The following is a 56,739-nucleotide window of genomic DNA, read 5'->3' as shown; positions in this document are numbered from 1 at the left end:
CAGAAACGCACGTCCGATGAAGCTCTGAGCGAATGCCAGTACGCGTTCATAGCTGAAAGCATCAGGAACAAAGCCCAGCGGCAGCATAATGCCTACCAGCAGGATCATTACTGGCGCAATGATTGCGCTCCACATACCGCCTGCACCAAACAGGCCCCAGAATACGGGTTCGTCAGAGCGTTTTGGATTTGGATTAATCATTCCGGACTCCTTACCAGAACAGGGCAACAAACAGTATGACTACTGTCGCAACCACAGTAACTGCCCAGAGACCTTTGATGATCGGCTCTGGCCCCATTTTTTCGTCTTTTACGATGATGTTGGCTGCTTTTGGCGCCAGCTCAAACCAGGTTTTGGTATGCAGCAGCGCTGCTGCCAGGGCGATAATGTTAAGGATTACCACCACCGGGTTTTGCAAAAAGGCGACAAAGCCCATCCAGGACTCTGCACCATGCTTGAGTGCAAACAGGCCGATAATCAGTTCAATGCTGAACCAGACTGCCGGAACTGCCGTGCCTTCACGCAGCATGTAAAAACGATAAAATGGCAGCTTTTTCCACCAGGTGGACGTCATTGGCCGCACATAGGCTTTACGTTTAGTCGTCATCGTGCACTCCTTAGCGTGGTTTCAGGGTAGCGATAAGAAAGTCTTTTGAACTTTCAACTTTACCCTGCTGAATGGCCGCAGCCGGATCGACGTGTTTCGGGCAGACTTCGGAGCAGTAGCCCACGAAAGTACAGGTCCAGACGCCGTTCGGGCTGTTCAACTGAGCCATACGCTCCTTCTTACCGTGGTCGCGGCTATCTTCGTTGTAACGATGCGCCAGCGTAATCGCAGCCGGTCCAATGAACTCAGGGTTCAGGCCGAACTGCGGACACGCGGCATAGCACAGACCACAGTTGATGCAACCGGAGAACTGATGATACTTCGCCATCTGCGCCGGAGTCTGGGTGTTTGGACCCTGATCCGGTGTACGCGGGTTACCGATAATGTACGGTTTGATCGCTTCCAGGCTTTCGATAAAGTGCGTCATGTCGACGACCAGATCGCGCTCAATCGGGAAGTTGCCCAGCGCTTCAACCTTCATGCCGTTGGTGTAATCACGCAGGAAGGTTTTGCACGCCAGTTTCGGTACATTGTTGACCATCATGCCGCAGGAGCCGCAGATCGCCATACGGCAGGACCAGCGGTAGCTCAGGTCCGGTGCCAGGTTATCCTTGATGTAACCCAGCGCATCCAGCAGTGACGTGGTTTCATCATAAGGAACTTCGTAGAAAGCACTGTGCGGCGCGGTATCGGTTTCCGGGTTATAGCGCACCACCTCAACTTTCAGGTTTTTCATCTCAGCCATTCGCCTTCTCCTTCTTATCGGCTGCTTCCGCTTCGCCACCGTAAACACGTTTAGCCGGTGGCAGAGTGGTGATTTTCACGTCGCTATATTCCAGGCGAGTCGTGCCGTCAGCATCGCGGAAGGCGAGGGTGTGTTTGAGGAAGTTCACATCGTCACGCTCGGTGCAGCCTTCATCCAGACGCTGGTGCGCGCCGCGGGATTCTTTACGGGCCAGAGCAGAGTGCGCCATACATTCAGCAACGTTCAGACCGTGACCCAGTTCGATGGTATACAGCAGGTCGGTGTTGAAGACGCTGGAGGTATCAGTGATACGTACGCGCTTGAAGCGTTCCTGCAGTTCCGCCAGCTTATCAACGGTTTTCTGCATGAGTTCCGGCGTACGGTAGATACCGCAACCTTCTTCCATGGACAGGCCCATTTCGTCACGGATCTTAGACCAGTTTTCGTTACCTTCCTGGTTAACCAGATCTTTCAGACGTTTTTCAACGCCAGCAACCTGTGCATCAAGAGCGGCACTGTTTGCAGCGCCAGCCGTTGCAGCGCGTTCTGCTGCCTGCTCACCGGCCATACGACCGAAGACCACCAGTTCTGCCAGGGAGTTAGAGCCCAGACGGTTAGCGCCATGCAGACCAACAGAGGAACATTCGCCTACAGCGAACAGACCTTTAATGCGGGTTTCACAGTGCTGATCGGTTTCGATACCGCCCATGGTGTAGTGCGCGGTCGGACGTACCGGGATCGGTTCTTTAACCGGATCGACACCCACGTAAGCTTTCGCCAGTTCGCAGATGAACGGTAAACGTTCGAGCAGTTTTTTCTCGCCGAGGTGACGCAGGTCGAGGTGAACCACATCGCCACGCGGAGTGGAAATGGTGTTGCCTTTGCGCCATTCGTGCCAGAACGCCTGAGAAACTTTGTCGCGCGGACCGAGTTCCATGTATTTGTTTTTTGGCTCGCCCAGCGGGGTTTCCGGACCCATGCCGTAGTCTTGCAGATAACGGTAGCCGTTTTTGTTAACCAGAATACCGCCTTCACCACGGCAGCCTTCAGTCATCAGGATACCGGAGCCTGGCAGACCTGTTGGGTGATACTGAACGAATTCCATATCACGCAGCGGAACGCCGTGGCTCAGCGCCATGCCCATACCGTCGCCGGTTACGATGCCGCCGTTGGTGTTGTAACGGTAAACACGACCTGCGCCGCCCGTTGCCATAACAACAGCGTTAGCACGGATTTGCACCAGCGTGCCTTCCATCATGTTCATGGCAACCAGGCCGCGAGCATGACCATCGTCAACCAGGATATCCAGAACGAAGTGTTCGTCAAAGCGCTGAATCTGCGGGAACTGCAAAGATGTTTGGAACAGCGTATGCAGCATGTGGAAGCCGGTCTTATCCGCGGCAAACCAGGTACGCTCGATTTTCATGCCGCCGAAGCGACGTACGTTGACGCTACCGTCTTCACGACGGCTCCATGGGCAGCCCCATTGTTCCAGTTGCGTCATTTCAGTTGGGCAGTGGTGGACAAAGTAATCCACGACATCCTGCTCACACAGCCAGTCTCCGCCTGCTACCGTATCGTGAAAATGGTAGTCAAAGCTGTCATGATCCTGCGCGACAGCAGCAGAGCCGCCTTCGGCAGCAACGGTATGGCTGCGCATTGGGTACACTTTTGAGATCAGTGCGATTTTAGCGTTGGGATTTGCTTGTGCGGCAGCAATTGCAGCACGTAATCCCGCGCCACCGGCGCCTATAATGGCAAGATCGGCTTGAAAGGTTTGCACGACATTCCTCCAGATTGTTGTTATTTCATCCCTGCCTGAAATCAGATGCTTCATCGGCTTCAAACAGGTTATGAACGCGTTTCCACTGCTCCTTTATAGGTACAATAGTATAGTCTTAGGGATGTGCGGGAAATTTGACGTGTTCGATTTTTTTAGCGTGTCATAGGGGGGAATTATCATTGAATTTGATTAATTTAATTACTAAACCACCCTAAGTCGCTTTTTTTATCCAATTGCCAGTGATGATTAGTGCTGCCTGAAATTTGTCTCGCTAGCGCGATACGAGTAGACTTCGTGCCCTTGTCATAAATCGGAGAAACAACCATGAGCGAAACGGCAACCTGGCAGCCGAGCGCGTCCATCCCCAATCTGTTGAAACGTGCAGCAATTATAGCGGAGATTCGCCGCTTTTTTGCCGATCGTGGCGTGCTTGAGGTTGAGACCCCTTGTATGAGTCAGGCAACGGTAACGGACATCCACCTGTTCCCGTTCGAAACGCGTTTCGTTGGCCCTGGACACTCCCAGGGAATGAATCTCTATTTAATGACCAGCCCTGAATACCATATGAAGCGCCTGCTGGTGGCAGGATGCGGCCCGGTGTATCAACTGTGCCGCAGCTTCCGTAATGAAGAGATGGGGCGCCATCATAACCCTGAATTCACCATGCTTGAGTGGTATCGTCCGCACTACGATATGTATCGCCTGATGAATGAAGTGGATGATTTGCTCCAGCAGGTGCTGGACTGCTCACCTGCGGAAAGCCTTTCTTACCAGCAGGCCTTCCAGCGCCATCTGGAGATTGACCCGCTGTCTGCGGATAAAACCCAACTGCGGGAAGTGGCGGCGAAATTGGATCTCAGCAATATCGCTGATACCGAAGAAGACCGGGATACCTTACTGCAACTGCTGTTTACGATGGGTGTTGAACCGCATATTGGTAAAGACAAGCCGACGTTTGTGTATCATTTCCCGGCCAGCCAGGCATCACTGGCGCAAATCAGTACCGAAGATCACCGCGTGGCTGAACGTTTCGAGGTTTATTACAAAGGTATTGAGCTGGCGAATGGTTTCCATGAATTGACCGACGCGCGCGAACAGCAGCAGCGGTTTGAACAGGATAACCGCAAACGTGCCGCACGAGGCTTACCACAGCAACCTATCGATACCAACCTGCTGGAAGCGCTGAAAGTCGGCATGCCGGATTGCTCAGGCGTGGCGCTGGGCGTTGACCGTCTGGTGATGCTGGCGCTGGGCGCAGAGAGCCTGGCCGAGGTAATCGCATTTACCGTCGATCGCGCATAACTTACTCTTCTGCAATACAAAGTGGTGGCTTAATCGCCACTTTGTAGCATATTTTTTCATTTCCCCTCTAATAGCCACAATTTACACCTGGATATTTGATATCGTTTAGGTATCAATTCTGTGTTGTTTTTTTATCGCTGAACTCTGCAAAGAGAGCAGTGCCAACCGGTGAGCGGCGTTTGTTAAACGCTTGCCAGAGTAAGGGATGGTTTAATGACCCAAACAATAAAAAAGATGAGCCTGATAGGTCTCATTCTCATGATATTTACGTCAGTTTTCGGTTTTGCTAATAGCCCCTCCGCGTTCTATTTAATGGGGTATAGTGCAATACCGTGGTATATATTTTCTGCATTATTATTCTTTATTCCATTTGCTTTAATGATGGCGGAAATGGGTTCTGCCTATCGGAAAGAAGAAGGGGGAATCTATTCGTGGATGAATAATAGCGTTGGACCACGCTATGCGTTTATCGGCACGTTTATGTGGTTTTCTTCTTATGTGATATGGATGGTTAGTACTGCGGCGAAAGTCTGGGTACCTTTTTCAACCTTCTTGTTTGGCGCAGACATGACGCAGCACTGGCGTATTGCAGGGCTTGAGCCTACGCAGGTTGTCGGACTGCTCGCAGTCGGTTGGATGATCCTGGTGACCTGCGTGGCATCCCGGGGTATTAATAAGATTGCGCGTATTACGGCTGTAGGTGGAATTGCCGTAATGTGTCTTAATTTAGTTCTGTTGTTAGTGAGTGTCGCTATTTTGTTATTAACTGGTGGCCACTTTGCACAGGATATTAATTTCATCTCTTCGCCTAATCCCGGATATCAGTCTGGACTGGCAATGTTGTCATTTGTTGTGTTTGCCATTTTTGCTTACGGCGGAATTGAAGCTGTGGGGGGACTGGTTGATAAAACAGAAAAACCAGAAAAGAACTTTGCTAAAGGTATTGTCTTTGCCGCTATTGTCATTTCTGTTGGTTATTCACTGGCCATCTTTTTATGGGGCGTTAGCACCAACTGGCAGCAGGTATTAAGTAATAGCTCAGTTAACCTCGGGAATATTACCTATATCCTGATGAAAAGCCTCGGAATGACGTTGGGTAACGCGCTACATCTTTCCCCTGATGCCGCAATGGTGATGGGCGTATGGTTTGCACGTATTACCGGGCTTTCCATGTTCCTTGCCTATACCGGCGCTTTTTTCACCCTCAGCTACTCACCGCTGAAAGCGATTATTCAGGGCACGCCGAAGGCGTTGTGGCCCGCGCCGATGACCAAACTGAATGCCGTAGGGATGCCGACGACGGCAATGTGGTTACAGTGCCTGCTGGTGAGCCTGTTTATCCTGTTGGTTTCATTTGGTGGCGATACGGCTTCAGCGTTCTATAACAAACTGACGCTGATGGCGAACGTCTCGATGACGCTGCCGTATCTGTTCCTGGCGCTGGCGTTTCCGTTCTTTAAATCCCGTCCGGGTCTGGAAAGGCCGTTTGTTGTCTTTAAAACCCGAGCGGCGACGCTGCTGGCAACGGGAGTGGTCGTGCTGGTGGTGACGTTTGCTAATGTGTTCACCATCATCCAGCCGGTAATTGAAGCCGGAGACTGGAACAGCGCACTGTGGATGACCGGCGGTCCGATCTTCTTCTCACTGCTGGCGATGGCGATTTATCAGAACTATAGCCGTCGCACGACCAACGAGCCTGAGTGGGCGGTGGAATAAAGGCCATCTGGCGTTTATTGCCTGTTGCCGATCCGGACGCATATTAAGCTCGAAAATGTCTGTAATCGGCGATGAAATGCCCGATGGCGCAAGCTTATCGGGCCTACAGGTTAATTGCAGACCCGTAGGCCGGATAAGACCCCACGGGTCGCCATCCGGTATTTCTTGCCTGCATTGTGCGTTACAAACTCCCTGCCGGGCGACTGCCTCTTCCTGCAGAACTTAATGTTCTCCCTGTTTGCTTACTGCCGAGGCTCTCCAGACGCATCTGGAACGGAGGGAACGGCATATCAATACCGTGCTCGCGGAAGCCTGCCAGAATTAGTTGGTGGATTTCATGGCGCAGCGGCATGCGATGCCCCATCTCGGCGGCATAAATACGCAGTTCGAAGATTTGAATGCCTTGTTGCAGGTCAACCAGGAAGACTTCTGGCGCCGGGTTATCGATAACCAGCGAACAGCGCTGCGCGGCAGTCAGCAGGATCTGCGTAACCTCCTCGCTGTTCGCCTCTGACGGTGCCGGGATGGTTAACACCACACGGGTAACGGAATCGGATAACGACCAGTTGATAAACTGTTCAGTGATAAAGGCTTTGTTGGGCACGATGATCTCTTTGCGGTCCCAGTCGCTGATAGTGGTGGCGCGGGTATTAATTTTCGTCACGCTACCGGTAAGGTCGCGAATCGTCACCGTGTCGCCAATGCGGATTGGTTTTTCAAACAGGATAATCAGACCGGAAATAAAGTTGGCGAAGATCTCCTGCAAACCAAAGCCCAGACCGACACCGAGAGCCGCCACCAGCCATTGCAGTTTGGACCATTCAATACCGATCATCGAGAAGCCAACCAGACCGCCAATCAGCATCAGCAGATACTTGGTGATGGTGGTGATGGCATAACCGGTGCCGGGGGTTAAATCCAGATGTTGCAGTAGTGCCAGCTCCAGCAGTGCGGGTAGGTTGCGCACTAACTGGGTGGTGATGATAAATACCAGAATCGCGATAAGCACCGCGCCCAGCGTTATCGGTTCTAAGCTTTCCACGCCCTGAACCGTGGAGGTGACATCCCACAACGAGATGTTTTCCAGGAAGCCGAAAGCGGAATGAATTTCTGACCACAGTACAATGACCGAGAGCAGGGCGATAAGCATCAGGATAGAACGCACCAGGCGCAGCGATTGCGCGCTGATAGCATCCAAATCCACTTCGCTTTCATCAACGTCAATCGCGCCTTCAAGGCTGGTGGAATGCGGTGGTTCTTCTTCGCCCCGCGCGCGCTGCGCCAGCATTTCAGCGCGTCGATGCTTGGCGCGGTCAAACGCCAGACGGCGACGCTGAATCAGCATCCAACGGCGGATAACGTGATACACCACCAGTAATAAGAACCAAATCGCTACGGACGTTTCCAGACGTGCCAGCAGGGCTTGTGACGTGGCGAGGTAGCCTACTGCCGCGGCGAGAATGGCAATCAGCGGCGCACCCATCAGCATATTCCACAGCATGCTGTTAACCATGTTATCGCTGTTGCCCTCTTTATCGAGGTACAGCGGTATCCCGGCGCGTTTCAGGCTCAGGGTTACGACCGCCAGCGCACCGCAAATCAGAATAAAGCACAGACGTCCCAGTGAGGCGGAGAATTCCCGGTCATTGAGGTTATCAAACATAATCACCGCCATGATCAACGGGACAATCAGCCCGATGCTCATCAGGTAATAGTGCATGGCTTTCGCGACGCGGTTCCGCGGCCAGCCAAAGTGGGCAATGAACAGACCGTTGGGACGTGCAAAGGTGGCGCAGATCATTACCGCCCACAGCATGGGCACCGTGGCGGTAACGCCATCGCCGATCGCGACAGCCAACGGATAAGGCCAGGCTTCCTGCAATCCGTAACCGAGCGTTGCCCACAGCACTGGCAATGGTGAAGCGACGAGTATTGACCAGAATACCGTGCGTATTGTCAGCCAGAAGTGGTCCTGGGTGACTTTCCCGACCCGCGCGGACGAGCGTTCAAGGAAACGGGTGAAGTGCTTGCGCGAAGAGAGGCTAAAGCCAACTAACACCAACGCCGCGAACAGCGGTAGCAGCGTTTCTTTGCTGGTCAGCATCATGATGCTGGCTTTGCCCAACTGATTAAACGTATCTAATGAGATCAGACGCCGCAGATCCTGAACGATGTCGACAGGCCAGGAGAGCGAGATAGGGCTAACGTCTGACGTCCAGAACAGGTAGCGGTGTGTCGCTTCATTGACCTCTTTTAGCGCATCTTCCAGTTGGCTGTTGGAAACTTTGAGCTTGGTCAGCTCAAGGATCAGCGTATCGCCGCCCTGTAACAATGAGTTCAGCAACTCACGCTGGGTGCGTAGCTGGGCGTTGAGGATGCTGCTCTGTTCAGCGGTCAGCGGTTGTCCATCGGCCTGATGAATTTGACGCAGCTGCGGCTGTTTGTTGAGGAGATCCTCATAGCGCATGCGGTGTACGCGAAGCTGCGCCATTTCGGTATCCAACTGCTGAGGTTTAGGCATTTCCGGCAGACGGGATACCTGCGCTCGCAGCGCTTCTCCCAGCATATTTGAAACCCCAAGCCACTGAGACTGCTCTCGCAGCGTATTCAATGCCTGACGCACCTGCAGCGTTTGGCTGGCGGCCTGACGCTGCTGCGAAGCGACCAAGTCCATACGCTGTGCTTGCTGGTTTAAGGCCTGAGACAGCTCGCGGTTTACCTTGAACTGGTCGACAATACCCTCCGGCAGTCCCGCGCTGTTTTCCGCCAGCAGTTCGGTGCTTTCCAGCGCTCGCTCAGCTTCACGCTGACGTTGACTGTTGAGTTGATTGCGCAAAGCCTGCAGGTAAGCGTCGAGTTGTTGACTCTGTTTTTCCGCCAGTTCGGAGCGCATACGCGCCAGTTCCTGACGGTTATTGGCGGAAAGCTGCGCCAGCTCCAGTTCATCGACCTGGGCTTTAAGTTTGGCGGATTCAGCCTGCATCGCCTGATTCTGTGCGGAATTGCCGTTGGCGGTACCAATGCGTCGCTCAAGCTCATTGAGCTGGCGGCGGGCATCGGTTTGCTGTTGAGGAAGCTGGCTTAACGAGTCGGCGATTTCCCGGGCGCGATCCTGCTCCTGCTGGGCTTGACGACTCTTTTCCAGCAGTTGGCTGCTAACCTGGAGGATCTCCTGGTTTAACGCATCGGTAGTGAGTCCGGTTGGCACATTGCGCGGTTCATCACGCAGGTTGCTAAGCTGTGCGCGTAACGTTGCGGACAGCTTGGGGAAGTTATCAATAACCTGCTGATATTGTTGGGCGCGCTCGAGAGAGCCTTTACGCTCCTCAAGAGCATTCAGCGCGGACTGGAGCGCCTCGACGGTTTCTGGCTGAGCGGGTTTTGCCGCTTTTGCCTGCTCCAGTTCCTGGGTGAGTTGTTTGGCATCGGGGGCCGTCGCAGCGTACGCCCCCAGGCTGAGGCACCAGGCCATCAGAAAAGTGATAATCAGGCGCACAGCAGCGATTCCTATGTTTAACTTTCGTCTTTTTTGTCGTCAACCAGCGGGCTGGCATCGTGTTCTGCTTCGATCTCTTCTTTCGCCAGCGGGGCTGGTTCTGCCTCTGGCGTCACGAAAGTCTCGGTTGAGATGGCCATTGGTTGGCCGATTTTGGTCACGGACAGATCCTGCAACTGCTCAACCAGGTTAACTTTGCCAGGTGCGAACAGGTTGATGACGGTGGAACCGAGCTTAAAGCGGCCCATTTCCTGACCTTTCAGCAGCGCCACCGACCCTTCGCTTTCGCCTTCCGGCCAGGTCCAGCGCTTGATGACGCCTTCACGCGGTGGGGTAATGGTGCCAGCCCATACGGTTTCAATACTGCCGACGATGGTCGCGCCGACCAGAATCTGCACCATCGGGCCAAATTCGGTATCAAACAGACAGATTACACGTTCGTTGCGGGCAAACAGGTTCGGTACGTTTTGCGCAGTCAGGATGTTTACAGAGAAGAGATCGCCCGGCACATACATCATTTCACGCAGGATACCGTTACACGGCATGTGTACACGGTGGTAATCGCGTGGAGACAAGTAAGTGGTCACAAACGTACCGTTGCGGAATTTGTCCGCCATCTGATAGTTGCCAGCCAGCAGCGCTTCAAGGGTATAGCTGTGCCCTTTAGCCTGCAGCAGTTTGTCTTCCTCGATGTTGCCTAACTGGTTAATCACACCGTCAGCGGGCATGACCAGTACGTTTGGATCGGTATTAATCGGGCGAGCATCATCGCGCAGCGGGCGAACAAAGAAGTCGTTGAAGGTGCGATAGCTGGCGGTGTCCGGCTTTTGCGCCTCTTTCATATCGACCTTGTAATATTTCACGAACAGATCGATAACCAGTTTGGTCAGCCATCCCGCTCGTTTGCTCGCACCCCAACCCGCCAGGCGAGTGAGCCATAGTTTCGGCAGAATGTATTGTAGCGAAAGCTTAAATGAGTTTAACAAGGTAGCCTCCAGGCCATAATTTGTTCCCGATCCGGCATACGGGCCGGATCCTGAAAAAAGGGGGACGATTCTAGCGATGCTTAGCTTAGTTGTCAGTTGTCTGTATCAGAAAAGTTTTTACGCGTTTTTACCTGCGCCATGCTTTCCAGGATGCGGTGATAATTTTCAAACCGGGTTTCAGCTATGGCCCCTTTTTCTACAGCCTCACGGATAGCGCAGCCTGGATCGGTATCATGCTTGCAGTCGCGGTATTTGCAATGGCCCAGGTAGTCATGAAATTCGACAAAGCCATGCGTGATTTGTTCCGGCTCCAGATGCCACAGTCCAAACTCACGTACGCCAGGGGAATCGATAACGTCGCCGCCGTGCGGGAAGTGATACAGGCGAGAGGCCGTGGTGGTGTGCTGTCCAAGGCCGGAGTTGTCAGAGACATCATTGGTCAGGATCTCTTCCTGCAGGCCGAGGAGATTATTGAGCAGGCTGGATTTACCTACGCCCGATTGACCGGCAAAAATGCTGATGCGATCGGTTAATGCTTCTTCAAGCGGTTTCAGGCCGTCTTTTGTGCGGCTTGATACCATCAACACCCGATAGCCAATGTTGCGATAGATATCCATCTGTTCGTTAACGAAGGCCATGCCTTCATCATCCAGCAGATCGATCTTATTCAGCACGATAATCGGTTCAACGTGTAGCGTTTCGCAGGCTACCAGATACCGGTCGATAATATTGAGTGACAGCTCGGGTAAGATGGCTGAGACAATAACGATCTGGTCGATGTTGGCGGCAATAGGCTTTACCCCGTCGTAAAAGTCGGGGCGTGTCAGTACCGAGGTACGATCGTGTACCGCTTCAACGATACCTTTGACATTCACGCCTTCAGCTGCCGCTTTACCCGGGCGCCAGACTACGCGATCGCCAGTAACCAGCGAGCGAATTGTACGGCGGATGTTGCAACGGTGAATTTCACCGTCAGCAGACTCTACGTCGGCATGCATGCCAAAACGGCTGATAACGATGCCTTCAGCGGTTTCGCCAAACAGGTTGTCGTCGTAGTCGGGCTTCTCCGTGGACGTTTTAAGACGACGCTGGTGATTGGCGTTCACACGGCGCTGTTGGCCTTTGGAGAGTTTATTCTTACTCAATCGGACTGGCTCCTGGTCGCCCATGATGGGCAAAACATTTATGATACACACAATTTTAGATCAATGTAGTCACACTGAATGTGACGCTGAAGGGTGGAAAATAGCATGAGTGCCAATGAAAACAACCTGATTTGGATCGATCTGGAGATGACAGGTCTGGATCCCGAGCGCGATCGCATTATTGAGATCGCCACGCTGGTGACGGATGCCAACCTGAATATTCTGGCTGAAGGACCGACAATTGCGGTGCACCAGTCCGACGAACAGCTGGCATTAATGGATGACTGGAACGTACGTACGCATACCGGAAGTGGGCTGGTGGAGCGCGTGAAGGCGAGCACCATGGGCGATCGTGAAGCTGAACTGGCCACGCTGGCTTTTTTGAAAGAGTGGGTTCCGGAAGGGAAATCACCTATCTGCGGCAACAGCATCGGGCAGGATCGTCGTTTCCTGTTTAAATACATGCCGGAGCTGGAGGCGTATTTCCATTATCGCTATCTGGACGTCAGCACGCTCAAAGAGCTGGCGCGTCGTTGGAAGCCGGAAATCCTTGCGGGCTTCACCAAGCAGGGAACACATCAGGCGATGGACGACATTCGTGAATCTGTTGCTGAGCTTGCTTACTATCGCGAACATTTTATTAATCTTTGATTTTGTTCTCCGGTGGCTTGCGCCACCGGTTTTTTGACGCTAAATTGTTCAGCTTGATTGCAAATTAATCACTTGAACGAATTTTCGAAAAAAACGCTTTCAGGGGGGTTGCAGCTAAACGGATTTCTCGTATAATGCGCCTCCCGTAACGACGCAGAAATGCGAATTACGACAGCAACAAAAGCAGTACAGATTTGCGGGAATAGCTCAGTTGGTAGAGCACGACCTTGCCAAGGTCGGGGTCGCGAGTTCGAGTCTCGTTTCCCGCTCCAAAATTTGAAAGTGCTTATTAAGCACAGACACACCCAAGCGGGAATAGCTCAGTTGGTAGAGCACGACCTTGCCAAGGTCGGGGTCGCGAGTTCGAGTCTCGTTTCCCGCTCCAAAATTTGAAAGTGCTTATTAAGCACAGACACACCCAAGCGGGAATAGCTCAGTTGGTAGAGCACGACCTTGCCAAGGTCGGGGTCGCGAGTTCGAGTCTCGTTTCCCGCTCCAAATTCTTACCCCAATAAAAATATCCACAACGAATAATCGCGTTGGGGACGTTTTGTTTCGTCATTGACATACTCTTGTAAACAGACTTATCCACAGGTTCGGGTATTATTCCTGGAATGCAAAAAACTTCGCCGGGTGAATAGTATCATTTTAACTATTTGAAATTATTAATTTAATTATCATTTCAAATTGTTAATACGATCACTTGACGATTTTTTCCCTCTTGAATATCAATGTGTTTTTATTTTTATACACAAGCTGTGGATGACTTAAGCGTCGCGCGGCAGACCCTTCTCAATGACCCTGACTAAACGTTGTTTCTGCGGTAGCTGCACCTCAACTACGCAGGCATTTCGCTTCTCAATTTGCTGAGCAACTGCCCATTCTATGTGTTCGTCGAGAAGTGGGTGCTCACCTCTGCGACTTTCCAGTGCGCGAAGAATGGCTTCATTCCAGGGGGCATTACCCAACGCAACGGCGATATTTCGCAGCCAGCGCAGGTGGCCAATACGACGAATGGCAGACCCCTCCGTGGCTTTTAAAAACCACGCTTCGCTCCAGCTAAACAGCTCTATTAACTCCGGAGCATGAAGCTGCTTGCGCGGGTTGAAGTCATCCTCTGCCGTCAACTGTGAATAGCGGTTCCACGGGCAAATAAGCTGGCAATCATCGCAGCCATAAATTCGATTCCCCATCAAGGGACGAAATTCTTCCGGGATCGCGCCTTCCAGTTCGATAGTAAGATAAGAGATACAGCGGCGCGCATCCACCGTATAGGGTTCAACAATGGCCCCGGTGGGACAGATGGTCATGCAGGCGACGCATTTCCCGCATCCTTCTTCTACTGGTTGGTCGATCGGCAAGGGTAAATCGATCAGTAATTCCCCGAGGAAGAAAAATGAACCGGCTTCGCGATTGAGGATAAGTGAGTGCTTACCTGTCCAGCCAAGCCCGGCTTTTTCCGCTAACGGACGCTCAAGAATGGGCGCAGAATCGACAAAAGGTCTAAAATTCAGCGAAACGCAGTGCTGTTGAATCATCTCTCCCAGCTTTTTTAAGCGGTTACGTAGCAGCTTATGGTAGTCGCGCCCCAGCGCGTAACGGCTGACGTAACCCAGAGAAGGATTCTTCAATGTGCTGGCGAAGGCCGCATTGGCTGGAAGATAGTTCATACGTACGCTGATGACACGTAGCGTACCGGGCAATAATTCGTGAGGTCGGGCGCGCATCATGCCGTGACGGGCCATCCAGTCCATCTCGCCGTGGTATTGTTTATCCAGCCAGGCCTGCAGTTTGGGTTCCGCTTCGCTGAGGTCGGTATCGGCAATCCCGACCTGCTGAAAGCCAAGCTCCAGCCCCCACTGCTTAATATTTTGCGCTAACTGATTGAGATCGAGGGGCTCTGACATGACGGACCATACAATGAAGAAAAACCCCGCAAGTATACCACACTCCATCTGGCACGCCGATGACATCAGGCGGATGGAGCGAGAGGCGGCAGACAGTTTAGGGCTGACGTTGTACGAACTCATGCAACGGGCGGGAGAGGCGGCATTTCAGGTCACTCGTGAGGCTTATCCGAACGCTCGGCACTGGCTGGTGCTATGTGGTCATGGCAACAACGGCGGTGATGGTTACGTAGTGGCAAGACTTGCCAAAGCGCTGGGTCTTGAAGTTACGTTGCTGGCGCAGGAAAGTGACAAACCGCTCCCCGAGGAGGCGCAGCAGGCACGTGATGCCTGGCTTAACGCTGGTGGCGTCATTCACGCGACGGATATCAATTGGCCAAATAACGTGGACGTCATTATTGATGCGCTGTCAGGCACTGGCTTAAAACATGCGCCGCGTGAGTCTCTCTCGGTATTGATTGAACGTGCCAATTCTCACCCAGCCCCCACCGTGGCGATAGATATTCCCTCCGGCCTGCTGGCGCAGACGGGAGCGACGCCGGGCGCGGTCATCAACGCAGCGCATACCATTACCTTTATTGCACTCAAGCCGGGCCTGCTCACCGGTAAAGCGCGCGATGTCACCGGGCGTCTGCATGTTAACGCACTTGGGCTGGACGACTGGCTGGCGGGACAGAATGCGCCAATTCAACGTTTTGATGCTCAACAGCTTGCGCACTGGCTAACGCCGCGTCGACCCACCTCGCACAAGGGTTCCCACGGTCGACTGGTGATTATCGGCGGTGACCACGGTACGGCAGGCGCAATACGCATGGCCGGGGAAGCCGCGCTGCGAGCAGGTGCCGGGCTGGTCAAAGTGCTGACGCGCAGTGAAAACATTGCGCCTATTTTGACAGCCAGACCGGAACTGATGGTCGATGCGCTGACGCCGCAGACGCTGGAAGAGAGCCTGGCGTGGGCGGATGTAGTGGTGATAGGCCCCGGGCTTGGTCAGCAGGAGTGGGGCAAAAAAGCGCTGCAAAAAGTGGAGAATTTTCGCAAACCGATGCTCTGGGATGCGGATGCGCTGAACCTGCTGGCAATCAACCCCGATAAACGTCACAATCGCGTGATCACGCCGCATCCGGGAGAAGCCGCGCGACTGCTGGGCTGTTCCATTGCAGAAATTGAAGACGATCGCTTACTTTGTGCACAACGTCTGGTAAAACGGTACGGAGGCGTGGTAGTGCTGAAAGGCGCGGGTACGGTTGTTGCTGCTGAACAGGCGGAGTTGGGTATTATTGATACCGGCAATGCCGGGATGGCCAGCGGCGGAATGGGGGATGTGCTTTCCGGTATTATTGGCGCATTGCTCGGACAGAAGCTTACCCCGTATGATGCAGCATGTGCGGGATGTGTTGCGCACGGAGCGGCGGCGGATGTGCTGGCGGCGCGTTTTGGTACGCGCGGCATGTTGGCGACAGATCTCTTTACCACGCTACAGCGTATTGTTAACCCTGATGTGATTGACGTTTATCATGATGAATCGAGTAATTCCACTACCTGATGAGCAGGCGACTTTAGACCTGGGACTGCGGGTAGCCAAAGCCTGTGACGGCGCGACGGTTATATATTTGTACGGCGACCTGGGGGCGGGTAAAACCACCTTCAGCCGGGGATTTCTGCAGGCGTTAGGTCATAAAGGTAATGTAAAAAGCCCCACCTACACGCTGGTTGAACCCTATTCACTCGATAACTTGATGGTATATCACTTCGATTTATACCGACTTGCGGACCCAGAGGAGCTGGAATTTATGGGGATCCGCGATTATTTTGCCAATGATGCCATCTGCCTGGTGGAATGGCCGCAACAAGGTAAAGGTGTACTGCCAGACCCGGACGTCGAAATACACATTGAATACCAGGCGCAAGGTCGAGAGGCGCGTGTAAGCGCAGTCTCCTCATCAGGTGATTTATTGCTGGCACGTTTAGCCGATTAACCTTAAGGGTGGCGGGATGATTTATCGCATCAGAAACTGGCTGATGGCAACCCTGGTCCTGCTGTGCGCGCAGGCAGGGGCCGCCAGTCTCTCCGATCTTCAGGTGTCCAATGGCGATCAACAGGCGCGGATTACGCTGAGCTTTATTGGCGATCCTGAATATGCCGTTTCGCAGGACGGGAAACGAACCGTCGCGCTGGATATTAAACAAACCGGTGTGATTCAGGGATTACCGCTGCTGTTTAGCGGCAATAATCTGGTGAAATCTATCCGTTCCGGCACGCCAAAAGATGCGCAGTCTCTGCGCCTGGTGGTGGATTTAACCGAGAACGGTAAAGCCGAAGCAGTAAAACGCCAGAACGGCGGCAATTATACCGTCGTGTTTACCATCAACGCTGATGCGCCACCGCCTCCACCTCCCGTGGTTGCAAAGCGTGTTGAAGCGCCGATTGTTGCCCCACGTCCTGTCGAGCCAGCGCGAAATCCGTTTAAAGCAGAAAACGATCGCACTACGGCTGTGACTAACAGCAATACCTCCACGCGCCCTGCGGCGCGCGCCAGTTCCAGCAACGGCGATAAAGTGGTGATTGCCATTGATGCCGGACACGGTGGACAGGATCCTGGCGCTATTGGTCCTGGCGGCACGCGTGAGAAAAACGTCACGATTGCCGTGGCGCGCAAACTGCGCAGTTTGCTCAATGATGATCCGATGTTTAAAGGCGTACTCACCCGTGATGGTGATTACTTTATCTCGGTGATGGGGCGTTCAGACGTCGCGCGTAAACAAAACGCCAATTTCCTGGTTTCTATTCACGCGGATGCCGCGCCAAATCGTGATGCCACAGGTGCTTCCGTTTGGGTGCTGTCAAACCGTCGGGCGAACAGTGAGATGGCCGGCTGGCTGGAACAGCACGAGAAGCAATCGGAGCTGTTGGGCGGCGCGGGCGATGTGCTGGCAAACAGCCAGTCCGATCCTTACCTCAGCCAGGCCGTACTGGATCTGCAGTTCGGTCATTCGCAGCGCGTCGGGTATGATGTGGCGACCAGCATGATCGGCCAGTTAGAACGTATTGGTTCGATGCATAAGCGTCGTCCAGAACACGCCAGTCTTGGCGTACTGCGTTCGCCTGATATCCCGTCAGTGCTGGTTGAAACCGGCTTTATCAGTAACAACAGCGAAGAGCGCTTGTTGGCGAGCGATGATTATCAGCAGCAACTGGCTGAGGCGATATACAAAGGATTGCGTAACTATTTCCAGGCGCACCCGATGCAAACCGGGCCGCAGGGCGCACCGGCGCAAACCGCCAGCGCCATATCGCCGGGTAACACGTTAACAAATTAAGGATTAGCCATGCCGATTCAGGTTCTACCGCCACAGCTGGCGAACCAGATTGCCGCAGGCGAGGTGGTAGAACGGCCTGCGTCAGTGGTGAAAGAGCTGGTGGAAAACAGCATCGATGCCGGTGCGACGCGCATTGATATCGATATTGAACGCGGCGGCGCGAAGCTTATCCGTATTCGTGACAACGGCTGCGGGATTAAAAAAGACGAGCTGGCGTTGGCGTTGGCGCGTCATGCCACCAGTAAAATAGCCTCGCTTGACGATCTTGAAGCCATCGTAAGCCTCGGATTTCGCGGCGAAGCGCTGGCCAGTATCAGCTCCGTGTCTCGTTTAACCCTGACGTCGCGTACGCAAGAACAACCCGAAGCCTGGCAGGCGTATGCCGAAGGGCGTGACATGGATGTCACAGTTAAACCCGCTGCGCATCCGGTGGGAACCACGCTGGAGGTGCTAGATCTGTTCTACAACACCCCGGCGCGGCGCAAATTTATGCGCACCGAGAAAACCGAATTTAATCATATCGACGAGATTATTCGCCGCATTGCGCTGGCGCGTTTTGATGTGACGATAAATTTGTCGCACAACGGCAAAGTGGTGCGTCAGTACCGGGCAGTGGCCGCGGATGGGCAGAAAGAGCGCCGACTGGGCGCGATTTGCGGCACGCCGTTTCTGGAGCATGCGCTGGCGATCGAATGGCAGCATGGCGATTTAACATTGCGCGGCTGGGTGGCCGATCCTAACCACACAACGGCAGCACTGGCTGAAATCCAGTACTGCTACGTGAATGGTCGGATGATGCGCGACCGGCTGATCAACCATGCTATCCGCCAGGCCTGTGAAGATAAGCTGGGAGCCGATCAACAGCCCGCTTTTGTGTTGTATCTGGAAATCGATCCGCATCAAGTGGATGTCAACGTACACCCAGCTAAACATGAGGTCCGTTTCCATCAATCCCGCCTGGTGCACGATTTTATTTACCAGGGCGTGTTGAGTGTCCTGCAACAGCAGCTTGAAACGCCGCTGCCGTTGGCTGATGACGACGAACCCGCCCCAAGGCACATTCCGGAAAACCGCGTTGCTGCTGGACGCAACCATTTTGCCGAGCCGGCTCCCGCGCGTGAACCTGCGACACCGCGGTACTCAGCATCCGCTGGCACTGGAAGTGGCAATAGTGGTGGCGGTGGCCGTCAGGCGGGAGCCAGTTGGCCTCATGCTCAACCCGGATACCAAAAGCAGCAGGGCGAAATTTATCAGCAACTGATGCAGACTCCTGCTCCAACGCGTAAAACGCCGGTCTCTGAAACGCCATCGACGCCTCTGACTGGCAGCAGTCAGGGCTTTGGCCGGGTGCTAACGATAGTTGGTGCAGACTGCGCGTTACTCGAGTGCGATGGCCATATTCGGTTGTTGGCATTACCGGTGGCTGAGCGTTGGCTGCGTCAGGCGCAGTTAACGCCGGATCAGGGAGCGGTTTGTGCTCAACCGTTACTGATCCCTTTACGTCTAAAAGTGACCGCTGATGAAAAAGCGGCACTGCAAAAAGGACAGAGCCAACTGGCTGAGTTGGGCATTGAATTTCAGCTGGATGCGCAGCATGTGACCATCCGGGCAGTGCCTTTACCCTTACGCCAACAAAATTTACAAATCTTGATTCCTGAACTGATAGGCTACCTGGCGCAGCAATCCGTATTCGAGCCGGGCAATATTGCACAGTGGATCGCACGTAACCTGATGAGCGAGCATCCACAGTGGAGCATGGCACAGGCGATTACGCTGTTAGCGGATGTTGAGCGGCTCTGCCCACAACTCGTGAAGGCACCGCCGGGTGGTCTGTTACAACCTGTTGATTTACATTCGGTAATGAATGCCCTGAAACATGAGTGATACCCGTAAGGCGAGCCTGCCAAAGGCGATTTTTTTGATGGGGCCAACGGCCTCCGGTAAAACGGCATTAGCAATTGAATTGCGTAAAGTTTTGCCCATAGAGTTGATAAGCGTTGATTCCGCCCTTATTTACAAGGGGATGGATATCGGTACAGCTAAGCCTGATGCAGCTGAATTACAGGCCGCACCGCACCGATTGCTGGATATCCGCGATCCATCGCAGGCGTACTCCGCTGCGGATTTTCGTCGCGATGCGTTAGCCGAGATGGCCGACATCACCGCCGCGGGCCGTATCCCGTTGCTGGTGGGCGGCACAATGTTATATTTCAAAGCCTTGCTTGAAGGACTGTCGCCGTTACCGTCGGCGGACCCGGTAGTCAGGGCCAGAATTGAGCAGCAGGCGGCAGAGCAGGGTTGGGACGCGTTACACCGACAGCTTCAGGACATCGATCCCGTGGCAGCGGCGCGTATTCATCCAAATGATCCGCAAAGACTTTCCCGGGCACTGGAAGTTTTTTTCATTTCGGGTAAAACTTTAACGGAGCTGACGCAAACGTCAGGAGATGCTTTGCCGTATCAGGTGCATCAGTTTGCAATCGCCCCGGCGAGCCGTGAACTGCTCCATCAGCGAATTGAGCAGCGTTTTCATCAGATGTTAGCTTCAGGTTTTGAAGCAGAAGTCCGGGCGCTTTTTGCCCGTGGAGATTTGCATACGGATTTGCCTTCCATTCGTTGTGTAGGGTATCGCCAGATGTGGTCATACATTGAAGGTGAAATTTCATACGATGAAATGGTTTATAGAGGTGTTTGCGCCACGAGGCAGTTGGCGAAGCGACAGGTAACCTGGTTGCGTGGTTGGGAAGGGGTGCACTGGCTTGACAGTGAAAAGCCTGACCAGGCGCGAAACGAAGTATTACAGGTTGTTGGTGCTATCGCGAACTGAATGTGTACAATTGAAACGTATCGTGCGCAATTTTTCAGAATCGAAAGGTTCAAAGTACAAATAAGCATATAAGGAAAAGAGAGAATGGCTAAGGGGCAATCTTTACAAGATCCGTTCCTGAACGCACTGCGTCGGGAACGTGTTCCAGTTTCTATTTATTTGGTGAATGGTATTAAGCTGCAAGGTCAAATCGAGTCTTTTGATCAGTTCGTGATCCTGTTGAAAAACACGGTCAGCCAGATGGTTTATAAGCACGCGATTTCTACTGTTGTCCCGTCTCGTCCGGTTTCTCATCACAGCAATAATGCCACCGGCGGCACAGGCAGCAACTACCATCACGGTAGCAACGCGCAAGGTTCATCTGCGCAACAGGACAGCGAAGAAACCGAATAAGGTTATTAGCTGTTTTACATACGGGGAGCCAGCGATCCTGTGTTCCCCGTTGATTTATATTAAGGGGTTGACGCTTGTTTGACCGTTATGATGCCGGTGAGCAGGCGGTACTGGTACACATCTATTTTTCGCAAGACAAAGATATGGAAGACCTCCAGGAGTTTGAATCTCTGGTTTCTTCCGCCGGTGTCGAAGCAATGCAGGTGATTACCGGGAGCCGTAAAGCACCGCACCCGAAGTATTTTGTTGGTGAAGGTAAGGCAATCGAAATTGCCGAAGCCGTAAAAGCGACTGGCGCTGCGGTGGTGATTTTTGATCATGCTCTAAGCCCTGCCCAGGAACGTAACCTGGAACAGTTGTGCCAGTGTCTTGTTATCGACAGGACTGGTCTCATTTTAGATATTTTTGCCCAGCGTGCGCGAACCCATGAGGGTAAGTTGCAGGTTGAGCTGGCGCAGTTGCGCCATATGGCTACGCGTCTGGTCCGTGGCTGGACTCACCTTGAACGGCAAAAGGGCGGGATTGGTTTGCGCGGCCCGGGTGAAACCCAGCTCGAAACCGACCGTCGTTTGCTGCGTAATCGCATTTTGCAGATACAGTCGCGCCTGGAAAAAGTTGAAAAGCAACGTGAGCAGGGGCGACAGTCGCGCAAGAAAGCGGATGTCCCAACCGTATCACTGGTGGGATATACCAACGCCGGAAAATCCACCCTGTTCAACCAGATCACCGAAGCCCAGGTCTACGCAGCGGATCAGCTGTTTGCGACCCTGGACCCGACGCTACGCAGAATAGACGTGGCGGACGTGGGTGAGACCGTGCTGGCGGATACCGTTGGGTTTATCCGTCATTTGCCGCACGACCTGGTGGCGGCGTTTAAGGCCACCTTGCAGGAAACACGTCAGGCGACATTGCTGCTGCACGTTATTGATGCAGCAGATTTTCGTGTGCAGGAAAACATTGAGGCCGTCGATACGGTGCTCGAAGAGATCGATGCGCATGAGATCCCGACCCTGCTGGTGATGAATAAAATCGATATGTTGGATGACTTTGAGCCGCGTATCGACAGAGATGAAGAGAATAAACCCATTCGCGTTTGGGTATCAGCGCAAACGGGGATTGGTATACCACAACTTTTTCAGGCTTTGACTGAGCGACTTTCCGGTGAGGTGGCGCAGCATACGTTGCGTTTGCCGCCGCAGGAAGGGCGTTTGAGAAGCCGGTTTTATCAACTTCAGGCAATAGAAAAAGAGTGGATGGAGGAGGACGGCAGCGTAGGTCTGCAGGTTCGTATGCCGATCGTAGACTGGCGTCGCCTCTGTAAACAAGAACCGGCACTGGAAGACTATGTTGTCTGATCTGACGGATATGGCCTGAAGATTTTTTCGCCTCTATACCTTGTGGATTTTGTGCGGCAGGAAGGCGGCAAGTCCTGAAATCTCCAGGAGCATAGTCAACTATGTGACTGGCGTTGAGGGACGCAGCCAACGCAACGGCAGCGCAAAAGACGCAGGTATAGCATCGCATAACAAATATGGAGCACAAAAATGGCGTGGAATCAGCCCGGTAATAACGGACAAGACCGCGATCCCTGGGGAAGCAGCAAACCTGGCGGCAACCCTGAGGGAAATGGAAACAAAGGTGGTCGCGAGCAGGGACCTCCCGATCTGGACGATATCTTCCGCAAACTGAGTAAAAAGCTCGGTGGTCTGGGTGGCGGTAAAGGTACTGGCTCTGGCGGCGGTAGTTCATCGCAAGGCCCGCGTCCGCAACTGGGCGGTCGAGTCTTTACTATCGCAGCGGCCGCTATCGTCATTATCTGGGCGGCCAGCGGTTTCTATACCATTAAAGAAGCGGAACGCGGCGTGGTGACACGCTTCGGTAAATTCAGCCATTTGGTTGAACCGGGTCTGAACTGGAAACCGACCTTTGTCGACGAAGTGACACCGGTCAACGTTGAAGCCGTGCGTGAACTTGCCGCATCCGGCGTCATGCTGACCTCTGACGAAAACGTCGTGCGCGTCGAAATGAACGTACAGTACCGCGTGACCGATCCGCAGCGTTACCTGTTTAGCGTAACCAGCGCGGATGACAGTCTGCGTCAGGCTACCGACAGTGCTCTGCGTGGGGTTATCGGTAAATACACCATGGACCGTATCCTGACCGAAGGGCGTACCGTTATTCGTAGCGATACCCAACGTGAACTGGAAGAAACGATCCGTCCGTACAACATGGGTATCACCCTGTTGGACGTCAACTTCCAGGCTGCACGTCCGCCGGAAGAAGTAAAAGCCGCGTTTGACGATGCTATCGCAGCACGTGAAAACGAACAGCAGTACATCCGTGAAGCGGAAGCGTACACCAACGAAGTTCAGCCGCGTGCAAACGGTCAGGCGCAGCGTATTCTGGAAGAAGCGCGTGCGTATAAGACTCAGACAATCCTGGAAGCACAGGGTGAAGTGGCTCGCTTCGCAAAAATTCTGCCGGAATATAAAGCCGCACCGCAAATTACCCGCGAGCGTCTGTATATCGAAACCATGGAAAAAGTGTTGAGCAATACCCGCAAAGTCCTGGTTAACGATAAAGGCAGCAATTTGATGGTTCTGCCGCTGGATCAAATGCTGAAAGGTGGTAGTGCGCCAGCAGCAAAGACTGACAGCAGTTCAAACCTGCTGCGTCTGCCGCCAGCAACGACTTCCAGCACTGGAGCAAGCAACACATCGTCCACCAGTCAGGGCGATATTATGGACCAACGCCGCGCGAATGCGCAGCGTAACGACTACCAGCGTCAGGGGGAATAACGATGCGTAAGTCAGTTATTGCGATTATCATCATCGTTCTGGTAGTTCTGTTCATGTCTGTCTTTGTGGTCAAAGAAGGCGAGCGCGGTATTACTCTGCGCTTTGGTAAAGTTCTGCGTGACGATGAAAACAAGCCGCTGGTCGTTGCACCAGGCCTGCACTTCAAGATTCCGTTTATTGAATCTGTGAAGATGCTGGATGCGCGTATTCAGACCATGGACAACCAGGCCGATCGCTTTGTTACCAAAGAGAAGAAAGACCTGATCGTTGACTCCTACATCAAGTGGCGCATCAGTGACTTTAGCCGTTACTACCTGGCAACGGGCGGTGGCGATGTTTCTCAGGCGGAAGTCCTGCTGAAACGTAAGTTCTCTGACCGTCTGCGTTCTGAAATTGGTCGTCTGGACGTGAAGGACATCGTTACCGATTCCCGCGGTCGTCTGACCCTGGAAGTTCGTGACGCGCTGAACTCCGGTTCTGCTGGCACGGAAGATGAAGTGGCGACTCCGGCAGCAGATAGCGCGATTGCCGAAGCGGCTGAACGTGTTCAGGCTGAAACGAACGGTAAAGTACCGGTCATCAACCCGAACAGTATGGCGGCATTAGGCATCGAAGTGGTTGACGTGCGTATTAAGCAAATCAACCTGCCTGCTGAAGTGTCCGAGGCTATCTACAACCGTATGCGCGCTGAGCGTGAAGCGGTAGCGCGTCGCCATCGTTCACAAGGCCAGGAAGAGGCGGAAAAACTGCGTGCAACGGCTGACTATGAAGTCACTAAAACGCTGGCAGAATCTGAGCGTCAGGGCCGTATTATGCGCGGTGAAGGCGATGCAGAAGCCGCTAAGCTGTTTGCCGATGCGTTCAGTCAGGATCCGGACTTCTACGCCTTCATCCGTAGCCTGCGTGCTTACGAGAAGAGCTTTGAAGGGAATCAGGACGTAATGGTCATGAGCCCGGACAGCGATTTCTTCCGCTACATGAAGACACCAAATACCGCGACACGCTAATCGCGTTCCAGCGGTTTTAAAGCAGCAAAACCACCGGCATCTCCAGGGATGCGGTGGTTTTCTTTTTATATAAGGGCGATGGATGAATTCAACAATTTTGCTGGCGCTCGCGCTGGTTTTGGTGCTGGAAGGGCTGGGTCCGATGCTTTATCCCAGCGCATGGAAGAAAATGATCTCTGCAATGGCGCAACTTCCCGAAAATATTTTGCGTCGTTTTGGTGGAGGTCTTGTGGTTGCGGGCGTTGTGGTCTACTACATGTTGAGGAAAACGATTGGCTGATCAATAAGTAGACTAATTTGCGGATTTTCGCATGCAAAAAGTGCTGTATATCTGAAAAAGCGGTGGTAGAATCCATTTTTAAGCAAACGGTGATTTTGAAAAATGGGTAACAACGTCGTCGTACTGGGCACCCAATGGGGTGACGAAGGTAAAGGGAAGATCGTCGATCTTCTGACTGAACGGGCTAAATATGTTGTGCGCTACCAGGGTGGTCACAACGCAGGCCATACTCTCGTAATCAACGGTGAAAAAACCGTCCTCCATCTTATTCCATCAGGCATTCTTCGCGAAAACGTAATCAGCATCATCGGTAACGGTGTTGTTCTGTCTCCGTCCGCGCTGATGAAAGAAATGAAAGGACTGGAAGATCGTGGTATCCCGGTTCGCGAGCGCCTGCTGCTGTCTGAAGCTTGTCCGCTGATCCTTGATTATCACGTTGCGTTGGATAACGCTCGTGAGAAAGCGCGTGGCGAGAAAGCGATCGGTACTACCGGTCGTGGTATCGGTCCGGCTTATGAAGACAAAGTAGCTCGTCGCGGTCTGCGTGTTGGCGATCTGTTTGATAAAGCAACTTTCGCTGAAAAACTGAAAGAAGTGATGGAATATCACAACTTCCAGCTGGTGAATTTCTATAAAGTTGAAGCTGTTGACTACCAGAAAGTGCTGGATGATGTGATGGCTATCGCCGACATCCTGACCTCAATGGTTGTTGATGTTTCCGATCTGCTGGACCAGGCGCGTAAGCGTGGCGATTTCGTCATGTTTGAAGGTGCGCAGGGTACGCTGCTGGATATCGACCACGGTACCTATCCGTACGTAACGTCCTCCAACACCACCGCAGGTGGCGTGGCAACCGGCTCCGGCCTGGGCCCACGTTATGTGGACTACGTTCTGGGTATCATCAAAGCTTACTCTACTCGTGTAGGTGCGGGTCCGTTCCCGACAGAGCTGTTTGATGACGTTGGCGAGTTCCTGTGCAAACAAGGTAACGAGTATGGCGCGACCACCGGTCGTCGTCGTCGTACCGGTTGGCTGGACTCCGTTGCTGTACGCCGTGCAGTACAGATTAACTCCCTGTCTGGCTTCTGCCTGACCAAACTGGACGTACTGGACGGTTTGAAAGAGGTGAAAATCTGTGTCGCTTACCGTATGCCGGATGGCCGCGAAGTAACGACTACTCCGCTGGCAGCTGACGACTGGAAAGGTATCGAGCCGATTTACGAAACCATGCCGGGTTGGTCTGAATCCACCTTCGGCGTGAAGGAACGTAGCGGTCTGCCGCAGGCAGCACTGAACTACATCAAGCGTATTGAAGAACTGACCGGTGTGCCGATTGATATTATTTCAACTGGCCCAGACCGTACTGAAACCATGATCCTGCGCGACCCGTTCGACGCATAATTCTGGTTATAGCGTAGCGTCAAACGGCGCTGCGCTTGCACTAATTTAGGCCGGAGAAGGTGCTTTGCATCAGAATCCGGCTTAAAATCACGTAAGTTCCTCGCTTTTTTCCTTCCCGAACTGAAATAAATTAGCGACCTGGCTGGTGGCTGGTTTATCATCAATGTAATTAATACTACCAGGTTTATCCGTTTTATCCCTTTTCCTGAGGTTGATGTGCAGTTAACAAGTTTCACCGATTACGGATTACGTGCGCTAATCTACATGGCGTCACTTCCCGAAGGACGTATGACCAGTATTTCTGAGGTGACAGAAGTCTACGGCGTGTCCCGTAATCATATGGTCAAAATAATCAATCAACTTAGCCGGGCGGGCTTTGTTACTGCTATTCGAGGAAAAAATGGCGGTATCCGCCTGGGTAAACCTGCTATGGATATTGGTATTGGTGATGTGGTTCGCGAGCTGGAACCCTTATCGTTGGTCAACTGTAGCAGCGAGTTTTGCCACATTACCCCGGCCTGTAGACTCAAACAGGCGCTTTCTAAAGCAGTGCAAAGTTTTCTCACGGAACTGGACAACTACACACTTGCTGATTTGGTTGAAAAGAATCAACCGCTTTATAAATTATTGCTGGTGGAGTAACGACTCCCGCCAGCAGCGATGATGACGGAGGAACCGACATGTCACAAGATCCTTTCCAGGAACGCGAAGCAGAAAAATACGCGAATCCTATCCCGAGCCGGGAATTTATCCTCGAACATTTAACTAAACGTGAAAAGCCGGCCAACCGCGATGAGCTGGCCGCTGAACTCAATATTGAAGGTGAAGAGCAGCAAGAAGCGCTGCGTCGTCGCCTGCGCGCGATGGAGCGTGACGGACAACTGGTCTTCACCCGTCGTCAATGCTATGCGCTGCCGGAGCGTCTCGACCTGCTGAAAGGTACCGTTATTGGCCACCGTGATGGCTACGGCTTTCTGCGCGTTGAAGGCCGCAAAGATGACCTGTATCTGTCCAGCGAGCAGATGAAAACCTGCATTCATGGCGATCAGGTGCTGGCACAACCGCTGGGCGCGGACCGTAAAGGTCGCCGCGAAGCGCGAATTGTGCGCGTACTGGTGCCGAAAACCAGCCAGATTGTCGGTCGCTACTTCACCGACGCTGGTGTTGGGTTTGTCGTCCCAGACGACAGCCGCCTGAGCTTCGATATTCTGATCCCGCCGGAAGAGGTAATGGGCGCTCGTATGGGCTTTGTGGTCGTCGTTGAACTGACCCAGCGTCCAACTCGCCGCACCAAAGCGGTGGGTAAAATTGTTGAAGTGCTGGGCGATAACATGGGAACCAGCATGGCCGTTGATATGGCCCTGCGTACTCATGAAATCCCATATATCTGGCCTCAGGCGGTTGAGAAACAGGTCGCCGGGCTGAAAGAAGAAGTGCCGGAAGAGGCGAAAGTAGGACGTGTCGATCTGCGCTCCCTGCCGCTGGTGACTATCGATGGCGAAGATGCGCGCGACTTCGACGATGCGGTTTATTGCGAGAAGAAACGCGGCGGTGGTTGGCGTTTATGGGTGGCGATTGCTGACGTAAGCTATTACGTTCGCCCGCCGACTCCGCTGGACCAGGAAGCGCGTAGCCGTGGCACATCCGTTTACTTCCCGTCGCAGGTTGTTCCGATGCTGCCGGAAGTGCTGTCCAACGGATTGTGTTCACTCAACCCGCAGGTGGACAGGTTGTGTATGGTCTGTGAAATGACCATTTCGTCGAAAGGCCGTTTAACCGGCTTTAAATTCTACGAAGCGGTCATGAGTTCCCACGCACGTCTGACCTACACCAAGGTCTGGCACATGCTGCAGGGCGACCAGGAGCTGCGTGAGCAGTACGCACCGCTGGTTAAACACATTGAAGAGTTGCATAACCTCTACAAAGTGCTGGATAAAGCCCGTGAAGAGCGTGGCGGTATCTCGTTTGAAAGTGAAGAGGCGAAGTTTATCTTCAATGCTGAACGCCGTATTGAGCGTATCGAGCAGACGCAGCGTAACGACGCACACAAGCTGATTGAAGAGTGCATGATCATGGCGAACATCTCAGCGGCGCGATTCGTTGAGAAAGCCAAAGAGCCAGCACTGTTCCGTATTCACGATAAGCCGACGACCGAAGCGATTAACTCGTTCCGTTCCGTCCTGGCAGAGCTGGGGCTGGAGCTGCCTGGTGGCAATAAACCTGAGCCGCGTGATTACGCTGAACTGCTGGAGTCGATTGCTGACCGTCCTGACGCAGAAATGCTGCAAACCATGCTGCTGCGTTCGATGAAGCAGGCGATTTACGATCCGGAAAACCGTGGTCACTTTGGCCTGGCGCTGCAATCTTATGCACACTTTACTTCACCGATCCGTCGTTACCCGGATCTCTCCTTGCACCGGGCGATTAAGTATCTGCTGGCGCAGGAGCAGGGCCATAAGGGCAACACCACGGAAACCGGTGGCTACCATTATTCGATGGAAGAGATGCTGCAACTGGGTCAGCACTGTTCGATGGCCGAGCGCCGTGCTGATGAAGCCACGCGCGATGTCTCTGACTGGCTGAAGTGCGACTTCATGCTGGACCAGGTGGGTAATGTCTTCAAAGGCGTGATTGCCAGCGTGACCGGATTTGGTTTCTTTGTCCGTCTCGATGAACTGTTTATCGATGGTCTGGTGCATGTCTCCTCTCTGGATAACGACTACTATCGTTTCGACCAGGTTGGGCAGCGCCTGACGGGGGAATCCAGCGGCCAGATGTATCGCCTGGGCGATCGCGTGGAAGTTCGCGTGGAAGCAGTCAACATGGACGAGCGTAAGATCGACTTCAGCTTGATCTCCAGCGAACGTGCGCCGCGTAATGAAGGTAAAACCGCGCGCGAAAAAGCCAAAAAAGGCGATGCGGGTAAAAATACCGGTAAACGTCGTCAGATGGGCAAAAAGGTGAATTTCGAGCCGGACAGCGCTTTCCGCGGCGAGAAGAAAGGCAGAGCCAAACCTCAGGCGGATAAGAATGCGGCTGAGAAGAAAGGCGATAAAAAAACGAAAAAGCCCTCGGCAAAAACGCTTAAAATTGCTGCCGCCACTAAAGCTAAACGTGCGGCGAAAAAGAAAGTCGCACAATAACAGCCATAGACTGTAAGTCGGGCAACCTTCGCGTTGCCCGGCGTTACGCATAAACTATTAACGAGTACATTCATGAGTGAAATGATTTACGGCATCCATGCGGTGCAGGCCCTGCTGGAACGTGCGCCTGAGCGCTTCCAGGACGTCTTTATTCTCAAAGGTCGTGAAGATAAACGCCTGCTGCCGCTGATCCACGCACTGGAAGCACAGGGTGTTGTCATTCAACTGGCTAACCGTCAGTTTCTGGATGAGAAAAGCGAGGGTGCGGTACATCAGGGGATTATTGCTCGCGTGAAGCCGGGCCGTCAGTATCAGGAAAACGATCTGCCGGATCTGATTGCTACGCTCGATCAGCCGTTCTTTTTGATTCTCGATGGCGTCACCGATCCGCATAACCTGGGTGCATGCCTGCGTAGCGCTGATGCTGCTGGCGTACATGCTGTAATCGTACCGAAGGATCGTTCCGCACAGTTGAATGCGACGGCGAAAAAAGTGGCCTGTGGTGCGGCAGAAAGCGTACCGCTGATCCGCGTGACCAACCTGGCGCGCACCATGCGTATGCTGCAGGAAGAGAATATCTGGATCGTCGGAACCGCAGGTGAAGCCGACCATACTCTCTATCAGAGCAAAATGACCGGTCGTCTGGCGCTGGTGATGGGCGCAGAGGGTGAAGGTATGCGCCGTCTGACCCGCGAACACTGTGACGAACTGATCAGCATCCCGATGGCAGGGAGCGTTTCGTCATTGAACGTTTCAGTTGCGACGGGCATCTGCCTGTTTGAAGCCGTCCGCCAGCGCGGCTAATTCATTCTCTATGTCTCTTAAGCCATCCCTCGGGATGGCTTTTTTGTGACCTGAATCCCAGGCACTCTCTTGTCTGGCTGACCATACTTAAAGCGACGGCCATTGAAGGAGGGAGACACAATGCACTGGCAAACGCATACCGTTTTTAACCAACCTGTACCGCTCAATAACAGTAACTTATATTTGTCCGACGGCGCACTGTGCGAAGCGGTTATCCGCGAAGGCGCTGGTTGGGACAGCGATCTTCTCGCCAGTATTGGTCAGCAGCTAGGGACTGCCGAGTCGCTCGAACTGGGCCGTCTGGCCAATGCTTTTCCACCTGAACTGTTGCGCTACGACCCGCAGGGGCAGCGGCTGGATGATGTGCGTTTTCATCCTGCCTGGCATTTGCTGATGCAGGGATTGTGCGCCAACCGCGTACATAATCTGGCCTGGGAAGAAGATGCGAGGCAGGGAACATTTGTTGCCCGGGCGGCGCGTTTCATGCTGCATGCGCAGGTTGAAGCTGGTACGTTGTGTCCGGTGACCATGACTTTTGCCGCCACGCCGCTGTTACTTCAAATGTTACCCGCCCCCTTTCACGACTGGCTTACGCCGCTGCTAAGCGACCGTTATGACTCGCATTTACTGCCCGGTGGGCAAAAGCGTGGGCTGCTTATCGGTATGGGCATGACCGAGAAGCAGGGTGGTTCAGATGTGCTGAGCAATACCACTCAGGCAGAACGTCTTGCTGACGGCTCGTATCGGCTGGCGGGACATAAGTGGTTTTTCTCCGTGCCGCAAAGCGATGCCCATTTAGTGCTGGCCCAGGCTAAGGGAGGATTGTCCTGCTTTTTTGTGCCGCGATTTTTACCTGACGGGCAGCGTAATGCTATCCGTCTTGAGAGATTGAAAGATAAGTTAGGCAACCGCTCCAACGCCAGCTGCGAGGTTGAATTCCACGATGCGATTGGCTGGCTATTGGGTGAAGAAGGGGAAGGTATACGCCATATCCTGAAAATGGGGGGGATGACGCGTTTTGACTGTGCGCTCGGTAGTCACGGTATGATGCGGCGTGCTTTTTCCGTCGCGATTTACCATGCGCACCAGCGGCAGGTCTTTGGCAAGCCATTGATTGAACAGCCGATGATGCGTCAAGTGTTAGGTCGGATGGCGCTCCAACTGGAAGGTCAAACGGCGTTACTGTTTCGACTGGCGCGGGCCTGGGACCGTCGTGCTGATGCTAAAGAAGCGCTGTGGGCCAGGTTGTTCACGCCAGCAGCGAAATTCTCCGTTTGCAAAAGCGGTATGCCATTTGTGGCAGAGGCGATGGAAGTGCTGGGTGGGATTGGCTATTGCGAGGAGAGCGAGCTGCCGCGTTTGTATCGTGAAATGCCGGTAAACAGTATCTGGGAAGGCTCTGGCAACATTATGTGCCTTGATGTATTGCGGGTACTGACCAAACAACCCGGCATATACGAGATGCTCAGTGAAGCCTTTGCGGAAGTCAAAGGGCAAGACCGACATTACGATCGAATGGTGCGTCAGCTCCAGCAGCGTTTACGTAAACCCAGCGAGGCATTGGGGCGGGAGATTACGCAGCAGCTTTTCCTGCTCGGTTGCGGAGCGCAGATGTTGCGTTATTCTTCTCCGCCAGTGGCGCAGGCCTGGTGCCAAATGATGCTTGATACGCGGGGGGGACTAAGATTGTCTGAGCAGGTGCTGAACGATTTGCTTCTGCGGGCAACGGGGGGATTACGGTAATAATATGCCTGATGGCGACGCTTTCGCGTCTTATCATGTCTACAGTTCACTGTAGGTCAGATAAGTTTACGCCATCCGGCAATGTGTTAAGCATAGAGTATGGCCTGTACGCGCCAGTTGTCGGGCTGCTGATCTTCGTACATTTGAATGATCCGATACCATGAGGCACCTTGTTCATCCGCTTTTAACGCGACAACACGTTCTACATCCTGCGGATTTCCTGCAATGTTACTGACAGATATCTGGCCAATTTCGTTCAGGCCAGTAACACAGTCAGCACTGGCGAATTCGGCAGACTGCGCCGTAGTACCTACCAGTCCGGCAGAAAGCAGCAGTGAGGATAAGGCAAGTGATTGTTTCATCGTCAGCTCCATTATTCGTGCCCCTACACACGGCAGGGCATTCCATCGCGATAATAAACCTCAAGCTTCCTGCTGTTGGTTTATTGTGCACAGGTAAACGCATAGGGGCGCAAAGCAATGTAAAGCTGACTAAATTTCAACCCAATGTTATTTACGATACAAAATAGCCTGTGAATACCATTGGCCTGTCACGATGGTTTCATCCACTAATAAAACCACGTAGTAATCAGCTTTAGCCGCGGCGGCTTTGGCACGGATCTCTGCCAGCGCATCATCCGGAGAGCCTCTTACCAGTGCGCTAACCGTCCCTAATCGCTGTAACCCATTACTCTGGTCACGGCGGATCTCCTGCGGGTGGTCGGCAACGGGCGGTGCGGGTTGCGGCGTTCCCTGTAGCACGCTACAGGCGCTTAAAAACATAACCAACAACAAAGAGGCAAACCGACGCATAACTCTATCTCGTTTCCTGATAGCCATAGTGTAGTGCCTTATTAATTTCCCTTTAGGGGAATGTTCCCGAATTGTTATCTCTCACGCGATTTTCGAATGAAAATGTTGCGAAAGCGTAACCCAGTTCTCAACATTATGAATCATTGCCGAACACATTCGCTTGCGTTAAGTATTGCTGCATGGCATACCAGAAAGAAAGAGGCGACAAATGATCGAAATTGAAACACGACAGTTGGCGGGTATCCCTGTCCTGCACGCCGTTCCGGCTGGCAAACGCGAATGTTCACTCCCTTGTATTATCTTCTATCACGGGTTTACCTCTTCAAGCCTGGTTTACAGCTATTTTGCCGTTGCTCTGGCTCAGGCCGGTTTCCGCGTCGTCATGCCAGATGCGCCCGACCATGGCGCTCGCTTCAAAAGCGATGCCAAGGTGCGAATGCACCGCTTCTGGCATATTTTGCAGCAAAATATGCAGGAGTTTACGACGTTACGTGCGGCGCTGGTGGCGGAAAATTGGCTTTCAGATGAGCGGCTTGCCGTCGGTGGGGCGTCGATGGGGGGAATGACAGCATTGGGCATAATGGCGCGCCATCCTGAGGTTAAATGTGTAGCCAGCCTGATGGGTTCTGGCTATTTTACCCGGCTTGCGCAGACGCTGTTTCCCCCTTTACTGGTTCAGACCCCAGAGCAGCAGGCGGAATTTGATGCCGTTATCGCCCCGCTTGCCGAATGGGATGTTACGCATCAGTTACCACGCCTCGCTGACAGGCCGTTGCTGCTGTGGCATGGACAGGATGATGATGTTGTACCGGCTGTTGAAACCTTCCGCTTACAGCAAGCGCTGATTCAGGCAGGTTTGGACAACAATCTGACCTGCCTGTGGGAAGCGGGCGTACGACATCGCATCACGCCAGAAGCGCTGGCTGCGACGGTGACGTTTTTCCGCCAGCACCTTTAAACGCGCATAATGCTCACGCCCTGAGCTTCGAGCTGTTGCAGGATCTCAGGGTTCGCATTTTTGCCGGTAATCAGCATATCGATTTGATCGGCGCGGCTGAACAGCATCCCCGCGCGTTCACCGACCTTACTGCTATCGACCAACACCACCAGTTTGCCCACCACGTTAAGCATCTTCTGCTCCGCCATCGCGGTGAGCATATCGGTTTTATACAGTCCATCTGCGGTCAACCCTTTGCCACTGGTGAACATCCAGTGCCCGGCATACAGGCTATTTTCACTGCCTTGCGGGCTAAGCGTGATGGATTGGCTTTTGTTATATTGCCCTCCCATGATGATCACGCTGTCATGCTCCTGGTCGATCAGATAGTTTGCCAGCGGCAGATAATTAGTGATGATCTGCACCGGCTTGCCGCACATTTCGCGACCCAGCAGAAAGGCGGTCGATCCGCAGTTGATCACCACGCTTTCCCCCGCATTCACAAGCTGGGATGCCGCCTTGGCAATACGAACTTTTTCATCGTGGTTCTGTGCCTGGTGCAGATTCATTGGCGTCCAGCGCGGTCGCTGCTGGGTAATGGCTTCTGCGCCGTTGCGGACTTTCTTGAGTTTGCCGCTTTCGTCGAGTTTGTTGATGTCCCGGCGTGCAGTAGCGGGTGAAATCCCCAGACGCTCAATCACGTTCTCAACGGTAACAAAGCCCAACTGCGCCAGCATATCCAGCAATATTTGATGTCTTTGTGCTTCAGTCATGAGCTATTCCGATACAAATTGATTTGAAAAGATGATATTTGAAATAGCCTGGAAATACTAAAGTAAATGGGAAAAAATGCCGGGATGGCCCGGCATTTTGTGTGGATCACAAGAACGATTTAAACGGTAAATCCGGTTCAATCGTGAAGCAGTCGTCAAAGCCGCGCGGATAGTGATATTCAAAGTTATCTTTGTCCAGCGGCCAGGTGAACTTGCCACCCACCTGCCAGATAAAAGGCTTAAAGCCATACTTCAGCCGATCCTTTTTCATCTCCCACAGTACGCGGATCTCCTGAGGATCGGCCTGGAAGTTTGACCAGATATCGTGATGGAAAGGGATCACCACTTTTGTATTCAGGGCCTCCGCCATACGCAGCATGTCGGAACTGGTCATTTTGTCCGTAATACCCCGTGGGTTCTCGCCGTAGGATCCGAGCGCGACGTCGATCTGGTGCTCATTGCCATGCTTTGCATAGTAGTTGGAGTAGTGTGAATCACCGCTGTGATAAAGCGTACCGCCCGGCGTTTTGAACAGATAGTTTACGGCGCGGGCATCCATACCATCCGGCAGCACGCCTGCCGCTTTTTGATCGGCAGGAAGCGTGATCAATGCCGTACGATCAAACGCATCAAGCGCATGAATTTCAATATCTTTCACTTTCACCACATCGCCAGGTTTTACCACGATGCAGCGCTCTTTTGGTACACCCCAACTGATCCACAGATCCACACAAGTCTGCGGTCCAATAAACGGCACGTCGTCGACACAGTTCTGCATGACGGCTGCTGCAACATTTACGTCGATGTGATCGTTATGATCGTGCGTGGCCAGCACCGCATCGATCTGACGAATGGCAAACGGATCAAGAACAAACGGCGTGGTGCGCAGGTTTGGCTGCAGCTTCTTCACGCCCGCCATGCGTTGCATCTGGTGACCGGTTTTCATCAGCGGGTTACCGTGACTCTGTTTACCCGTACCGCACCAGAAATCGACGCAGACGTTAGTTCCGCCTTCAGACTTTAGCCAAATTCCGGTACAGCCAAGCCACCACATAGCGAAAGTGCCAGGTGCGACCTGTTCCTGCTCGATCTCTTCATTGAGCCAGCTTCCCCACTCCGGGAATGTGCTCAGAATCCATGATTCACGCGTGATGCTTTTTACTTTACTCATCGCAATTACCTTCATGTTTATTCAGATTGAATCAAGTGATGATTTATTTTGATTGATACTGACATCATTTTCTCAAGAAGGCAATGCGCTGATTTTTGGTGTTGAATGGGAAAATGTGAACAAATTACAACGTGACAAGAGGGTTTATATGAAATGTATTTTTGTATTTTATTGTTTTAAATGAATTTATTTTGACGTGTATGAATTTGAAGTAAATCCACTCTGCAAGTAAGAGAATTATTTGCGTACTTCATCACATTTAATCAAATTCAATCTTGTTGTGATTACTTTTGAAAACTAGAGTGAGGGCACAACATCCTGGGCATCTGTAATGAATGTTCAGCAACTTCGTCTACTGGAGATCGTTATGGAGATCCTCTACAACATCTTTACCGTCTTTTTTAATCAGGTCATGACCAATGCACCGTTGCTGTTGGGTATTGTGACCTGCCTCGGCTACATCCTGTTGCGTAAAAGTGTCAGCGTCATTATCAAAGGCACGATCAAAACGATTATCGGTTTTATGTTATTGCAGGCAGGGTCGGGCATTCTGACCAGCACGTTTAAACCGGTGGTGGCGAAGATGTCTGAGGTTTACGGTATCAATGGCGCGATCTCCGATACCTATGCCTCCATGATGGCAACCATCGAACGAATGGGTGATGCATACAGTTGGGTAGGGTACGCCGTACTGTTAGCGCTGGCGCTGAACATTTGTTACGTACTGCTACGGCGTATTACCGGCATTCGAACCATCATGCTGACTGGGCACATCATGTTCCAGCAGGCGGGGCTGATTGCTGTCTCTTTCTACATCTTTGGTTACCCGATGTGGACCACCATCATCTGTACCGCGGTGCTGGTGTCGCTCTACTGGGGCATTACCTCCAATATGATGTACAAACCGACGCAGGAAGTAACTGACGGCTGCGGTTTTTCCATCGGTCACCAGCAGCAGTTCGCCTCCTGGATTGCTTACAAAGTCGCGCCGTATCTGGGTAAGAAAGAGGAGAGCGTAGAAGATCTCAAGCTGCCAGGCTGGCTGAATATCTTCCATGACAACATCGTTTCCACCGCGATTGTGATGACCATCTTTTTCGGGGCGATCCTGCTCTCTTTCGGCATAGATGTGGTTCAGGCGATGGCGGGTAAAACCCACTGGACGGTGTATATCCTGCAAACCGGTTTTTCGTTTGCTGTCGCTATCTTCATCATCACCCAGGGCGTACGTATGTTCGTTGCTGAACTTTCAGAAGCGTTCAACGGTATCTCTCAACGTCTGATCCCCGGCGCGGTGTTGGCTATCGACTGCGCAGCGATTTACAGCTTTGCCCCCAACGCGGTGGTTTGGGGCTTTATGTGGGGCACCATCGGCCAACTGATCGCGGTAGGTATTCTGGTTGCCTGCGGCTCTTCCATCCTGATTATCCCAGGCTTTATCCCGATGTTCTTCTCGAACGCCACTATCGGCGTATTTGCTAACCACTTTGGCGGCTGGCGCGCGGCGCTCAAGATTTGCCTGGTGATGGGGATGATCGAAATCTTCGGCTGCGTCTGGGCGGTTAAGCTCACCGGTATGAGCGCCTGGATGGGCATGGCGGACTGGTCAATTCTGGCACCGCCGATGATGCAAGGCTTTGCCTCCATCGGCATCGTGTTTATGGCCGTCATTATTTTGATTGCACTGGCTTATATGTTTTTCGCAGGACGCACGTTGCGCGCTGAGGAAGACGCAGAAAAACAACTGGCAGAACACTCTGCTTAATAAGGAGTTCCGATTATGACCGTACGTATTCTGGCTGTGTGTGGCAATGGGCAGGGCAGTTCCATGATCATGAAAATGAAGGTGGACCAGTTTTTAACCCAGTCAAATATTGACCATACGGTAAACAGCTGCGCCGTGGGTGAATACAAAAGTGAACTGAGCGGTGCGGATATCATCATCGCTTCTACGCATATCGCCGGTGAGATTACCGTTTCTGGCAATAAATATGTCGTCGGCGTACGCAACATGCTGTCTCCTGCCGATTTTGGGCCAAAACTGCTGGAAGTGATCAAAGCGCATTTCCCGCAGGACGTGAAGTAAGGGGCGGCATATGAAATTACGTGACTCGCTGGCAGACAATAATTCCATCCTTTTGCAAGCCGAGGCCAGTACCTGGCAGGAAGCGGTAAAGCTTGGTGTGGATCTGCTGGTTAAGGCCGATGTGGTTGAACCACGCTACTACCAGGCCATCCTTGATGGCGTTGAGCAGTTTGGCCCGTACTTTGTGATTGCACCTGGCCTGGCAATGCCGCACGGCCGTCCGGAGGAAGGAGTTAAGAAAACCGGTTTTGCGCTGGTGACGCTGAAAACGCCGCTGGTGTTTAACCACGAAGATAACGACCCGGTCGATATTCTGATAACGATGGCGGCAGTTGACGCCAACACGCATCAGGAAGTGGGCATCATGCAGATCGTGAATCTCTTTGATGACGAAGCCAATTTCGACCGTTTACGCGCCTGTCGCACCGCGCAGGAAGTGTTGGATTTAATTGATAACGCCACTGCGGCGGCTGTTTAAAAGGATACCAAAATGTCATTACCTATGTTGCAGGTTGCGCTGGATAACCAATCAATGTCTTCCGCGTATGAAACGACGCGTCTGATTGCCGAAGAGGTCGATATCATTGAGGTGGGCACCATTCTTTGCGTGGCAGAGGGTGTGCGCGCCGTTCGCGATCTGAAGGCGCTTTACCCGCATAAAATTGTGCTGGCGGACGCCAAAATTGCCGATGCGGGAAAAATCCTCTCCCGCATGTGTTTCGAAGCCAACGCTGACTGGGTCACCGTCATCTGCTGTGCGGATATCAACACCACCAAGGGGGCACTGGAGGTGGCGAAAGAATTTAACGGTGATGTACAGATTGAACTGACGGGTTACTGGACCTGGGAGCAGGCGCAAGAGTGGCGTGACGCGGGCATTGGGCAAGTTGTGTATCACCGCAGCCGTGATGCGCAGGCAGCAGGTGTGGCGTGGGGAGAGGCGGATATCAGCGCGATCAAACGCCTGTCCGAGATGGGCTTTAAAGTCACCGTCACCGGCGGTCTGGCGTTGGAAGATCTGCCGCTGTTCCAGGGAATTCCGATTCACGTATTTATTGCCGGTCGCAGCATTCGCGATGCCGCCTCTCCGGTGGAAGCGGCCCGTCAGTTCAAACGTTCTATCGCCCAGCTGTGGGGATAAGGAGCGACTATGTTGTCGAAACAGGTCCCGCTCGGTATTTATGAAAAGGCACTCCCCGGCGGGGAGTGCTGGCTGGAGCGCTTGCAGTTGGCGAAGGAACTGGGCTTTGACTTTGTCGAAATGTCGGTTGATGAAACCGACGCTCGCCTGGCGCGTCTTGACTGGAACCGCGAGCAGCGACTGGCGCTGGTGGCCGCTATCGCCGAGACAGGGATACGGGTACCGTCCATGTGCCTGAGCGCTCATCGTCGTTTCCCGCTTGGCAGTGAAGATGATGCGGTACGCGAACAAGGGCTGGAGATCATGCGTAAAGCGATTCAGTTTGCGCAGGATATCGGTATTCGCGTTATTCAACTGGCCGGTTACGACGTCTATTACCAGCAGGCCAATAACGAAACGCGTCGTCGGTTTCGCGATGGGCTGAAAGAAAGCGTAGAGATGGCGAGCCGTGCACAGGTGACGCTGGCGATGGAAATCATGGATTATCCACTGATGAATTCGATCAGTAAGGCGCTGGGATACGCTCACTATCTCAACAATCCGTGGTTCCAGCTGTATCCCGATATCGGCAATTTGTCGGCGTGGGACAACGATGTGCAGATGGAGCTGCAGGCGGGAATGGGCCATATCGTTGCCGTACACGTGAAAGATACCAAACCCGGCGTATTCAAAAATGTGCCGTTTGGTGAAGGGGTTGTCGATTTCGAACGTTGTTTTGCGACGCTCAAACAGAGTGGGTATTGCGGGCCATACCTGATTGAGATGTGGAGTGAAACGTCGGACGATCCGGCTCGTGAAGTGGCGAAGGCGCGCGACTGGGTGAAAGCGCGTATGGCCAGCGCCGGTCTGGTGGAGGCGGTGTAATGCAAAAACTCAAACAGCAGGTTTTTGAGGCTAATATGGATCTGCCGCGCTACGGGCTGGTGACGTTTACCTGGGGTAATGTCAGCGCCATCGACCGCGAACGCGGGATGGTGGTGATTAAGCCCAGCGGCGTCGACTACCAGACAATGACAGTGGACGACATGGTGGTTGTGGATCTGCACGGCAACGTGGTGGAAGGACGCTATCGTCCTTCTTCCGATACCGCCACCCATCTGGCGCTGTATCGTCGCTATTCCTCCCTTGGCGGCGTGGTGCATACCCACTCAACCCACGCGACGGCATGGGCGCAGGCAGGTCTGGCAATTCCTGCACTAGGCACGACGCATGCGGACTACTTCTTTGGTGATATCCCCTGCACCCGGGCGTTAACTGAAGCGGAAGTTCAGGATGAGTATGAGCTGAATACCGGCAGGGTGATTGTTGAAACGCTGGGGGAGGTGGAACCTTTGCATACGCCAGGCGTAGTGGTGTACCAACATGGCCCGTTTGCCTGGGGCAAAGACGCTCATGACGCGGTACATAACGCGGTGGTGATGGAAGAGGTGGCAAAAATGGCATGGATTGCGCGTGGCATTAATCCGGCGCTCAGCGCTATCGACAGTTATCTGATGAATAAGCACTTCATGCGTAAGCACGGCCCAAATGCCTATTACGGGCAGAAGTAGGAATAAACGTTCCGGAGCCAACTCTTCATGGGGATGAGATCGGTCTGGCTTCGGGATTGTTTTGCAAAAAAAGCCCCCAGTGAAGGGGGCAAGTCAAACTGTGGCAATGTTCTCGTTGGTTATTTCTGGTGTTAACGATAAATATCTGCACTGGCGTGCATATTTCCGTTACTACCGGGTTCCCTGGTGAGGATCACGTGGTAGTAGGTTGCGCCTTGCGCATCGGTCTCTTCATTCAGGGCCTGAGTGGCTTCACTTTCAGTGGCGAAGTTATGATTTATGTAAATGACGCCTAAGCTCTGCACATCATCCATGTTCCTGGCCTGATGGTTATCAATTTTGATGGCTGCCGTTGCATTTGCACTGAGCAAAAGCACAGCCAGAAGGGTCAAAACACGGGCTCGCATATGTACCTCCTCGACTGCGGTCTCTGGTTGCCTCTCTCCTGTGAGTGATTAACTTCTGATGTAATTTTAACCGCTACCAGTGCAGTCGATAGCGACCATTTCTGATGCAGTTGTTCAAAAAATTACCGCATAACCATCTTTTCTTTAATTAACAGTCTGCTGGTGTATACCGCTGCGGTGAAAAAATACCTGCCTTTCGCGCATAAGCTCTTACCAAATAGTCAATTTAATCGGGTGAGTACGCCGTTTATAGTGAGCCGGATAATTAATATAACTTTATGATAATAAGGCAAAAACTTATGGATACTTCATTCATGGATTTCAGCTATTTCGTGGTTATGTTTATGGTCGCGCTGGTGGCTGGCTTTATTAACGTGGTGTCGGGTGGTGGTGGATTTCTCTCTATTGGCGCACTCTTAATTTCTGGTTTACCCCCGGCTAATGCGCTGGCAACCAATAAAATTCAGGCTCTGGGTAGCTCGCTGACCTCCGGAATTTACTTTTTACGCCGAGGACATATCAACGTGCAGGAGCACAAGTATGTGTTTTTATCTGCCTTTATCGGTTCTGCGCTGGGAACGACGCTTATCCAGTTCATTGAACCGGAACTGCTGAAGAAACTGCTCCCAATCCTGATTATCGCAGTCGCCATTTACTTTATTTTTGCGCCAAACCTTAGCGAACCGAAAAGAAAGCAGCAGGTATCCCTGTTTCTCTTCTCGTTGATCGGTGGGGGATGTATTGGTTTTTATGATGGCTTTCTCGGGGCTGGGGCAGGTTCCTTTTATACCCTCAGCTATATTCTGCTGTGGGGATACAGTATTGATAAAGCGCAAATCCACTCGAATTTTATTAACCTGGCGTCGAACATCGCCTCGATTTTGTTCTTCATTTTCGGCGGTAAAATGATCTGGTCGCTGGGTTTGGTGATGTTTGCAGGGCAATCCCTTGGCGCACGTCTTGGTGCGACAGTCGTACTGACGCGCGGTAAGAAAGTCATCCGACCCATGATTGTCATTGTCTCCATTTGTATCAGCATCAAAATGCTGCTGGATATGTATTAATGGCAACATGATAAATAATCGTACAAGCACCTTGAGTTTACCTGCTGACCCCAGTATTATGACGCGTCATTTTTCAGCCGACCTTTAACACGTTCCTTGCCTCCATGGGCCTCGGCTGACCCAGACAGGAGGCTGAATAATCCGTAAGGAGCAATTCGATGCGTCATTACGAAATCGTTTTTATGGTCCATCCTGACCAGAGCGAACAGGTTCCGGGTATGATCGAACGCTACACTGCTGCCATCACTGGTGCAGAAGGCACGATCCACCGTCTGGAAGACTGGGGCCGCCGTCAGCTGGCTTACCCGATCAACAAACTGCACAAAGCTCACTACGTTCTGATGAACGTTGAAGCGCCGCAGGAAGTGATCGATGAGCTGGAAACTACCTTCCGCTTCAACGATGCCGTTATCCGCAGCATGGTTATGCGTACTAAACACGCTGTTACCGAAGCATCTCCGATGGTTAAAGCGAAAGACGAGCGTCGTGAACGTCGCGATGATTTCGCTAACGAAACCGCAGATGATGCTGAAGCTGGGGATTCTGAAGAGTAATTTCTGATGACCAACCGTCTGGCGTTGTCCGGCACTGTGTGCAGGGCCCCCCTTCGAAAGGTCAGTCCATCAGGAATTCCTCATTGCCAGTTCGTGCTTGAGCATCGTTCTGTGCAGGAGGAAGCCGGGTTTCACCGGCAGGCGTGGTGCCAAATGCCCGTTATTATTAGCGGACACGAAAACCAGGCCATTACTCACAGTATAACGGTCGGTAGCGCAGTGACCGTTCAGGGGTTCATCTCTTGCCACAAGGCAAAGAACGGCCTGAGCAAAATGGTTCTGCATGCCGAGCAGATTGAATTGATAGATTCTGGAGACTAGCCATATGGCACGTTATTTCCGTCGTCGCAAGTTCTGCCGTTTCACCGCGGAAGGCGTTCAAGAGATCGACTATAAAGATATCGCTACGCTGAAAAACTACATCACCGAAAGCGGTAAGATTGTCCCAAGCCGTATCACCGGTACCCGTGCAAAATACCAGCGTCAGCTGGCTCGCGCTATCAAACGCGCTCGCTACCTGTCCCTGCTGCCGTACACTGATCGTCATCAGTAATCGGTCACGGTCCATTAATACGACTTTGAGAGGATAAGGTAATGCAAGTTATTCTGCTTGATAAAGTAGCAAACCTGGGTAGCCTGGGTGATCAGGTTAACGTTAAAGCGGGCTATGCTCGTAACTTCCTGGTACCACAGGGTAAAGCTGTTCCTGCTACCAAGAAAAACGTTGAATTTTTCGAAGCGCGTCGCGCTGAGCTGGAAGCTAAACTGGCTGACGTTCTGTCCGCTGCTGAAGCTCGTGCTGAGAAAATCAACGCACTGGAAACCGTAACCATCGCGTCTAAAGCTGGCGACGAAGGTAAACTGTTCGGTTCCATCGGTACTCGCGACATCGCTGACGCTGTAACTGCAGCTGGCGTTGAAGTAGCTAAGAGCGAAGTTCGTCTGCCGAACGGCGTTCTGCGTACCACTGGCGAGCACGAAGTGAGCTTCCAGGTTCACAGCGAAGTGTTTGCTAAGCTGACTGTAAACGTAGTTGCAGAATAAGTTTTTATTCTGATGACCGCGTAAAAGCGCCGGCCCTGTGCCGGCGTTTTGCTTTTCTGTTCCCCCGCTTTTCTCTCTGGCTATTTTTTATCCTTTTCGGGATAATCACAAAAATAAAACATTATTTCAAAGTGGTGATGGAATGGAACCAACGCACCAACCTCTGTTTGCGCGTAAAAATATTGTCTACCTGAGCGCGGCGTTCTGCTGCCTGCTGTGGGGGAGCGCCTATCCGGCGATCAAAAGCGGATATGAGATCTTCCAGATTGCCACGGATGACATTCCCTCAAAGATTGTCTTTGCCGGATATCGCTTTCTGTTTGCGGGATTATTGCTGCTACTGCTGGCGGTAGCGCAGCGTAAACCGATTGGCCGGTTAAGCCCGCGTCAGTACGGCCAACTCACGCTGTTGGGGCTAACGCAAACCTCGCTGCAATACATCTTCTTCTACATTGGCCTGGCGTTCACGACGGGAGTGAAAGGGTCCATCATGAATGCGACCGGGACCTTCTTCAGCGTGCTGCTGGCCCATTTTATCTACCATAATGACAAACTGAGCTACAACAAAGCGCTGGGCTGTATTCTCGGCTTTGCTGGGGTGATGGTAGTGAACTTTAGCAGCGGACTGGATTTTAGCTTCAGCCTGTTAGGAGACGGCTCAGTAGTGATGGCGGCCTTTATTCTCTCTGCTGCCACGCTATATGGAAAACGTATTTCTCAGACGGTGGACCCGACGGTAATGACAGGGTACCAGTTGGGCGGTGGCGGTCTGGCGTTGGTTATCGGCGGCTACGCTTTTGGCGGCACGCTAACCGTACACGGTGCGTCTTCGGTGGCGATTCTCGGCTACCTGACGTTACTCTCTTCGGTCGCTTTCGCCTTGTGGAGTATTCTGCTCAAACATAATCGCGTGGGGATGATTGCGCCGTTTAACTTCCTGATCCCAGTTTCGGGAGCAGTGCTGTCGGCAATATTCCTCGGTGAAAACATTCTCGAATGGAAATATGCGGTGGCGCTGGTGCTGGTCTGTTCGGGGATCTGGTGGGTGAACAAGGTGAAACGCTGACGTTTCACCTTGATGCCTGATGGCGCTATCGCTTATCAGGCCTGGAATCGCGGGGGCACAGCGCTTAACGGGCGCGGATAAAACTGCCGTTAGGTTGGCGGGTAAACAGGACCTGCTGGCCATTTCCGGTATCAATGGTTAATCCTGTCACTACGCCATTGGCATTCTGCCTGATCTGCACCATCTGTCCGTCTTTCAGATTGCTCAGCGGTTTTCCGGCGCCTTCAACCTGTGCCATCGCATACACATCGGTTGGCGGGAGGTTATGGTCACGGAATACCTGCGCCAGCGTTTTACCTGAGTCTACGCGGTAGGAGCGCCACTGCTGGTCAATTCCGCTATCCTGTTGGAAAGGTTGTGTCTGCGGCTGAGATTGCTGGACCTGAGGCTGCGCATCAGGTTCGCCTTCCTGGATTGGCTCTGGCGCAACCGGAGCGACCTGGCCGGGATCATTTTGCGGCGGGACAAGCTGTGCCTGCAGCTGAGCCTCGGTCGGTGGCTGCGACTGTGACTGTAAATCCAGCTGGGCAGTACGCGTCACCACAGGGGTATCGCTGGTGTCACTGGAAGGGAGCAGGAAACCTATCACCAACACAATAGCAGCAATAATAATGCCGCGGCGGTGCATAGGCGGTAGCGGGTCCATAATGCGAAAATTGTCCGGTGCATGCCAGATTTTCGCCAGGGTTGGTTTTAATTCAAAGCGCCCGGGCATGGCTTTCCTCCTGCTCCGCGTCTCGTTCCTCGATCATAGAGTATAGATGGCTAACGCTATGATGTTCGTCATATTACCCGCTTTCGTGACGTCAACGCGGGATATTCCTATTGTTTATGTTTCCTCGCGATTTGTCATCTGTTCCCGAGACAAAGTTTTACCGGATGCGGCATGGCTGATATGCTGCCCGCTACTTTACATCCGATGAAAGGAAATATGATGGCTAACCCGACTTTTGACACTATCGAAGCGCAAGCAAGCTACGGCATTGGTTTGCAGGTAGGACAACAGCTGAGCGAATCCGGACTGGAAGGACTGTTGCCTGAAGCGCTGGTAGCGGGTATCGCTGACGCGCTGGAAGGTAAGCACCCGGCAGTGCCGGTTGATGTTGTGCATCGCGCACTGCGTGAAATCCACGAACGTGCTGATGCAGTTCGTCGCGAGCGTTTCCAGGCTATGGCGGCTGATGGCGTCAAATATCTGGAAGAAAACCGTGAGAAAGACGGTGTGAACAGCACTGAATCTGGTTTGCAGTTCCGTGTTCTGACCCAGGGTGAAGGTGCTATTCCGGCACGTACTGACCGCGTTCGCGTGCACTACACCGGTAAGCTGATCGACGGTACCGTGTTTGACAGCTCTGTCGCACGTGGCGAACCGGCTGAATTCCCGGTTAACGGCGTAATCCCAGGCTGGATTGAAGCGCTGACCCTGATGCCGGTAGGTTCCATATGGGAACTGACTATTCCTCAGGAACTGGCTTACGGCGAGCGTGGCGCTGGCGCGTCCATTCCTCCGTTCAGCACGCTGGTGTTCGAAGTTGAGCTGCTTGAGATTCTGTAAGCAGTGACTTCTGTTCCCCCCGAGGCCGGGGGGAGCAAAAAAATAGCGTGAAAAGCTATAGTTACGTCGTTGTCGATATTTTATCTTGCAAATGCCCCATCAGCGTGTATTTTTGTGAGCTGATTCGCGCTATCAGAGTGATATGACACTCACTTTAAACATTAAATTAACATTATATCTAAATCTTAGTATTCATCCCGCCAATTCTTACCTAATATCGATGAGTCCTGATAACAGGATCGTCGTATCATAGACACACTAAAGGCCGTAGAGCCTGAACAACACAGACAGGTACAGGAAGAAAAAACATGGTAGATCAGGTAAAAGTCGACGCCGCTGAAGAGGCGTCGTCTGAACAGTCGCTACGGCGCAATCTCACAAACCGTCATATTCAACTTATTGCTATTGGTGGCGCTATCGGTACTGGCCTGTTTATGGGCTCCGGTAAAACCATCAGTCTCGCCGGACCGTCGATCATCTTTGTGTATATGATCATCGGTTTTATGCTGTTTTTCGTGATGCGCGCAATGGGTGAATTGCTGCTCTCGAATCTGGAGTACAAATCGTTTAGTGATTTTGCCTCTGACCTGCTCGGGCCATGGGCCGGGTATTTTACCGGCTGGACCTACTGGTTCTGCTGGGTTGTTACCGGGATGGCAGACGTGGTCGCGATTACCGCGTATGCGCAATTCTGGTTCCCCGAATTGTCAGACTGGGTCGCCTCGCTGGCGGTGATTGTGCTGCTGCTGAGCCTCAACCTCGCCACCGTAAAAATGTTCGGTGAGATGGAGTTCTGGTTTGCGATGATCAAAATCGTTGCCATCATCGGCCTGATTGTCGTCGGTCTGGTGATGGTGCTGACGCACTTCCAGTCGCCAACCGGCGTTCAGGCATCGTTCACGCACTTGTGGAATGACGGTGGCTGGTTCCCGAAAGGTCTGAGTGGCTTCTTTGCCGGCTTCCAGATAGCCGTGTTTGCGTTTGTGGGTATTGAGCTGGTGGGTACGACCGCAGCGGAAACCAAGGATCCGGAGAAATCTCTGCCGCGCGCCATTAACTCGATTCCAATCCGTATCATCATGTTCTACGTGTTCGCGCTGATCGTGATTATGTCCGTTACGCCGTGGAGCTCGGTAGTGCCAACCAAGAGCCCATTCGTTGAACTGTTTGTGCTGGTTGGTCTGCCTGCTGCGGCGAGCCTGATCAACTTTGTGGTGCTGACTTCAGCTGCCTCTTCTGCAAACAGCGGCGTGTTCTCTACCAGCCGTATGCTGTTCGGTCTGGCGCAGGAAGGCGTTGCGCCTAAAGCGTTTGCCAAGCTGTCTAAACGCGCAGTTCCGGCGAAGGGGTTAACCTTCTCCTGTATCTGTCTGCTGGGCGGTGTGGTGATGCTGTACGTGAACCCGAGCGTGATTGGCGCCTTCACCATGATCACCACTGTATCGGCGATTCTGTTCATGTTCGTCTGGACCATCATTCTTTGCTCGTACCTGGTGTACCGCAAGCAGCGTCCTCACCTGCATGAAAAATCAATCTACAAGATGCCGTTAGGCAAGCTGATGTGCTGGGTATGTATGGCGTTTTTCGTCTTCGTACTGGTACTGCTGACGCTGGAAGATGATACCCGTCAGGCGCTGATCGTCACGCCGCTGTGGTTCATCGCGCTGGGTCTGGGCTGGTTGTTTATCGGTAAGAAACGTATGGCAGGCGTGCGTTAATCGCTAAGACGTGAGATGTAGGCCGGATAAGGCGAAGCCGCATCCGGCACTATGCTGGCGGGATTGCCTGATGCGGCTTCGCCTTATCAGGCCTACGTTCGAGGTCGTTGTAGGCCCGGTAAGCGCTAGCGCCACCGGGCTTTTTTATTCACCTGCGAGGGCACGCGGGAACAACACATTGTTTTCCAGGCTGATGTGTTCCATCAGGTCGTCGATCATCTCGTTAATGCCGTTATACATGGCTTTCCAGGTAGTGCAGGCCTCTGGTGGCGGCGTTACGTTATGGGTGATGTGTTTGATCACTTCCACCAGTTCACCCGCATCGTCATGCTCGCTTTCCATCACGCTGATTGGCCCCATCGCCTGGCTACCCATGCCCTGTTTGATCATCGGGAACAGGATCTGTTCTTCTTTCATCATGTGGCTGGACAGCTCTTCATGCAGCATGGTCAGGTTTTTCGCCAGACCGCGCGGTACGTTCGGTTTGTCTGCGTGAACGCGTTCAACTTTAGTGGCCTGCAGGATCAGCTCCGGCAGCTGTTCGCGGTGTCTGTCGTGATAACGCACGATGATATGGTCGATGATTTCAGCCAGAGCCACGGTACGCCAGTCTTTCTCCAGCGGCTGTTCAGCCAGCTGCGCGAGCTGCGCCTCAATAACGTCTAAATCCAGCTCTTTACGCGCGGCAGCGCGTGCCAGCGTTTGCTTACCGCCGCAGCAGTAATCCATATCGTATTTACGAAACAGGGCCGAAGCGCGAGGAATAGAGAGCGCCAGTTCACCTAAAGGTTGATCGCGATAAGACATTGCCGTTACCTCATTCTCAATAATATAAGGTGCATTTTAAATGCAACTTATGGCGAAGGATATAACCCTTTCGGGGTGGGGTGTTTTGTGATGGGCGTCACGAAAATTTCTTATCTCGTTAAGATGCTGAATCTTATTGGAAAGGAGAAGTACGGCGAAAAAAGCCGCACGACAGGATTAAATAAGCGCACGCCGCTGCCGATAGTTAGACCTCAGACAATACCTGCATAATAAAAGGCTACAGATGTTCAAACGAATCAAAGTGATAACCTTACTTATCACCGTGTTACTCGCGCTGGGCGCAATGCAGCTCATCTCCGCGGGCGTCTTTATTGGCGCACTCAATAACGATAAGCAGAACTTTAACGTGTCTCAACTTTCCAGCCAGAACGTGGCCGAGTTTACCGATGCGTGGATTAGCCTGAACCAGGCTCGCGTCACGCTCAACCGGGGCATGCTGCGTTTACAGGGAACGATGGCCAGCGAGATTAACGGCGGTCAATTAAAGGAGCTGGTGAACACGGCAAATCGCCTGTTGGCCGAATCGAAAGAGCATTACGATAAATACTACGCTCTGCCGGAAACGCCGGGGCTGGATGAGCATCTGGCCGATCGACTGGAAGAGCAGTACGGCATCTATTCTGCGACGCTGGCAAAAATGAACGCGCTGCTGGCTGAAGGAAAGCTGGAAGAGATGTTCAAGCAGAATGCCGAGCAAAAGCAAACGGCCATGCAGGAAGTTTATCGGCAATGGCGTAGCGCGCAAACGGCGCTGGCCACTGCCGGAGTGCAGGACAATGAGAGTGATTACCAGAAGATAATCTGGCTGCTGTCCGCGGTGATGCTGATTGTCGTCACCGTGATTATCGCCAGTTGGCTGGCGATGCAGCGAGTGCTGCTCAAGCCGCTCCACGAGGTGATGGGACATATTCGCCACATTGCCGCAGGCGATTTGACGCACCCCATCAGCGCCGACGGCAGTAATGAAATGGCGCTGCTGGCAAGTAACGTCCGTGACATGCAGCAGGCGCTGGCGAATACGGTCAGCGTGGTGCGTGACGGGGCCGATACCATCTATACCGGTGCGGGTGAAATCGCCGCAGGCAGTAACGATCTCTCTTCACGTACCGAGCAGCAGGCCGCCTCTCTGGAAGAGACCGCAGCCAGCATGGAACAACTTACCGCAACCGTGAGGCAGAACGCAGATAACGCGCGTCAGGCGACCAGCCTGGCAAAAAATGCTTCACAGACGGCGCAAAAAGGCGGAACCGTGGTTGATGGTGTGGTGCGTACGATGGATGAAATCGCCACCAGTTCCAGCAAAATCGCGCAAATTACCAATGTTATCGACGGCATTGCCTTCCAGACCAATATTCTGGCACTGAACGCGGCGGTGGAAGCGGCGCGTGCGGGCGAGCAGGGGCGCGGATTTGCCGTGGTCGCAGGCGAGGTTCGGACGCTGGCGCAGCGTAGCGCTCAGGCGGCGAAGGAGATCAAAGCGCTGATAGATGACTCGGGGAATCGGGTCAATGCCGGTACGGCGCTGGTGCATGAAGCGGGTGAAACGATGGCGGAAATAGTTAGCGCCGTGACCCGCGTGACCGACATCATGGGGGAGATTGCCTCAGCTTCTGATGAACAAAGTCGGGGTATCGATCAGGTAGGCCAGGCGGTTGCCGAAATGGATCGCGTCACGCAGCAAAACGCCTCGCTGGTAGAAGAATCCGCTTCCGCCGCTGCTGCGCTTGAAGAGCAGGCCGCGCGGTTGAACCAGACGGTAGCGGTGTTTAAAGTGTCGCGCCGGATGGCGGCGTAAACGCCTTATCCGGCCTACATGAGATCGTACAGTCCTTGTAGGCCGGATAAGCAGTGCCATCCGGCACATTATGATTGTGAAACCACCACGACGCTCGGTTTCTGCGGCTTGGCTCTGACTGCTATCACCACCCCAACCATCAGTAGCGCAATACCGCTAACCGTCAGCAGAGGTGGAAATTCCTGACGCAGAATAAAGGTGTACAACAAACCGGCCAGCGTTTCGAAGACAATCAGCGGGCCGAGGATCACCGTCGGTAATTTTTGGCTGGCGACGTTCCAGCACAGTGCGCCAACCCACGAACACAATACCGCAATGGCTATCATCAGACCGATAAACACGCCCGGACGCGGACCGAAGGGCAGAGCGAAGTCCGGTGTTTGCCCGTTCAGCCACAGGCAGGCGGCAATGTAACCGAGCAGAGAAACGGGCAACGTTACCAGAGCCTGGGCCGTCGCCCACATCATCGGGTGCTTATCCGGATTCTCGCGCAGCCAGCGGGCATTACGCAGCGCATACCATGCCCAACACACCACCGAGACAAGCGCCAGCGCGATGCCGGAACCATAACGCCAGCCACTAAAGTCTGGTAACCCCTGATTCAGCTCCGAGATATTCACGCACAGCAGTCCTATACCAATCAATACCAGCGCAGGCGACAGACGCCACCATGATAATTTGCCGTCACGCTGGCTGTAGAGTAGGTTAGCGAAGACCGGGATCACCACCGGCAATGTACCAATAATCATCGTGGAGACCGGTGCGCCGGTGCGCTGGATGGCGCTTGCCAGGCAAACGTAATAAATCAGATTCCCCATCATTGTTAGCGTCAGCGCAGTTACCCAGTCTTTCCGCACGAGTTGACGCAGGCGCGCACGTCCCAGCCAGGCAATCGGCAATGCGATCAGCCCCAGCGCCAGATAACGCCCCATCGACTGCAATACCGCCGGGTATTCCGGTACGATCAGCGGTCCAACAAAAATTAATCCCCACATCAGCCCGGCCAACAGGGCATACAACACACCGCTAATCATTTTGGACATCCACATCGTTTAACAATACGTCGAGTGTAGGCAGGAAAAATGCTGCCGTATTGTATGAGATTGCTGATCAACGCCGGACGACTTGTTTCTGATAACGCACCGGCGTAATGCCGTAGCGATGGGTAAACGCGCGGGTGAGATGCGACTGGTCGGTGAGGCCGGTTGCGGCGGCGACCTCTGCGGCGGGCATACCGTAAGTGAGAAAACCTTTGGCTCGCCACAACCGGATCGCCATCAGCATCTGGTGCGGCGTGACGTGGAAATGAGACTTAAACTGGCGCTGAAAATGCCAGGGACTCAGCGATGCAACCCGCGCCAGCTCGTCGAGCGTGACCGGATGCATATAATTATCATGCAGATACTCGCGTACCCGTTCAAAGCGATGCGCCCCCTCCGGCAATACCGGCGCATGGCGGGCCAGCGGCTGGAACGTGTCGATCAGATCGAGTAGAAGGCCTTTTTGCGCCAGCGGATCTTCAGTGTTCCACAGGCCGTGGATCAGCGAGCAGATCTGGCGCGAGCGCAGCGGATCGTGACGCGTTACGTCATGAAACCACCAGTGGCGGATCCCGGTGACCTCTTCCAGAAGGTCGGGTTCAAGATAAATCATCCGATAGCGCCAGCCGTCGGCGGTTTCGGCTTCGCCGGTATGCAGCTCATCGGGATTCATGGTGACGACAGAATGGGCGGGAGCCACGTACTGCGTGCCGCGATAGCGAAAACGTTCGGCTCCGGCTTCTATCGCGCCAATGCCAAACGCTTCATGGGTATGTGGTTCAAAGGCGTAACGTGAGATGTGCGCATGATACAACTCAACGCCCGGCACCTGCGCCAGATGGCGAAAGCGGGCGCTGTCTTTCTCATCAATAAACTGCTCAGGTACACCTTGCACGTTTTCTCTCCCCACGCATCATCCTGTCATTATCAGAGAGGATGCGCGGGGATGCCACCACAATTAACTAATTTTTAACACTTACACGATGCCTTTGACGCTGTCAGCCAACGAGGTGGTCGGGCGACCAATCAGTTTGCTCAGCGTATGGCTGTCGTCGAACAGACCACCTTTGGAGGCGCCAGTGTCTGAGTCAGCCAGCATGTCCGCCAGCCCTGCAGGCAGGCCCACACTTTTTAGCGCGGCGGCAAAATCTGCTTCGCTCAGGTTCTGATACACCACTTTTTTACCACTCTGTTTTGCCAGCTCGGCAGCCAACTGGCTCAGGGTCCAGCCTGCGTCGCCCGCCAGTTCATAAGTTTTACCGGCGTGACCGTCTTCACTGATGACGCGCGCGGCGGCAGCGGCATAGTCGGCGCGGGTCGCTGAGGCAATTTTGCCTTCACCTGCAGCCCCGATAAACACGCCGTGTTCCAGTGCAGCCGGTGCGCTGGCGAGATAGTTTTCGGTGTACCAGCCGTTACGCAGCAGCGCGTAGCCGATACCGGATTCAGCCAGCATCTTCTCGGTTGCCACATGCTCATCAGCCAGCCCCAGCGGGGAGGTGTCGGCGTGCAGCAGGCTGGTGTAGGCGATGAATTTCACGTGCGCGGCTTTCGCTGCGTTGATCACGTTACGATGCTGCGGGGCGCGTTGTCCCACTTCGCTGGAGGAGATTAGCAGTAGCTTGTCGATGCCCTGTAAGGCAGCCGTCAAGGCGGCTTCATCGCTGTAATCCGCCTGACGAACGGTAATGCCCTGCTGGCTAAGCGCCGTCGCTTTAGCGGGATTACGCACAATTGCCGCAATCTGGCTGGCAGGAACGGTTTTCAGCAGAGATTCAATAACGTGTTGGCCCAGTTGGCCGGTGGCGCCGGTAATTGCGATCATGGAGTGACTCCTTGGTATTGTGTTTAATCACGCTAACACCTAAACTCACTTTTAGTAAGTACGCACAAAAAGGTTAGTATGAAAATGACAGCATCGACACTCTCCCAGCAGTTACGCGATGGCAACTTGTTTGCCGAACAGTGTCCCTCCCGTGAGGTGTTAAAACACGTCACCAGCCGCTGGGGCGTGTTGATTCTGGTGGCGCTGCGCGACGGTACGCACCGTTTCAGCGATTTGCGCCGTAAGATGGGCGGGGTCAGTGAAAAGATGCTGGCGCAATCCCTGCAAGCGTTAGAGCATGACGGGTTTATAAATCGGGTGTCGTATCCGGTGGTGCCGCCGCACGTGGAGTATAGCCTGACGCCGTTGGGTGAGCAGGTGAGCGATAAAGTCGCCGCGCTGGCAGACTGGATAGAACTGAATTTGCCGCAGGTTTTAGCGCAGCGGGACGAACGGGCTGCGTAGTTTTGTTGGCCGGATAAGACGCTATTGCGCCGCATCCGGCACGAAAATTACTTACTTAAATCCAGCTGATAAATAGCGAAACCGATGTCATCGGTCGCGACTTTCTTCAGCGGATACTGGCCTTTCTCTTTAATAAATGCCGCGGCTTTATCAGACGGTGATGTTTCAAAGCGAATATCCAGTGGTGTATCGCTATGAATTGGCGCCAGACGCCAGTTGTTATCTGCCGCCGGGTGAATTTCACCGGCACGCTTCGTCTCAGCACCAATCCAGGCCGCCAGCACCGAGCGGTTTTCATCCGGAGAAGCAAACGCGATGTGGCTGTCTCCGGTTCCGGCAAACTTACCGCCGTAGGCGCGGTAGTTGTTGGTCGCGACGAGGAAGGAAGCGTTAGGATCGACCGGCTTACCGTTAAAGGTCAGATTTTTAATACGTTCCGCTTTCGGGTTAATGGTCTGACATTCACCGTCGTAGCGGGCGGGTTGTGAAACATCAATCTGATAATTCACGCCGTCAATCACGTCGAAGTTATAGGTACGGAAGCCATCCCAGTTAATCAACGACTGTGGTTTGCTGCTGTGGATATCAATCTGATTGAACTGCCCGGCGGAACATTCCAGCCACTCTTTCACCTCTTTGCCACTGGCTTTCACTACCACCAGGGTGTTGGGATAAAGATACAAATCAGCGGCGTTACGGAAGGTTAACTGGCCTTTTTCGACTTCTACGAAGCTTGCCGGATCGTTCTTGCGTCCACCGACCTTAAACGGCGCGGCGGCGGAAAGTACCGGCAGTTTTGCCAGATCCGGATCGCCCTGAATAAAGTGTTCCACATAGGCTTTCTGCGCGTTGTTCACCACCTGTACGGTCGGGTCATCCTGTACCAGCGCCAGATAGCTGTACATGTTGTCGGCGGATTTACCGATCGGTTTGCTGACAAACTCACGCGTGGCGTCGTGATCGGCTTTCAGGATCTCAACGATTTTTTTGTCTTCTGCTGCCAGTGATTTTTTGGCTGCGGCGTCATAGATCGGGCGCGCCTCGGCTTTAGCCTGAGTGACCTGCCATTTACCGCTGTCGTTATTCAGCACTAAATCCACCACGCCCAGGTGATCGCCCCACATACCCGGCATCACCGCAGGAACCCCATTCAGCGTACCTTTTGTGATATCTGCGCCTTTTATATTGGCAAAGTCTTTACCCGGGAAGACGGCGTGAGCGTGACCAAACATAATGGCATCCACGCCCGGTACTTCGCTGAGGTAATAAACGGAGTTTTCCGCCATCGTTTGATATGGGTCGGCAGAAAGCCCGGAGTGAGCAACCACCACCACGACATCGGCGCCTTTTTCTCTCATTTCCGGAACGTATTTGCGTGCAGTTTCCGTAATGTCGTTCACCGTGACTTTGCCGCTGAGGTTGGCTTTATCCCAGGTCATAATCTGCGGTGGCACAAAGCCGATATAGCCAATCTTCAGCGTTTGCTTGTTCCCTTCCTTGTCGACCACCTCAGTGTCTTTGATCAAGTAAGGCGTAAATAGCGGCTTCTTGGTCTTCACGTCGATGATATTGGCGTTAACGTAAGGGAACTTCGCTCCGGCCAGCGCGTTGTGCAGATACTCCAGACCGTAGTTGAATTCATGGTTGCCGAGGTTACCCACCGTGTAATCCAGGGTATTCAGCGCCTTATATACCGGGTGAGTTTCGCCCGCTTTCAGCCCCTTGGCCGCCATGTAATCTCCGAGCGGGCTGCCCTGAATCAGATCGCCATTATCAACCAGCACGCTGTTTTTGACTTCACCACGCGCAGCGTTGATCAGACTTGCCGTACGTACCAGACCGAATTTTTCAGTCGGTGTATCTTTGTAATAATCGAAATCCATCATATTGCTATGCAAATCAGTGGTTTCCATTATACGCAGATCGACGGTCGCGGCATTGACGCTGGCTGCAATCAGCGTTGCCAGAAGCGTTGCACTAAACTTAATCATCAGGGGGCATCCTTTTAAGATCTAAGCCACAAAAGAAAATGTATATAAATCTTCTTGCTTACAGAACTGTGAATCATGACATGAATATAGCGTTTAAAACCGCAGACGCTATCACAGTTGGCGGATCCCCTGACGATCGGGTATAAGTAAAACAACGAGTTAACACCACTGACAGAAACGAGGTGGAGAATGCTAGAACATGTATGCCAGCTTGCACGGAACGCGGGCGATGCCATTATGCAGGTCTACGATGGAATCAAACCGATGGAGATTACCAGCAAGCAGGATGATTCTCCGGTCACGGCGGCAGATATCGCCGCACATACGGTGATCCTCGAAGGATTACTGGCGCTGACGCCGGATATTCCGGTTCTGTCTGAAGAGGCGCCTCCTGGCTGGGATGTTCGCCAGCATTGGCAGCGCTACTGGCTGGTGGACCCGCTGGACGGGACCAAAGAGTTCATTAAGCGTAACGGTGAATTTACCGTCAATATTGCGCTGATCGAGAAAGGAAAGCCGGTTCTGGGCGTGGTTTACGCGCCGGTAATGAAAGTGATGTACAGCGCAGCAGAAGGTAAAGCGTGGAAAGAAGAGTGCGGCGTACGCAAACAAATTCAGGTTCGTGACGCGCGTCCGCCGCTGGTGGTCATTAGCCGCTCGCATGCCGACAATGAGTTAAAAGAATATCTGCAACAGTTGGGTGAGCACCAGACCACGTCGATTGGCTCATCGCTGAAGTTCTGCCTGGTGGCGGAAGGGCACGCACAGCTGTATCCGCGTTTTGGGCCAACCAACGTGTGGGACACCGCCGCTGGCCATGCCGTTGCAGCCGCAGCCGGAGCGCACGTTCACGACTGGCAGG

55 protein-coding genes and 3 tRNA genes (2 of these 58 only partly in view) are annotated in these 56,739 nt (G+C 53.1%); 39 read left to right on the top strand and 19 right to left on the bottom strand.

The genetic code is table 11. The annotated features are described in order from the left end of the window. The 4 genes in view from frdD to frdA are tightly spaced (at most 10 nt apart) and all read right to left on the bottom strand, a layout consistent with a single transcriptional unit that may run on beyond the window. Nucleotides 1–201: the 5' portion of a fumarate reductase subunit FrdD gene (gene frdD, locus OGX83_RS03580; protein ID WP_003025535.1), read on the bottom strand. 156 nt of this gene lie to the left of the window's left edge; 201 of the gene's 357 nt are visible here — the first part of the coding sequence; its start codon is at nt 199–201; its stop codon lies beyond the left edge, outside the window. Between the two features lie 10 nt (nt 202–211). Next, nucleotides 212–607, bottom strand: a complete 396-nt coding sequence (gene frdC / locus OGX83_RS03575) for a fumarate reductase subunit FrdC (RefSeq protein WP_003025537.1) — start codon at nt 605–607, stop codon at nt 212–214. A gap of 10 nt (nt 608–617) precedes the next feature. Further along, nucleotides 618–1,352, bottom strand: a complete 735-nt coding sequence (gene frdB / locus OGX83_RS03570) for a fumarate reductase iron-sulfur protein (protein ID WP_003025540.1) — start codon at nt 1,350–1,352, stop codon at nt 618–620. Beyond that, on the bottom strand, nt 1,345–3,135 hold the full coding sequence (gene frdA / locus OGX83_RS03565; RefSeq protein WP_003830519.1) for a fumarate reductase (quinol) flavoprotein subunit: 1,791 nt from the start codon (nt 3,133–3,135) through the stop codon (nt 1,345–1,347). Before frdA ends, frdB begins: the two co-directional genes overlap by 8 nt. A gap of 324 nt (nt 3,136–3,459) precedes the next feature. Here frdA and epmA point away from each other — a divergent pair, with 324 nt between their 5' ends. Both epmA and yjeM read left to right on the top strand, forming a co-directional pair. Continuing rightward, nucleotides 3,460–4,437 carry an elongation factor P--(R)-beta-lysine ligase gene (gene epmA / locus OGX83_RS03560; RefSeq protein ID WP_003830517.1) on the top strand — a complete coding sequence of 326 codons (978 nt, stop codon included), beginning with the start codon at nt 3,460–3,462 and terminating at the stop codon, nt 4,435–4,437. 213 nt (nt 4,438–4,650) lie between these two features. Next, nucleotides 4,651–6,153 (top strand): glutamate/gamma-aminobutyrate family transporter YjeM, encoded by a 1,503-nt coding sequence (yjeM, locus tag OGX83_RS03555; protein WP_008785995.1) that lies wholly within the window; start codon nt 4,651–4,653, stop codon nt 6,151–6,153. A 181-nt stretch (nt 6,154–6,334) separates the two neighbouring features. On the opposite strand, the gene mscM is transcribed toward yjeM, so the two are convergent. From mscM to rsgA, 3 genes are all read right to left on the bottom strand, one after another. Continuing rightward, nucleotides 6,335–9,649: a miniconductance mechanosensitive channel MscM gene (mscM, locus tag OGX83_RS03550; protein ID WP_250671470.1), complete on the bottom strand. Its 3,315-nt coding sequence runs from the start codon at nt 9,647–9,649 to the stop codon at nt 6,335–6,337. Between the two features lie 17 nt (nt 9,650–9,666). Next, nucleotides 9,667–10,635: an archaetidylserine decarboxylase gene (gene asd / locus OGX83_RS03545; protein WP_048212901.1), complete on the bottom strand. Its 969-nt coding sequence runs from the start codon at nt 10,633–10,635 to the stop codon at nt 9,667–9,669. 92 nt (nt 10,636–10,727) lie between these two features. Further along, nucleotides 10,728–11,780 (bottom strand): small ribosomal subunit biogenesis GTPase RsgA, encoded by a 1,053-nt coding sequence (gene rsgA / locus OGX83_RS03540; RefSeq protein WP_170974257.1) that lies wholly within the window; start codon nt 11,778–11,780, stop codon nt 10,728–10,730. Nucleotides 11,781–11,885: 105 nt separating this feature from the next. Between rsgA and orn the strand changes: the two genes are divergently transcribed. The 4 genes from orn to OGX83_RS03520 all read left to right on the top strand — a co-directional run bounded on the left by orn (nt 11,886) and on the right by OGX83_RS03520 (nt 12,929). After that, the gene (orn, locus tag OGX83_RS03535; RefSeq protein ID WP_020996267.1) at nt 11,886–12,431 is read left to right on the top strand and encodes an oligoribonuclease; all 546 of its coding nucleotides are present in this window, start codon (nt 11,886–11,888) and stop codon (nt 12,429–12,431) included. Between the two features lie 196 nt (nt 12,432–12,627). Then, a tRNA-Gly gene (locus OGX83_RS03530) sits at nt 12,628–12,703 on the top strand. A gap of 37 nt (nt 12,704–12,740) precedes the next feature. Beyond that, nucleotides 12,741–12,816, top strand: a tRNA-Gly gene (locus OGX83_RS03525). Nucleotides 12,817–12,853: 37 nt separating this feature from the next. Beyond that, nucleotides 12,854–12,929, top strand: a tRNA-Gly gene (locus OGX83_RS03520). A 269-nt stretch (nt 12,930–13,198) separates the two neighbouring features. Here OGX83_RS03520 and queG read toward each other — a convergent pair. Then, nucleotides 13,199–14,338, bottom strand: coding sequence for a tRNA epoxyqueuosine(34) reductase QueG (gene queG, locus OGX83_RS03515; RefSeq protein WP_191226507.1), 1,140 nt, complete (start codon nt 14,336–14,338; stop codon nt 13,199–13,201). Here queG and nnr point away from each other — a divergent pair. From nnr to OGX83_RS03440, 15 genes are all read left to right on the top strand, one after another. Further along, complete coding sequence (gene nnr, locus OGX83_RS03510) at nt 14,337–15,884, top strand: bifunctional ADP-dependent NAD(P)H-hydrate dehydratase/NAD(P)H-hydrate epimerase (protein ID WP_286587375.1); 1,548 nt, start codon at nt 14,337–14,339, stop codon at nt 15,882–15,884. The genes queG and nnr overlap by 2 nt on opposite strands. Beyond that, nucleotides 15,856–16,317, top strand: a complete 462-nt coding sequence (tsaE, locus tag OGX83_RS03505) for a tRNA (adenosine(37)-N6)-threonylcarbamoyltransferase complex ATPase subunit type 1 TsaE (RefSeq protein ID WP_008786002.1) — start codon at nt 15,856–15,858, stop codon at nt 16,315–16,317. The genes nnr and tsaE overlap by 29 nt, the downstream gene beginning before the upstream one ends. A gap of 16 nt (nt 16,318–16,333) precedes the next feature. Next, a complete protein-coding gene (gene amiB, locus OGX83_RS03500; protein ID WP_048227207.1) occupies nt 16,334–17,659 on the top strand; it encodes an N-acetylmuramoyl-L-alanine amidase AmiB in 1,326 nt (441 codons plus the stop codon). A 9-nt stretch (nt 17,660–17,668) separates the two neighbouring features. Beyond that, entirely contained in the window at nt 17,669–19,543 is a 1,875-nt protein-coding gene (gene mutL, locus OGX83_RS03495; protein ID WP_191226504.1) for a DNA mismatch repair endonuclease MutL, read from the top strand. After that, nucleotides 19,536–20,486 (top strand): tRNA (adenosine(37)-N6)-dimethylallyltransferase MiaA, encoded by a 951-nt coding sequence (gene miaA, locus OGX83_RS03490; protein ID WP_048227205.1) that lies wholly within the window; start codon nt 19,536–19,538, stop codon nt 20,484–20,486. Before mutL ends, miaA begins: the two co-directional genes overlap by 8 nt. Nucleotides 20,487–20,570: 84 nt before the next feature. Continuing rightward, complete coding sequence (gene hfq / locus OGX83_RS03485) at nt 20,571–20,879, top strand: RNA chaperone Hfq (RefSeq protein ID WP_003025584.1); 309 nt, start codon at nt 20,571–20,573, stop codon at nt 20,877–20,879. 74 nt (nt 20,880–20,953) lie between these two features. Next, nucleotides 20,954–22,234, top strand: coding sequence for a ribosome rescue GTPase HflX (hflX, locus tag OGX83_RS03480; protein ID WP_003830495.1), 1,281 nt, complete (start codon nt 20,954–20,956; stop codon nt 22,232–22,234). 189 nt (nt 22,235–22,423) lie between these two features. Beyond that, nucleotides 22,424–23,677 (top strand): FtsH protease activity modulator HflK, encoded by a 1,254-nt coding sequence (gene hflK, locus OGX83_RS03475; protein ID WP_008786005.1) that lies wholly within the window; start codon nt 22,424–22,426, stop codon nt 23,675–23,677. A gap of 2 nt (nt 23,678–23,679) precedes the next feature. Continuing rightward, nucleotides 23,680–24,684 carry a protease modulator HflC gene (gene hflC / locus OGX83_RS03470; protein ID WP_003830491.1) on the top strand — a complete coding sequence of 335 codons (1,005 nt, stop codon included), beginning with the start codon at nt 23,680–23,682 and terminating at the stop codon, nt 24,682–24,684. 82 nt (nt 24,685–24,766) lie between these two features. Continuing rightward, nucleotides 24,767–24,964: a DUF2065 domain-containing protein gene (locus tag OGX83_RS03465; RefSeq protein ID WP_003025602.1), complete on the top strand. Its 198-nt coding sequence runs from the start codon at nt 24,767–24,769 to the stop codon at nt 24,962–24,964. Nucleotides 24,965–25,066: 102 nt separating this feature from the next. Next, nucleotides 25,067–26,365, top strand: a complete 1,299-nt coding sequence (gene purA / locus OGX83_RS03460) for an adenylosuccinate synthase (protein ID WP_003025606.1) — start codon at nt 25,067–25,069, stop codon at nt 26,363–26,365. 216 nt (nt 26,366–26,581) lie between these two features. Further along, nucleotides 26,582–27,007, top strand: coding sequence for a nitric oxide-sensing transcriptional repressor NsrR (gene nsrR, locus OGX83_RS03455; RefSeq protein WP_286587372.1), 426 nt, complete (start codon nt 26,582–26,584; stop codon nt 27,005–27,007). Between the two features lie 38 nt (nt 27,008–27,045). After that, a complete protein-coding gene (gene rnr, locus OGX83_RS03450) occupies nt 27,046–29,508 on the top strand; it encodes a ribonuclease R (RefSeq protein WP_286587370.1) in 2,463 nt (820 codons plus the stop codon). 72 nt (nt 29,509–29,580) lie between these two features. After that, nucleotides 29,581–30,312 carry a 23S rRNA (guanosine(2251)-2'-O)-methyltransferase RlmB gene (rlmB, locus tag OGX83_RS03445; RefSeq protein WP_003830482.1) on the top strand — a complete coding sequence of 244 codons (732 nt, stop codon included), beginning with the start codon at nt 29,581–29,583 and terminating at the stop codon, nt 30,310–30,312. 120 nt (nt 30,313–30,432) lie between these two features. Then, the gene (locus OGX83_RS03440; protein ID WP_286587368.1) at nt 30,433–32,055 is read left to right on the top strand and encodes an isovaleryl-CoA dehydrogenase; all 1,623 of its coding nucleotides are present in this window, start codon (nt 30,433–30,435) and stop codon (nt 32,053–32,055) included. Between the two features lie 86 nt (nt 32,056–32,141). Here the strand turns inward: OGX83_RS03440 and yjfN are convergent, their stop codons facing one another. Beyond that, nucleotides 32,142–32,417 (bottom strand): DUF1471 family protease activator YjfN, encoded by a 276-nt coding sequence (gene yjfN / locus OGX83_RS03435; RefSeq protein WP_003830465.1) that lies wholly within the window; start codon nt 32,415–32,417, stop codon nt 32,142–32,144. Nucleotides 32,418–32,564: 147 nt separating this feature from the next. Continuing rightward, complete coding sequence (gene bsmA, locus OGX83_RS03430) at nt 32,565–32,894, bottom strand: biofilm peroxide resistance protein BsmA (protein ID WP_057066585.1); 330 nt, start codon at nt 32,892–32,894, stop codon at nt 32,565–32,567. A 181-nt stretch (nt 32,895–33,075) separates the two neighbouring features. Between bsmA and yjfP the strand changes: the two genes are divergently transcribed. Continuing rightward, on the top strand, nt 33,076–33,825 hold the full coding sequence (yjfP, locus tag OGX83_RS03425) for an esterase (RefSeq protein WP_008786011.1): 750 nt from the start codon (nt 33,076–33,078) through the stop codon (nt 33,823–33,825). On the opposite strand, the gene ulaR is transcribed toward yjfP, so the two are convergent. Then, on the bottom strand, nt 33,822–34,577 hold the full coding sequence (gene ulaR / locus OGX83_RS03420; RefSeq protein ID WP_003025646.1) for an HTH-type transcriptional regulator UlaR: 756 nt from the start codon (nt 34,575–34,577) through the stop codon (nt 33,822–33,824). The two genes, yjfP and ulaR, sit on opposite strands and share 4 nt — an antisense overlap. Nucleotides 34,578–34,683: 106 nt before the next feature. Beyond that, on the bottom strand, nt 34,684–35,748 hold the full coding sequence (gene ulaG / locus OGX83_RS03415; protein WP_286587366.1) for an L-ascorbate 6-phosphate lactonase: 1,065 nt from the start codon (nt 35,746–35,748) through the stop codon (nt 34,684–34,686). Between the two features lie 367 nt (nt 35,749–36,115). Between ulaG and ulaA the strand changes: the two genes are divergently transcribed. The 6 genes from ulaA to OGX83_RS03385 are packed head-to-tail and all read left to right on the top strand — an operon-like array spanning nt 36,116 to nt 40,525. Next, nucleotides 36,116–37,513, top strand: coding sequence for a PTS ascorbate transporter subunit IIC (gene ulaA / locus OGX83_RS03410; protein ID WP_003830456.1), 1,398 nt, complete (start codon nt 36,116–36,118; stop codon nt 37,511–37,513). 15 nt (nt 37,514–37,528) lie between these two features. Then, nucleotides 37,529–37,834, top strand: coding sequence for a PTS ascorbate transporter subunit IIB (ulaB, locus tag OGX83_RS03405; protein ID WP_003025655.1), 306 nt, complete (start codon nt 37,529–37,531; stop codon nt 37,832–37,834). 10 nt (nt 37,835–37,844) lie between these two features. After that, nucleotides 37,845–38,312 carry a PTS ascorbate transporter subunit IIA gene (gene ulaC, locus OGX83_RS03400; protein WP_006686330.1) on the top strand — a complete coding sequence of 156 codons (468 nt, stop codon included), beginning with the start codon at nt 37,845–37,847 and terminating at the stop codon, nt 38,310–38,312. Nucleotides 38,313–38,324: 12 nt separating this feature from the next. Beyond that, nucleotides 38,325–38,975 carry a 3-keto-L-gulonate-6-phosphate decarboxylase UlaD gene (gene ulaD / locus OGX83_RS03395; RefSeq protein WP_003025660.1) on the top strand — a complete coding sequence of 217 codons (651 nt, stop codon included), beginning with the start codon at nt 38,325–38,327 and terminating at the stop codon, nt 38,973–38,975. A 9-nt stretch (nt 38,976–38,984) separates the two neighbouring features. Then, complete coding sequence (locus OGX83_RS03390) at nt 38,985–39,839, top strand: L-ribulose-5-phosphate 3-epimerase (RefSeq protein ID WP_008786014.1); 855 nt, start codon at nt 38,985–38,987, stop codon at nt 39,837–39,839. Then, a complete protein-coding gene (locus OGX83_RS03385) occupies nt 39,839–40,525 on the top strand; it encodes an L-ribulose-5-phosphate 4-epimerase (RefSeq protein ID WP_020996261.1) in 687 nt (228 codons plus the stop codon). The genes OGX83_RS03390 and OGX83_RS03385 overlap by 1 nt, the downstream gene beginning before the upstream one ends. 131 nt (nt 40,526–40,656) lie before the next feature. Here the strand turns inward: OGX83_RS03385 and yjfY are convergent, their stop codons facing one another. Next, the gene (gene yjfY, locus OGX83_RS03380) at nt 40,657–40,932 is read right to left on the bottom strand and encodes a DUF1471 family protein YjfY (protein WP_003025668.1); all 276 of its coding nucleotides are present in this window, start codon (nt 40,930–40,932) and stop codon (nt 40,657–40,659) included. Between the two features lie 299 nt (nt 40,933–41,231). Between yjfY and OGX83_RS03375 the strand changes: the two genes are divergently transcribed. From OGX83_RS03375 to OGX83_RS03345, 6 genes are all read left to right on the top strand, one after another. Next, nucleotides 41,232–41,996: a TSUP family transporter gene (locus OGX83_RS03375; RefSeq protein ID WP_003830447.1), complete on the top strand. Its 765-nt coding sequence runs from the start codon at nt 41,232–41,234 to the stop codon at nt 41,994–41,996. Nucleotides 41,997–42,154: 158 nt separating this feature from the next. Beyond that, nucleotides 42,155–42,550, top strand: coding sequence for a 30S ribosomal protein S6 (gene rpsF / locus OGX83_RS03365; protein ID WP_003025672.1), 396 nt, complete (start codon nt 42,155–42,157; stop codon nt 42,548–42,550). A gap of 6 nt (nt 42,551–42,556) precedes the next feature. Further along, nucleotides 42,557–42,871 carry a primosomal replication protein N gene (gene priB, locus OGX83_RS03360; protein WP_003025674.1) on the top strand — a complete coding sequence of 105 codons (315 nt, stop codon included), beginning with the start codon at nt 42,557–42,559 and terminating at the stop codon, nt 42,869–42,871. Nucleotides 42,872–42,875: 4 nt separating this feature from the next. Continuing rightward, nucleotides 42,876–43,103: a 30S ribosomal protein S18 gene (rpsR, locus tag OGX83_RS03355; RefSeq protein WP_000135199.1), complete on the top strand. Its 228-nt coding sequence runs from the start codon at nt 42,876–42,878 to the stop codon at nt 43,101–43,103. A 41-nt stretch (nt 43,104–43,144) separates the two neighbouring features. Continuing rightward, nucleotides 43,145–43,594: a 50S ribosomal protein L9 gene (gene rplI, locus OGX83_RS03350; protein ID WP_003025676.1), complete on the top strand. Its 450-nt coding sequence runs from the start codon at nt 43,145–43,147 to the stop codon at nt 43,592–43,594. Nucleotides 43,595–43,736: 142 nt separating this feature from the next. After that, the gene (locus OGX83_RS03345; RefSeq protein WP_286587364.1) at nt 43,737–44,660 is read left to right on the top strand and encodes a DMT family transporter; all 924 of its coding nucleotides are present in this window, start codon (nt 43,737–43,739) and stop codon (nt 44,658–44,660) included. Between the two features lie 64 nt (nt 44,661–44,724). Here the strand turns inward: OGX83_RS03345 and OGX83_RS03340 are convergent, their stop codons facing one another. Then, nucleotides 44,725–45,375, bottom strand: coding sequence for a LysM-like peptidoglycan-binding domain-containing protein (locus OGX83_RS03340; RefSeq protein WP_008786018.1), 651 nt, complete (start codon nt 45,373–45,375; stop codon nt 44,725–44,727). 219 nt (nt 45,376–45,594) lie between these two features. Here OGX83_RS03340 and bamJ point away from each other — a divergent pair, with 219 nt between their 5' ends. Together bamJ and cycA are read left to right on the top strand one after the other, a co-directional pair. Then, nucleotides 45,595–46,215: a BamJ family beta-barrel-assembly machinery protein gene (gene bamJ / locus OGX83_RS03335; RefSeq protein ID WP_286587388.1), complete on the top strand. Its 621-nt coding sequence runs from the start codon at nt 45,595–45,597 to the stop codon at nt 46,213–46,215. Between the two features lie 308 nt (nt 46,216–46,523). Beyond that, the gene (cycA, locus tag OGX83_RS03330) at nt 46,524–47,933 is read left to right on the top strand and encodes a D-serine/D-alanine/glycine transporter (RefSeq protein ID WP_103768627.1); all 1,410 of its coding nucleotides are present in this window, start codon (nt 46,524–46,526) and stop codon (nt 47,931–47,933) included. Nucleotides 47,934–48,077: 144 nt separating this feature from the next. Here the strand turns inward: cycA and ytfE are convergent, their stop codons facing one another. Continuing rightward, entirely contained in the window at nt 48,078–48,740 is a 663-nt protein-coding gene (ytfE, locus tag OGX83_RS03325; protein WP_003025690.1) for an iron-sulfur cluster repair protein YtfE, read from the bottom strand. Nucleotides 48,741–48,984: 244 nt separating this feature from the next. Here ytfE and OGX83_RS03320 point away from each other — a divergent pair, with 244 nt between their 5' ends. Further along, nucleotides 48,985–50,556: a methyl-accepting chemotaxis protein gene (locus tag OGX83_RS03320; RefSeq protein WP_286587358.1), complete on the top strand. Its 1,572-nt coding sequence runs from the start codon at nt 48,985–48,987 to the stop codon at nt 50,554–50,556. A gap of 68 nt (nt 50,557–50,624) precedes the next feature. On the opposite strand, the gene OGX83_RS03315 is transcribed toward OGX83_RS03320, so the two are convergent. The 3 genes from OGX83_RS03315 to OGX83_RS03305 all read right to left on the bottom strand — a co-directional run bounded on the left by OGX83_RS03315 (nt 50,625) and on the right by OGX83_RS03305 (nt 53,421). Next, nucleotides 50,625–51,590: a DMT family transporter gene (locus OGX83_RS03315; RefSeq protein ID WP_048236274.1), complete on the bottom strand. Its 966-nt coding sequence runs from the start codon at nt 51,588–51,590 to the stop codon at nt 50,625–50,627. A 76-nt stretch (nt 51,591–51,666) separates the two neighbouring features. Continuing rightward, nucleotides 51,667–52,491, bottom strand: coding sequence for an AraC family transcriptional regulator (locus OGX83_RS03310; RefSeq protein ID WP_032944272.1), 825 nt, complete (start codon nt 52,489–52,491; stop codon nt 51,667–51,669). 81 nt (nt 52,492–52,572) lie between these two features. Continuing rightward, nucleotides 52,573–53,421: an SDR family oxidoreductase gene (locus OGX83_RS03305; RefSeq protein ID WP_286587356.1), complete on the bottom strand. Its 849-nt coding sequence runs from the start codon at nt 53,419–53,421 to the stop codon at nt 52,573–52,575. Nucleotides 53,422–53,505: 84 nt separating this feature from the next. Here OGX83_RS03305 and OGX83_RS03300 point away from each other — a divergent pair, with 84 nt between their 5' ends. Beyond that, nucleotides 53,506–53,886, top strand: a complete 381-nt coding sequence (locus OGX83_RS03300) for a winged helix-turn-helix transcriptional regulator (RefSeq protein ID WP_032934267.1) — start codon at nt 53,506–53,508, stop codon at nt 53,884–53,886. Between the two features lie 47 nt (nt 53,887–53,933). Here the strand turns inward: OGX83_RS03300 and cpdB are convergent, their stop codons facing one another. Further along, nucleotides 53,934–55,877 (bottom strand): 2',3'-cyclic-nucleotide 2'-phosphodiesterase, encoded by a 1,944-nt coding sequence (gene cpdB, locus OGX83_RS03295; protein ID WP_286587354.1) that lies wholly within the window; start codon nt 55,875–55,877, stop codon nt 53,934–53,936. A 189-nt stretch (nt 55,878–56,066) separates the two neighbouring features. Here cpdB and cysQ point away from each other — a divergent pair, with 189 nt between their 5' ends. Beyond that, nucleotides 56,067–56,739: the 5' portion of a 3'(2'),5'-bisphosphate nucleotidase CysQ gene (cysQ, locus tag OGX83_RS03290; RefSeq protein WP_008786026.1), read on the top strand. It continues 68 nt past the right edge of the window; 673 of the gene's 741 nt are visible here — the first part of the coding sequence; its start codon is at nt 56,067–56,069; its stop codon lies off the right edge, out of view.

The organism is Citrobacter sp. Cpo074, from assembly GCF_030332745.1.
GTDB classification, from domain to species: domain Bacteria; phylum Pseudomonadota; class Gammaproteobacteria; order Enterobacterales; family Enterobacteriaceae; genus Citrobacter; species Citrobacter portucalensis.
Note: the sequence above shows the minus strand (reverse complement) of the source record. Positions and strands in the feature narration are given on the sequence as shown.

Excerpts from the sequence above, each read along its gene's own strand:
- frdC (WP_003025537.1), bottom strand. The coding sequence starts at position 607 with ATGACGACTAAACGTAAAGCCTATGTGCGGCCAATGACGTCCACCTGG.
- frdB (WP_003025540.1), bottom strand. The coding sequence starts at position 1,352 with ATGGCTGAGATGAAAAACCTGAAAGTTGAGGTGGTGCGCTATAACCCG.
- epmA (WP_003830517.1), top strand. The coding sequence starts at position 3,460 with ATGAGCGAAACGGCAACCTGGCAGCCGAGCGCGTCCATCCCCAATCTG.
- yjeM (WP_008785995.1), top strand. The coding sequence starts at position 4,651 with ATGACCCAAACAATAAAAAAGATGAGCCTGATAGGTCTCATTCTCATG.
- orn (WP_020996267.1), top strand. The coding sequence starts at position 11,886 with ATGAGTGCCAATGAAAACAACCTGATTTGGATCGATCTGGAGATGACA.
- nnr (WP_286587375.1), top strand. The coding sequence starts at position 14,337 with ATGACGGACCATACAATGAAGAAAAACCCCGCAAGTATACCACACTCC.
- queG (WP_191226507.1), bottom strand. The coding sequence starts at position 14,338 with ATGTCAGAGCCCCTCGATCTCAATCAGTTAGCGCAAAATATTAAGCAG.
- tsaE (WP_008786002.1), top strand. The coding sequence starts at position 15,856 with ATGATGAATCGAGTAATTCCACTACCTGATGAGCAGGCGACTTTAGAC.
- amiB (WP_048227207.1), top strand. The coding sequence starts at position 16,334 with ATGATTTATCGCATCAGAAACTGGCTGATGGCAACCCTGGTCCTGCTG.
- mutL (WP_191226504.1), top strand. The coding sequence starts at position 17,669 with ATGCCGATTCAGGTTCTACCGCCACAGCTGGCGAACCAGATTGCCGCA.
- miaA (WP_048227205.1), top strand. The coding sequence starts at position 19,536 with ATGAGTGATACCCGTAAGGCGAGCCTGCCAAAGGCGATTTTTTTGATG.
- hfq (WP_003025584.1), top strand. The coding sequence starts at position 20,571 with ATGGCTAAGGGGCAATCTTTACAAGATCCGTTCCTGAACGCACTGCGT.
- hflK (WP_008786005.1), top strand. The coding sequence starts at position 22,424 with ATGGCGTGGAATCAGCCCGGTAATAACGGACAAGACCGCGATCCCTGG.
- hflC (WP_003830491.1), top strand. The coding sequence starts at position 23,680 with ATGCGTAAGTCAGTTATTGCGATTATCATCATCGTTCTGGTAGTTCTG.
- OGX83_RS03465 (WP_003025602.1), top strand. The coding sequence starts at position 24,767 with ATGAATTCAACAATTTTGCTGGCGCTCGCGCTGGTTTTGGTGCTGGAA.
- purA (WP_003025606.1), top strand. The coding sequence starts at position 25,067 with ATGGGTAACAACGTCGTCGTACTGGGCACCCAATGGGGTGACGAAGGT.
- rnr (WP_286587370.1), top strand. The coding sequence starts at position 27,046 with ATGTCACAAGATCCTTTCCAGGAACGCGAAGCAGAAAAATACGCGAAT.
- rlmB (WP_003830482.1), top strand. The coding sequence starts at position 29,581 with ATGAGTGAAATGATTTACGGCATCCATGCGGTGCAGGCCCTGCTGGAA.
- OGX83_RS03440 (WP_286587368.1), top strand. The coding sequence starts at position 30,433 with ATGCACTGGCAAACGCATACCGTTTTTAACCAACCTGTACCGCTCAAT.
- yjfN (WP_003830465.1), bottom strand. The coding sequence starts at position 32,417 with ATGAAACAATCACTTGCCTTATCCTCACTGCTGCTTTCTGCCGGACTG.
- bsmA (WP_057066585.1), bottom strand. The coding sequence starts at position 32,894 with ATGGCTATCAGGAAACGAGATAGAGTTATGCGTCGGTTTGCCTCTTTG.
- yjfP (WP_008786011.1), top strand. The coding sequence starts at position 33,076 with ATGATCGAAATTGAAACACGACAGTTGGCGGGTATCCCTGTCCTGCAC.
- ulaR (WP_003025646.1), bottom strand. The coding sequence starts at position 34,577 with ATGACTGAAGCACAAAGACATCAAATATTGCTGGATATGCTGGCGCAG.
- ulaG (WP_286587366.1), bottom strand. The coding sequence starts at position 35,748 with ATGAGTAAAGTAAAAAGCATCACGCGTGAATCATGGATTCTGAGCACA.
- ulaA (WP_003830456.1), top strand. The coding sequence starts at position 36,116 with ATGGAGATCCTCTACAACATCTTTACCGTCTTTTTTAATCAGGTCATG.
- ulaB (WP_003025655.1), top strand. The coding sequence starts at position 37,529 with ATGACCGTACGTATTCTGGCTGTGTGTGGCAATGGGCAGGGCAGTTCC.
- ulaC (WP_006686330.1), top strand. The coding sequence starts at position 37,845 with ATGAAATTACGTGACTCGCTGGCAGACAATAATTCCATCCTTTTGCAA.
- ulaD (WP_003025660.1), top strand. The coding sequence starts at position 38,325 with ATGTCATTACCTATGTTGCAGGTTGCGCTGGATAACCAATCAATGTCT.
- OGX83_RS03390 (WP_008786014.1), top strand. The coding sequence starts at position 38,985 with ATGTTGTCGAAACAGGTCCCGCTCGGTATTTATGAAAAGGCACTCCCC.
- OGX83_RS03385 (WP_020996261.1), top strand. The coding sequence starts at position 39,839 with ATGCAAAAACTCAAACAGCAGGTTTTTGAGGCTAATATGGATCTGCCG.
- yjfY (WP_003025668.1), bottom strand. The coding sequence starts at position 40,932 with ATGCGAGCCCGTGTTTTGACCCTTCTGGCTGTGCTTTTGCTCAGTGCA.
- OGX83_RS03375 (WP_003830447.1), top strand. The coding sequence starts at position 41,232 with ATGGATACTTCATTCATGGATTTCAGCTATTTCGTGGTTATGTTTATG.
- rpsF (WP_003025672.1), top strand. The coding sequence starts at position 42,155 with ATGCGTCATTACGAAATCGTTTTTATGGTCCATCCTGACCAGAGCGAA.
- priB (WP_003025674.1), top strand. The coding sequence starts at position 42,557 with ATGACCAACCGTCTGGCGTTGTCCGGCACTGTGTGCAGGGCCCCCCTT.
- rpsR (WP_000135199.1), top strand. The coding sequence starts at position 42,876 with ATGGCACGTTATTTCCGTCGTCGCAAGTTCTGCCGTTTCACCGCGGAA.
- rplI (WP_003025676.1), top strand. The coding sequence starts at position 43,145 with ATGCAAGTTATTCTGCTTGATAAAGTAGCAAACCTGGGTAGCCTGGGT.
- OGX83_RS03345 (WP_286587364.1), top strand. The coding sequence starts at position 43,737 with ATGGAACCAACGCACCAACCTCTGTTTGCGCGTAAAAATATTGTCTAC.
- OGX83_RS03340 (WP_008786018.1), bottom strand. The coding sequence starts at position 45,375 with ATGCCCGGGCGCTTTGAATTAAAACCAACCCTGGCGAAAATCTGGCAT.
- bamJ (WP_286587388.1), top strand. The coding sequence starts at position 45,595 with ATGGCTAACCCGACTTTTGACACTATCGAAGCGCAAGCAAGCTACGGC.
- cycA (WP_103768627.1), top strand. The coding sequence starts at position 46,524 with ATGGTAGATCAGGTAAAAGTCGACGCCGCTGAAGAGGCGTCGTCTGAA.
- ytfE (WP_003025690.1), bottom strand. The coding sequence starts at position 48,740 with ATGTCTTATCGCGATCAACCTTTAGGTGAACTGGCGCTCTCTATTCCT.
- OGX83_RS03320 (WP_286587358.1), top strand. The coding sequence starts at position 48,985 with ATGTTCAAACGAATCAAAGTGATAACCTTACTTATCACCGTGTTACTC.
- OGX83_RS03315 (WP_048236274.1), bottom strand. The coding sequence starts at position 51,590 with ATGATTAGCGGTGTGTTGTATGCCCTGTTGGCCGGGCTGATGTGGGGA.
- OGX83_RS03305 (WP_286587356.1), bottom strand. The coding sequence starts at position 53,421 with ATGATCGCAATTACCGGCGCCACCGGCCAACTGGGCCAACACGTTATT.
- OGX83_RS03300 (WP_032934267.1), top strand. The coding sequence starts at position 53,506 with ATGACAGCATCGACACTCTCCCAGCAGTTACGCGATGGCAACTTGTTT.
- cpdB (WP_286587354.1), bottom strand. The coding sequence starts at position 55,877 with ATGATTAAGTTTAGTGCAACGCTTCTGGCAACGCTGATTGCAGCCAGC.